This is a genomic window from Massilia sp. YIM B02763, assembly GCF_030412015.1.
Taxonomy (GTDB): domain Bacteria; phylum Pseudomonadota; class Gammaproteobacteria; order Burkholderiales; family Burkholderiaceae_D; genus Telluria.
Genome location: NZ_JASNRD010000002.1, coordinates 309,095 through 366,765, shown reverse-complemented (window position 1 = coordinate 366,765; position 57,671 = coordinate 309,095). Strand labels below are relative to the sequence as shown.

49 protein-coding genes (1 of these 49 cut by a window edge) are annotated in these 57,671 nt (G+C 67.6%); 40 read left to right on the top strand and 9 right to left on the bottom strand.

The features are described 5' to 3' along the window. The 5 genes from QPK32_RS05105 to QPK32_RS05085 form a co-directional block, all read left to right on the top strand. Positions 1-1,476, top strand: partial view of an oligosaccharide flippase family protein gene (locus QPK32_RS05105; protein ID WP_290411685.1) — the 3' portion only. It extends 42 nt beyond the left edge of the window; only the last 1,476 of its 1,518 coding nucleotides appear in the window; the start codon falls outside the window, past its left edge; it ends in the stop codon at positions 1,474-1,476. Then, on the top strand, positions 1,473-2,684 hold the full coding sequence (locus tag QPK32_RS05100; protein WP_290411684.1) for a glycosyltransferase family 4 protein: 1,212 nt from the start codon (positions 1,473-1,475) through the stop codon (positions 2,682-2,684). The genes QPK32_RS05105 and QPK32_RS05100 overlap by 4 nt, the downstream gene beginning before the upstream one ends. Before the next feature lie 4 nt (positions 2,685-2,688). After that, positions 2,689-3,444, top strand: coding sequence for a glycosyltransferase family 2 protein (locus QPK32_RS05095; RefSeq protein ID WP_290411683.1), 756 nt, complete (start codon positions 2,689-2,691; stop codon positions 3,442-3,444). Between the two features lie 396 nt (positions 3,445-3,840). After that, positions 3,841-6,072 carry a heparinase II/III family protein gene (locus QPK32_RS05090; protein WP_290411682.1) on the top strand — a complete coding sequence of 744 codons (2,232 nt, stop codon included), beginning with the start codon at positions 3,841-3,843 and terminating at the stop codon, positions 6,070-6,072. Positions 6,073-6,198: 126 nt separating this feature from the next. Further along, on the top strand, positions 6,199-7,071 hold the full coding sequence (locus QPK32_RS05085) for a beta-1,6-N-acetylglucosaminyltransferase (RefSeq protein WP_290411681.1): 873 nt from the start codon (positions 6,199-6,201) through the stop codon (positions 7,069-7,071). Between the two features lie 293 nt (positions 7,072-7,364). Here QPK32_RS05085 and QPK32_RS05080 read toward each other — a convergent pair whose 3' ends face one another. Further along, positions 7,365-7,946 carry a hypothetical protein gene (locus QPK32_RS05080; protein WP_290411680.1) on the bottom strand — a complete coding sequence of 194 codons (582 nt, stop codon included), beginning with the start codon at positions 7,944-7,946 and terminating at the stop codon, positions 7,365-7,367. Between the two features lie 199 nt (positions 7,947-8,145). On the opposite strand from QPK32_RS05080, the gene QPK32_RS05075 reads away from it, so the two are divergent. The 15 genes from QPK32_RS05075 (at position 8,146) to QPK32_RS05005 (ending at position 27,267) form a co-directional block, all read left to right on the top strand. Further along, on the top strand, positions 8,146-9,417 hold the full coding sequence (locus QPK32_RS05075; RefSeq protein ID WP_290411679.1) for a glycosyltransferase: 1,272 nt from the start codon (positions 8,146-8,148) through the stop codon (positions 9,415-9,417). A gap of 1 nt (position 9,418) precedes the next feature. Beyond that, positions 9,419-10,744, top strand: coding sequence for a phenylacetate--CoA ligase family protein (locus QPK32_RS05070; protein ID WP_290411678.1), 1,326 nt, complete (start codon positions 9,419-9,421; stop codon positions 10,742-10,744). 169 nt (positions 10,745-10,913) lie between these two features. Beyond that, positions 10,914-12,002, top strand: coding sequence for a glycosyltransferase family 4 protein (locus QPK32_RS05065; protein WP_290411677.1), 1,089 nt, complete (start codon positions 10,914-10,916; stop codon positions 12,000-12,002). Next, a complete protein-coding gene (locus QPK32_RS05060) occupies positions 11,999-13,957 on the top strand; it encodes an alginate lyase family protein (RefSeq protein WP_290411676.1) in 1,959 nt (652 codons plus the stop codon). The genes QPK32_RS05065 and QPK32_RS05060 overlap by 4 nt, the downstream gene beginning before the upstream one ends. Positions 13,958-13,984: 27 nt before the next feature. Further along, on the top strand, positions 13,985-15,091 hold the full coding sequence (gene wecB, locus QPK32_RS05055) for a non-hydrolyzing UDP-N-acetylglucosamine 2-epimerase (protein WP_290411675.1): 1,107 nt from the start codon (positions 13,985-13,987) through the stop codon (positions 15,089-15,091). A gap of 12 nt (positions 15,092-15,103) precedes the next feature. Further along, positions 15,104-15,862: a WecB/TagA/CpsF family glycosyltransferase gene (locus QPK32_RS05050; protein WP_290411674.1), complete on the top strand. Its 759-nt coding sequence runs from the start codon at positions 15,104-15,106 to the stop codon at positions 15,860-15,862. A gap of 117 nt (positions 15,863-15,979) precedes the next feature. Further along, positions 15,980-16,978, top strand: coding sequence for a UDP-glucose 4-epimerase GalE (gene galE, locus QPK32_RS05045; protein WP_290411673.1), 999 nt, complete (start codon positions 15,980-15,982; stop codon positions 16,976-16,978). A gap of 21 nt (positions 16,979-16,999) precedes the next feature. Further along, positions 17,000-18,166 (top strand): NDP-sugar synthase, encoded by a 1,167-nt coding sequence (locus QPK32_RS05040; RefSeq protein ID WP_290411672.1) that lies wholly within the window; start codon positions 17,000-17,002, stop codon positions 18,164-18,166. Beyond that, positions 18,163-19,581 carry a mannose-1-phosphate guanylyltransferase/mannose-6-phosphate isomerase gene (locus QPK32_RS05035; RefSeq protein ID WP_290411671.1) on the top strand — a complete coding sequence of 473 codons (1,419 nt, stop codon included), beginning with the start codon at positions 18,163-18,165 and terminating at the stop codon, positions 19,579-19,581. The genes QPK32_RS05040 and QPK32_RS05035 overlap by 4 nt, the downstream gene beginning before the upstream one ends. A gap of 190 nt (positions 19,582-19,771) precedes the next feature. Beyond that, positions 19,772-20,500, top strand: a complete 729-nt coding sequence (locus tag QPK32_RS05030) for a PEP_CTERM-anchored TLD domain-containing protein (RefSeq protein WP_290411670.1) — start codon at positions 19,772-19,774, stop codon at positions 20,498-20,500. A 93-nt stretch (positions 20,501-20,593) separates the two neighbouring features. Further along, positions 20,594-21,622 carry a TIGR03790 family protein gene (locus QPK32_RS05025; protein WP_290411669.1) on the top strand — a complete coding sequence of 343 codons (1,029 nt, stop codon included), beginning with the start codon at positions 20,594-20,596 and terminating at the stop codon, positions 21,620-21,622. Positions 21,623-21,790: 168 nt separating this feature from the next. Next, positions 21,791-24,778 (top strand): ExeM/NucH family extracellular endonuclease, encoded by a 2,988-nt coding sequence (locus QPK32_RS05020; RefSeq protein ID WP_290411668.1) that lies wholly within the window; start codon positions 21,791-21,793, stop codon positions 24,776-24,778. Between the two features lie 17 nt (positions 24,779-24,795). Then, entirely contained in the window at positions 24,796-25,359 is a 564-nt protein-coding gene (locus tag QPK32_RS05015; protein WP_290411667.1) for an NF038129 family PEP-CTERM protein, read from the top strand. Positions 25,360-25,658: 299 nt separating this feature from the next. Beyond that, positions 25,659-26,363 carry a winged helix-turn-helix domain-containing protein gene (locus QPK32_RS05010; RefSeq protein WP_290411666.1) on the top strand — a complete coding sequence of 235 codons (705 nt, stop codon included), beginning with the start codon at positions 25,659-25,661 and terminating at the stop codon, positions 26,361-26,363. Positions 26,364-26,370: 7 nt separating this feature from the next. After that, a complete protein-coding gene (locus tag QPK32_RS05005) occupies positions 26,371-27,267 on the top strand; it encodes a LuxR C-terminal-related transcriptional regulator (protein WP_290411665.1) in 897 nt (298 codons plus the stop codon). Here QPK32_RS05005 and QPK32_RS05000 read toward each other — a convergent pair. Beyond that, on the bottom strand, positions 27,225-27,482 hold the full coding sequence (locus QPK32_RS05000; protein WP_290411664.1) for a hypothetical protein: 258 nt from the start codon (positions 27,480-27,482) through the stop codon (positions 27,225-27,227). The two genes, QPK32_RS05005 and QPK32_RS05000, sit on opposite strands and share 43 nt — an antisense overlap. Before the next feature lie 503 nt (positions 27,483-27,985). On the opposite strand from QPK32_RS05000, the gene gspG reads away from it, so the two are divergent. The 11 genes from gspG (at position 27,986) to QPK32_RS04945 (ending at position 37,927) form a co-directional block, all read left to right on the top strand. Next, positions 27,986-28,429, top strand: coding sequence for a type II secretion system major pseudopilin GspG (gene gspG, locus QPK32_RS04995; RefSeq protein ID WP_290411663.1), 444 nt, complete (start codon positions 27,986-27,988; stop codon positions 28,427-28,429). Positions 28,430-28,497: 68 nt separating this feature from the next. Beyond that, the gene (locus tag QPK32_RS04990) at positions 28,498-29,688 is read left to right on the top strand and encodes a type II secretion system F family protein (RefSeq protein ID WP_290411662.1); all 1,191 of its coding nucleotides are present in this window, start codon (positions 28,498-28,500) and stop codon (positions 29,686-29,688) included. Positions 29,689-29,708: 20 nt separating this feature from the next. Further along, on the top strand, positions 29,709-31,436 hold the full coding sequence (locus tag QPK32_RS04985) for a GspE/PulE family protein (protein ID WP_290411807.1): 1,728 nt from the start codon (positions 29,709-29,711) through the stop codon (positions 31,434-31,436). Then, a complete protein-coding gene (locus tag QPK32_RS04980) occupies positions 31,429-32,274 on the top strand; it encodes a hypothetical protein (protein ID WP_290411661.1) in 846 nt (281 codons plus the stop codon). The genes QPK32_RS04985 and QPK32_RS04980 overlap by 8 nt, the downstream gene beginning before the upstream one ends. After that, positions 32,271-32,813, top strand: a complete 543-nt coding sequence (locus QPK32_RS04975) for a PilN domain-containing protein (protein WP_290411660.1) — start codon at positions 32,271-32,273, stop codon at positions 32,811-32,813. Before QPK32_RS04980 ends, QPK32_RS04975 begins: the two co-directional genes overlap by 4 nt. Beyond that, positions 32,810-33,499, top strand: a complete 690-nt coding sequence (locus QPK32_RS04970; RefSeq protein ID WP_290411659.1) for a hypothetical protein — start codon at positions 32,810-32,812, stop codon at positions 33,497-33,499. Before QPK32_RS04975 ends, QPK32_RS04970 begins: the two co-directional genes overlap by 4 nt. Next, the gene (locus QPK32_RS04965; RefSeq protein ID WP_290411658.1) at positions 33,496-34,092 is read left to right on the top strand and encodes a hypothetical protein; all 597 of its coding nucleotides are present in this window, start codon (positions 33,496-33,498) and stop codon (positions 34,090-34,092) included. The genes QPK32_RS04970 and QPK32_RS04965 overlap by 4 nt, the downstream gene beginning before the upstream one ends. Continuing rightward, positions 34,089-36,251 carry a secretin N-terminal domain-containing protein gene (locus QPK32_RS04960; RefSeq protein WP_308632441.1) on the top strand — a complete coding sequence of 721 codons (2,163 nt, stop codon included), beginning with the start codon at positions 34,089-34,091 and terminating at the stop codon, positions 36,249-36,251. Before QPK32_RS04965 ends, QPK32_RS04960 begins: the two co-directional genes overlap by 4 nt. Continuing rightward, positions 36,248-36,724 carry a type II secretion system protein gene (locus QPK32_RS04955; protein WP_290411657.1) on the top strand — a complete coding sequence of 159 codons (477 nt, stop codon included), beginning with the start codon at positions 36,248-36,250 and terminating at the stop codon, positions 36,722-36,724. The genes QPK32_RS04960 and QPK32_RS04955 overlap by 4 nt, the downstream gene beginning before the upstream one ends. Positions 36,725-36,729: 5 nt before the next feature. Then, entirely contained in the window at positions 36,730-37,128 is a 399-nt protein-coding gene (locus tag QPK32_RS04950) for a type II secretion system protein (protein WP_290411656.1), read from the top strand. After that, complete coding sequence (locus QPK32_RS04945) at positions 37,115-37,927, top strand: type II secretion system protein (RefSeq protein WP_290411655.1); 813 nt, start codon at positions 37,115-37,117, stop codon at positions 37,925-37,927. The genes QPK32_RS04950 and QPK32_RS04945 overlap by 14 nt, the downstream gene beginning before the upstream one ends. A 36-nt stretch (positions 37,928-37,963) precedes the next feature. Here QPK32_RS04945 and murJ read toward each other — a convergent pair whose 3' ends face one another. Continuing rightward, positions 37,964-39,508: a murein biosynthesis integral membrane protein MurJ gene (murJ, locus tag QPK32_RS04940; protein WP_290411654.1), complete on the bottom strand. Its 1,545-nt coding sequence runs from the start codon at positions 39,506-39,508 to the stop codon at positions 37,964-37,966. A gap of 282 nt (positions 39,509-39,790) precedes the next feature. On the opposite strand from murJ, the gene rpsT reads away from it, so the two are divergent. Continuing rightward, positions 39,791-40,057, top strand: coding sequence for a 30S ribosomal protein S20 (rpsT, locus tag QPK32_RS04935; protein ID WP_036216299.1), 267 nt, complete (start codon positions 39,791-39,793; stop codon positions 40,055-40,057). 188 nt (positions 40,058-40,245) lie between these two features. Here the strand turns inward: rpsT and QPK32_RS04930 are convergent, their stop codons facing one another. Next, entirely contained in the window at positions 40,246-40,815 is a 570-nt protein-coding gene (locus tag QPK32_RS04930; RefSeq protein ID WP_290411653.1) for a pseudouridine synthase, read from the bottom strand. A gap of 219 nt (positions 40,816-41,034) precedes the next feature. On the opposite strand from QPK32_RS04930, the gene icd reads away from it, so the two are divergent. Next, the gene (gene icd / locus QPK32_RS04925) at positions 41,035-42,288 is read left to right on the top strand and encodes an NADP-dependent isocitrate dehydrogenase (protein ID WP_290411652.1); all 1,254 of its coding nucleotides are present in this window, start codon (positions 41,035-41,037) and stop codon (positions 42,286-42,288) included. Between the two features lie 131 nt (positions 42,289-42,419). Here icd and QPK32_RS04920 read toward each other — a convergent pair whose 3' ends face one another. Continuing rightward, positions 42,420-42,623 carry a cold-shock protein gene (locus QPK32_RS04920; protein WP_290411651.1) on the bottom strand — a complete coding sequence of 68 codons (204 nt, stop codon included), beginning with the start codon at positions 42,621-42,623 and terminating at the stop codon, positions 42,420-42,422. Positions 42,624-42,959: 336 nt separating this feature from the next. Between QPK32_RS04920 and clpS the strand changes: the two genes are divergently transcribed. The 3 genes from clpS to QPK32_RS04905 all read left to right on the top strand — a co-directional run bounded on the left by clpS (position 42,960) and on the right by QPK32_RS04905 (position 47,363). Continuing rightward, positions 42,960-43,262: an ATP-dependent Clp protease adapter ClpS gene (gene clpS, locus QPK32_RS04915; protein WP_027864722.1), complete on the top strand. Its 303-nt coding sequence runs from the start codon at positions 42,960-42,962 to the stop codon at positions 43,260-43,262. Beyond that, complete coding sequence (gene clpA / locus QPK32_RS04910) at positions 43,259-45,559, top strand: ATP-dependent Clp protease ATP-binding subunit ClpA (RefSeq protein ID WP_290411650.1); 2,301 nt, start codon at positions 43,259-43,261, stop codon at positions 45,557-45,559. The genes clpS and clpA overlap by 4 nt, the downstream gene beginning before the upstream one ends. A gap of 190 nt (positions 45,560-45,749) precedes the next feature. After that, a complete protein-coding gene (locus QPK32_RS04905) occupies positions 45,750-47,363 on the top strand; it encodes a methyl-accepting chemotaxis protein (protein ID WP_290411649.1) in 1,614 nt (537 codons plus the stop codon). A 144-nt stretch (positions 47,364-47,507) separates the two neighbouring features. Here the strand turns inward: QPK32_RS04905 and QPK32_RS04900 are convergent, their stop codons facing one another. The 4 genes from QPK32_RS04900 to prpR all read right to left on the bottom strand — a co-directional run bounded on the left by QPK32_RS04900 (position 47,508) and on the right by prpR (position 53,060). Further along, a complete protein-coding gene (locus QPK32_RS04900; RefSeq protein ID WP_290411648.1) occupies positions 47,508-48,692 on the bottom strand; it encodes a PLP-dependent aspartate aminotransferase family protein in 1,185 nt (394 codons plus the stop codon). After that, a complete protein-coding gene (locus QPK32_RS04895) occupies positions 48,689-50,065 on the bottom strand; it encodes a cystathionine beta-synthase (RefSeq protein WP_290411647.1) in 1,377 nt (458 codons plus the stop codon). The genes QPK32_RS04900 and QPK32_RS04895 overlap by 4 nt, the downstream gene beginning before the upstream one ends. A gap of 164 nt (positions 50,066-50,229) precedes the next feature. Next, on the bottom strand, positions 50,230-51,258 hold the full coding sequence (locus QPK32_RS04890; RefSeq protein WP_290411646.1) for a porin: 1,029 nt from the start codon (positions 51,256-51,258) through the stop codon (positions 50,230-50,232). A gap of 164 nt (positions 51,259-51,422) precedes the next feature. Next, positions 51,423-53,060 carry a propionate catabolism operon regulatory protein PrpR gene (prpR, locus tag QPK32_RS04885; protein ID WP_290411645.1) on the bottom strand — a complete coding sequence of 546 codons (1,638 nt, stop codon included), beginning with the start codon at positions 53,058-53,060 and terminating at the stop codon, positions 51,423-51,425. 174 nt (positions 53,061-53,234) lie between these two features. On the opposite strand from prpR, the gene QPK32_RS04880 reads away from it, so the two are divergent. The 4 genes from QPK32_RS04880 (at position 53,235) to prpC (ending at position 57,587) form a co-directional block, all read left to right on the top strand. Further along, a complete protein-coding gene (locus QPK32_RS04880; protein ID WP_290411644.1) occupies positions 53,235-53,585 on the top strand; it encodes a DUF485 domain-containing protein in 351 nt (116 codons plus the stop codon). Further along, entirely contained in the window at positions 53,582-55,243 is a 1,662-nt protein-coding gene (locus QPK32_RS04875; RefSeq protein ID WP_374046698.1) for a cation acetate symporter, read from the top strand. Before QPK32_RS04880 ends, QPK32_RS04875 begins: the two co-directional genes overlap by 4 nt. Positions 55,244-55,537: 294 nt before the next feature. Next, complete coding sequence (prpB, locus tag QPK32_RS04870) at positions 55,538-56,428, top strand: methylisocitrate lyase (protein WP_290411643.1); 891 nt, start codon at positions 55,538-55,540, stop codon at positions 56,426-56,428. Positions 56,429-56,441: 13 nt separating this feature from the next. Next, positions 56,442-57,587, top strand: coding sequence for a 2-methylcitrate synthase (gene prpC, locus QPK32_RS04865; protein ID WP_290411642.1), 1,146 nt, complete (start codon positions 56,442-56,444; stop codon positions 57,585-57,587). Positions 57,588-57,671: the final 84 nt, after the last annotated feature.

Genomic DNA, 57,671 nt, shown 5'->3' with positions numbered 1-57,671 from the left:
GGCGCCGCGATTCCCGCGCTGGTCGCGCTGGGCACCGTGCCGCTGGTCGTCAAGGGCCTGGGCGACGCCAGCTATGGCGTCTACTCGCTGGTGACGGCCATCGTCGGCTATTTCGCCGTCATCGACATCAACGTCACCGCCGGTTCCGTCAAGTTCATCGCGGAATCGAACGCCCACCAGAACCGCGACCGCATCAACGAAACCATCTGCTTCGGCATCTCCGTGTACGCCATGCTGGGCCTGCTCGGGGCGCTCGGCCTGTTCTTCGGCGCCCACTTCCTCGTCACGAGCGTGTTTTCCGTGCCGGCGAAGCTGGAGCCGGAAGCGGTCGCCACGCTGAAGCTGGCGGCGCTGGGCTTCTTCATCGGGCAATTGCAGAGCTACCTGCAGAGCATTCCGCAGTCGCTGATGCGCTACGACATCGCCAGCCGCATCGAAATGTTCTTCGGCACCGTAGTGCCGCTGCTGACCGTGGGCGTGCTGATGCTGGGCTACGGCCTGTTCGAGGTGATCCTGCTGCGCGTGATTACCAGCACCATCCACTGCTGCGTGCTGTCCTTCTGGATCCGCCGCCTGCTGCCGGGCCTGGCCTGGAAGCGTCCCGGCGCCACGCTCAGGCGCGAACTGCTGGGCTTTTCCGCCTATTCCTTCTTGAGCCGCTTCGCCACGCTGTCGTATGCCTATGCCGACAAGCTGATCATCGGCGCACTGGTCGGCGTGACGGGCCTGGCCTATTTCACGGTGGCCTCCACGCTCGCGAACCGCATACTGAGCCTGACCTACCGCCTGTCGGGGGTGTTCTTCCCGGCGGCCAGCGCGCTGGCCGCGCGCGGCGAGATCGAGCGCCTGAACCGCCTGTACCTGAAGGCGAGCCGCTACGTCGTGTTCATCAACGCTTCGGTGCTGGTGCTGGTGGCGGTATTCTCGTACCAGATCCTGTACTACTGGATGGATCCGCAATTCGCGCGCGCCGGCCAGGTGGTGCTCGCCGTGATGGCGCTGTCGCAATTCATCGACTCGCTGACGAGCCTGCCGTCGCTGGTCAACGACGGCATGGGACACCCGCGCTTTTCCGGCCTGTTCGCGCTGGGCCGCGCCGCCTTCGGCTTGCTGGTCGTCTGGCTCGGGGTGGCGGGGTGGGGCATCGACGGCGCCGCCTGGGGCCACCTGATCGCATCGGTGCTGCTCACCGCCGCCTTCCTCGTCGCCGTGCACGGCCGCACGGTGCCCACGCGCCTCGCCGACCTGGTGCGCAAGGCCTACCTGCCGAGCGCGCTGGGCGTCGTCGTGGTGGCCGTGCTGGCGCATGCGGCCAACCGCCTGTTCGACGGCGGGCCGCTCGACCTCGCGCTGCTGGTGCTGCTGACGGGCGGCCTGCTGCTGGGCTACGGCAGCCTGTTCGTGATCGAAAAGAGCGACAAGGACATGGCCTGGACGCGGGTGAAAGGTTTGTTATCGGTAAGGAAGACGGTTTGAAGATCCTGATGGTTTCGGAGGACTTGCCGGGCACGCAGATCGGCGGCCTGGGCAAGCATGTGGTGACCCTGTCGAACGCATTGCTGGAACAGGGACATGAAGTCGACATCATGGGGCGCAGCGACCGCTTCCACGAGGGCAGTGCGGCCGAGATCGGCTTCAAGGGGCGGTTGCTGCCCGGCTTCGATTTCTCCCGCCCCGGCTGGAAGGAGTCGCAACTGGGCATCTTCAATCCCGTCAAGCGGCCCTGGTTCGCGCGCACCATCGCGCGCGCCCTGATGCGCGAGGCGGCCCGCTACGACGTCGTGCACTACCACGGCCACCTGCCGATGACGGGACGCTACGTGCCGGCGAACGTGAACTTCGTGCAGACCCGCCACGACCAGGGCAGCGAATGCGTGATCCACCTGCGCTTCAAGCAGGACCACGTATGCACCGCGCTCGACGCGCGCGATTGCGCGTCCTGCATCCATCCGGCCCCGAATGCGTTGCGCCGCTCCGTGTCCGGCATGGCGGTGCGGCGCTACCGCTCGGAGACGGCGGACGCGTTCTCGCGCCACAAGACGATTTTCGTGTCCGACTTCCTGCGCCGCGCGTTCATGCGCGCCGTGCCGGGCGCGGACCTGTCGCGCGCGCGGGTGATCCACAACTTCATCCGCTATCCCTTCCTGCGCGAGCGCGGCGCCAGCGCCGCCGAGGTGACGCCGGGCGAGATCCTGCTGGTGGGCCGCATCGACTCGGGCAAGGGCTTCGGCGAATTCCTGGCCCAGATCCAGGGCTGGCTGCCGCCCCATGCGCGCGTGTCGATCATCGGCGACGGTCCGCTGCGCAAGACGCTGGAAGGGCGCCACGCGGGGCCGCAGGTGCGGTTCCTGGGCTGGAAGCCCTACGACGAGGTGATCCGCATGTCGGCGCGCAGCCACCTGCTGGTGATCCCGTCGGTCTGGGAAGAGCCGTGCGGCACCACCATCCTGGAAGCGCTGGCCCTGGGCAAGCAATGCCTGGCGCTGGCGCGCGGAGGCACGCCGGAACTGGCGGCCTACCAGTATTACGACGGCCAGCTGCAGCTGGCCGAGACCATGCCGCGCCTGGTGGAGCGCATGGTCGAGCAACTGGGGCGTGCGCCCGTGACGGTGCCGCTGCCCGATTCCTTCCCCATGGACGTATTCAATGCGATCCCCCGGATATTGGACTTCTATGAAGAATGAGACCATGAGCAAACCTGCATTCTCGATCGTCACCTGCACCTGGAACAGCGCCGCGACGCTGGCCGACACGCTCGCCTCGGTGCAGCGCCAGACCTGCCAGGACGTCGAGCACATCTTCGTCGACGGCGGCTCGACCGACGGTACCCTCGACATGATCGCCGCCTACCCGGGCAGGAAGCGCGTGCTGCGCGACGTCGGCGGCGGCATCAGCCGCGCCATGAACCAGGGCATCGAGGCCGCCACCGGGGAGTACGTGGCGCACTTGCACTCGGACGACTACTACGCCAGCGACGACGTGCTGGCCACGGTGGCCGAGCGCTTCGCCAGCGAGCGCGTCGACTGGGTCTACGGCACCGTGCAGGTGCTCAAGGACGGCGAACTGATCCCGCCTTATCCGATGCTGCCGTTTTCCTACAGCTCCTTCGCCGCCGGCCGCGCCTCGGTGCCGCATCCGGCCGTGTTCATCCGCCGCAGCGCCTTCGGCCGGGTCGGCATGTTCGACGAAAAGCTGAAGTACGCGATGGACATCGACCTGTGGCTGCGCCTGGGCCGGGTGGCGCGCCCGGCCACCGTCGACCGCCCGCTGACGGTCTTCCGCGACCATGCCGGCAGCGTGTCCTCGGCCAACAAGATCAAGGCGCGCCAGGAAGAGTTCGAGGTGCGCAAGCGCTACATGGCGCAGGCGCCGCTGGCGTTCGGCGTGTACTGCCTGCGCTACATGAAGCGCATGCGCGCGCTGCGGGCCGAGGCGGCGCATTGAGCGTCATCCCCGAAACCGCCGTCCCCCTGTTTGCGCGGGGGACGTAGCTGTCCGACAAGCTTGCCGCGAACACCATCTTCATGGCCGATTCGCCATGTTTGCCGCTTCGTTCAGACAGTTTCAAGAATGTCTTGCAAGTTAAAAAAGGGCTTTTGTTTGCCTGTAAATCGGCCTCTTGACAAGCTGTCCTTACATATGTTGGTTTTGTGCGATCCGCGTTAAAAATCGTTGATTCCTAAGGGATTTTTTCCGCACGTCAATTTATTTGCGGTACTATGAATCCGAGATGAAGAGTGCTTTCCGGTTACCGGCCGGCGCTCTCGATAGTTACCGTGTTCGGACGCCACGCCGCCGGACCATCCCAGCAAGTTCTGTCCATTTTCTCGGAGCATCAACATGACATTTCCTCGGAAGGCGCTCGCCGTCACGGCTGCCTTGTCCGCGCTGCTTTGCTCGTTCAACGCGCACGCCGACTGGGCCCAGTCCACCGATCCGCTCGTCGTCCAGCCGAACCCCGCCAACGGTGCGGTGCAGGCGCAGAATCCCCCCGGCTTCTTCTGGGCGCGCTATCCGTCCGGTCCGGCCACCTATGAAATCGAAATCACCAAGGCCGGCGGCTCGCCGGTGAAGGCCACGGTCGACCGCAACTGGTACCTGCCGACCAAGGCCCTGGCGCTGGGCAACTACACCTGGCGCGTGCGCCCGTCCGGCTCGAGCGACTGGTCGAGCGCGCGCTCGTTCTCGATCACGAGCAAGTCGACCACCTTCGAGGTGCCCGACAACGCCACGCTGCGTTCGCGCATCACGTCCAAGGCGCGTCCGCGCTCGCTGCCGTCCTCGTTCACCGCCTACTCGACCTGGAACACGGCCAAGAAGGGCGACCTCGAGCCCTACCTGAGCCGCCTGGCGAACGAAGTCAAGCTGCAGATCACGGCGCTGCCGGACCTGAGCGACGGGCGCTGGCCGATCGCCATCGCCTCGCCGCTGACCGCCTCGATGGCGTCGCAGCAGACCGACGTGCGCAACCGCATCAACGAAGCCTCGCGCCAGCTCGAAGCGGCAGCCCTCATGTGGCGCCTGAAGGGCGAGCAGCTGTACCTGACCGAAGCGCTCAAGCGCGGCGACCAGCTCGCCTCGCTGAACCCGAAGGGCCCGACCAGCTACGCCAACCAGGACCAGGCGACGCGCCAGATCGCGCTGGCGCTCATCAAGGGCGTGGACCTGCTGGCCGGCGGCATCGACGCCACCCGCAAGGCCAAGTGGCTGAACGTCGTGGGCGTGCGCGGCAACGATATCTACGGCAACCTGGCCGGCGACAACGGCCGCCTGGACCAGTATCCGTTCGATTCGCACGGCAATACCAGCATGATCTTCATGGCGCTGATCTCGACGCTGGCGCTGGGCGACGTGCCCGATGCGCAGAAGTGGTTCGACTTCTCGTTCCGCGCCTACGTCAACACCCCGTCGCCGTGGTCGGGCGCCGAAGGCGGCTACGCCAACGGCACCGCCTACGCCGAATACGCGGCCGGCTACATGGTCGCGCTGTGGGACCCGATGGTCCAGGCGACCGGCCTGAACCTGTATGCCAAGCCGTGGACCCTGGGCTTCCTCGACTTCGCGACCCAGTTCATCCCGCCGGGCTCGAAGATCCACGCCTTCGGCGACGGTTCCGAGACCAAGCCGGACCAGCGCGTGTTCCGCGCCTTCGCCAACCGCATGGTGTCGCCGCGCGCGGCCTGGTACGTGGCCAACCTGGGCGGCCTGGAAGATTCGATGTCGGTGCTGCAGGCGCCGTACCCGATGCCGGTGGCCGCCACGTCGCTGAAGATTCCGCCGTCGAGCTCGGCCTACTACCCGAGCACCGGCTGGGTCGCGATGCACAGCAATATCGGCGACCAGAACCGTACCTCGTTCTACTTCAAGTCCAGCCCCTACGGCTCGTTCAACCACAGCCACGGCGACCAGAACGGCCTGCTGCTGTCGGTCGCCGGCCAGCCGCTGCTGGTCAAGGCCGGCTGGTACGACTGGTACGGTTCGCCCCTGTGGACCGACTGGTACCACCAGACCAAGTCGCAGAACGCGATCACGTTCGACGGCGGCAAGGGCCAGCTGGTCGACGGCTACCGCGAGCAGCTGCAGCGTACGGGCCGCATCACGGGCTTCTCGGCGCAGGCATCCTACGACTATGCGGAAGGCGATGCGACCCCGGCCTACGGCGGCCAGCTGACGATGGCCAAGCGCCAGATCTGGTACCTGCACAACCAGAACGCGATGGTGGTGCGCGACAAGCTGCAGGCGACCGTGCCGCATACCTACGAGTGGAACATGCATGCCCCGGCCGCCATCACGGTCGAGAGCAGCTCGGCGGTCAGGATCGCCGCCGGCGGCCAGTCGGTCTGCCTGCGCGACCTGAACGGCAATGCGCCGTTCGCCAAGTGGAGCGGTCCGTCGCCGAAGTCGGGCGTCACCGAAGACCACGGCGCGTTCTACCTGAAGAACGACGGCAAGTCGGTCGGCGAGTTCCTCGTGCTGGTCGACGTCGGCTGCAAGAAGCCGGCCGTCAAGGTGGCGACCTCGGGTTCGACCCGCACCGTCACCGTCGGCAGCCAGACCGTCACGCTGCCGTAAGTTCCGCCTACGGACGAGCTATCGTCTCCTGGCCATCCGGCGCGCCATGCTACACTCGGCGCGCTGGCGAAGTCCTCCCCGGGCCCCGCCCGCGGAGGACTTTTTTCATTGCCCATCCGGACGCGCATGACGAAACAGGTATTCCTGATCCAGGCCCACAAGGACATCGGCCAGCTCAACGCCCTCGTCGAGCACCTGCGCGACGACGACTTCCTCGTCTACGTCAACCTCGACCGCAAGTGCGACCTCGATCCGGCCGCCGTGCACCCGGCCGCCCGGCTCGTGCGCGAGCGCATCGACGTGCACTGGGGTACCTTCAGCCAGGTGCAGGCCGTGCTCAACTCGCTGCGCCAGATCCTGGCCGAGGTGCCGGACTTCGACAAGGTGCTGTTCCTGAGCGCCCAGGATTTCCCGCTGCTGTCGAACGCGGCGCTGAAGGAGGAACTGGCCGCGCTGGCCGGCCGCGAACTGCTCGACACGGTCGCCATCGGCCGCGCGCCGGGGCAGTGGGCCGCCGACTACCGCTACCAGTATTTTTACCCGCAAGGCAGCGGGCGCTTGCGCCGGCTGGCCTGTGCCCTGGCCAACCGCGCCATGCGCGCGACCGGCATCAAGCGCCGCCTGCCGCAAGGGCTGCAGCCCTGGGGCGGTTCGTCCTGGTGGGCGCTGTCGCGCGAATGCGCGCGCATGCTGCTCGAACGCGCCGGGCGCGAGCCGGGCCTGGTGCGCTTCTTCTGCCGGGTCGCCTGTCCGGACGAGATGTTCGTCCAGACCCTCGTCATGAATTCCCCGTTCCGCGAGCGCGTCCTGGGCAGCAACTTCCGCTACGTGCAGTGGCCGGAAAGCGGCTCGCGCAATCCGAAGGTGCTCGACGAAGGCGACTTCGAACGCATCGCCGCCTCGCGCGCCCATTTCTGCCGCAAGCTCGACAGCCGTACCAGCGCCGGCTTGATGCCGCGCTTGCTGGCGCTGCGCGCCGGCGCCGAGGGCACCGCGTAGGGTGGACAGCTCCGCTGTCCACGCGGTGATCGTTGGCGTTCCCGTGACCGTGCTCGAGAACGAAGCCGCCGGGCGCTGATCGTTGGCGGCTCCCTGGCCGTGCTCGAAAATGGCGCCGCCGCGGGCTGATCGATAGCGGCTCCCTGGCCGTGTTCGAAAACGGCGCCGCCGCGGGCCGATCGTTGGCGGCTCCGTGAGCGTGCTCCAGGACGAAGCCGTTGCGTATCGCCGCGTGGACGGCGAAGCCGTCCACCCTACGGGAACGGATGCCCGGCGGGGAGGCGGTCATGCCATCAATGCGGCCGCATGTGCGCCATCCCGGCGCGGATCCCTTCCAGGCTTTCTTTCAGCAACCGGTGCTGCACGGCGGCGGCCGCGTCCAGGCGTTCGCCCTGGCGCTGGGCTTCGAGCAGGTCTTCCTCGCTGGCGAACACGGGTCCCGGGGCGTGCGGCGCCTGTTCGCGTCCGCGCCGCGCCAGCACGAAGATGGTGCGCGCCGCGACGATCCACGCCGCGCGCGCCTGCAGGCCGCGCTGCAGGTGGTCGAGCTGGTGCTGCAGCGACGCCATCAGCTGGCGCGCCTGCGTCTCGCGCTCGTCCGGCGGCAGGTCTTCCAGCGCGCGCGCCAGTTGGCGCGTGGCGGCCAGCAGCCAGGCCTGGATCGCATCCTTGTGCTCCTCGACGAGGGATTCCAGCGCCGCGATGGTGGCGAGCGAGGCGGCGATCCCGTCCAGCGAGGACAGGCGCTCGGCCGTCATCACCTGTTCCAGCCCGAGCGCCGCCTGGCGCGCGTTGTAGGCCTGGGCCACGGGCAGGGCGCTTTGCTGCAACTGCAGCGACAGGTGCAGCAGCCGTTGTTGGGCGGTAGAAGTCATGGTGTGATGGCGAGGATGCCCGAAACGCGTGAGTGTAACGGCCGAATGTTCAAGAATTATTTCATCCAGGATACAAAATGGTGCGCGACTTGCAATTACAAAATACGTGTGCCTGCACGCGCGCGACGGCTGCGCAATTGTGCGCTGCGGCGAGTGCGCTAGAATCGACGGCAGTCGTTGTTTATCCTGCAAGGAATCCATGCGCCAACCGTCCGCCACCGCCGCGTCCCCGGATGCGGGTTCCATCCTTCCGCATTCCATCCTCTTCGTCGTCCGCGACCCGCTCCCGCCGATCCGCGCCGACGTCCTGACCCTGTTCGGCACCGAGATGCCGCGCTACGGCGTCGCGACCGAACTGGTGGGGCAGGGCGGCAGCGACGGCGCCGCTTCGCCCTGGCCGGCCGGCGGCATGCACGTGGTGGGGTCGCTGCGCAGCCGCTTCGCCAGCGTGTGTTCGCCCCTGTGGGACTTGCTGGGCCTGCTGCGCGCCTCGCGCGGCCGGCGCGCCGACTGCATCCAGGTGCGCGACAAGATCGCCAGCGGCGTGCTGGGGCGCTGCGTCGCCGCCGTGCGCGGCGTGCCCTTCCTGTACTGGATGTCCTTCCCCATCGTGGAAGGCTTCGAGGTGCGGCGCGACGAGTTCCGCCGCCGCCGGGGCCTGGCCAACCGCCTCAAGTGGGCGGCGCATGCGCTGCGCGCCTGGGCATCGCGGGTCGCCATCTACCGCCTCGTGCTGCCGGGCGCGCGCCACATCTTCGTGCAGAGCGACGCGATGGCCGACTGGCTCGCCGCCAAGGGCTTCGACCGCGCGCGCATGACGGCCGTGCCGATGGGCGTGGATGCCGAGCTGTTCGACCGCGCCCGCATCGCGCCGGTCGACGATGCGCGCCTGGATGGGCGCCGCGTGGTGCTGTACCTGGGCCGCATCGCCCAGTCGCGCCGCTCCGACTTCCTGCTCGACGTGGCCGACGTGCTGCGCCGCCAGGCGCCCGACGTGCTGCTCGTCATCGCCGGCGACGCCCCCTCGGACGACGAAATGGCCTGGATGCGGCGCGCCATCGCCGAGCGCGGCCTCGCCGACCACGTGCTCCTGACCGGCTGGCTGCCCCAGCGCACGGCGCTCGGCTATGCCGTGCGCGCCGAGGTGGGCCTGTCGCCGATCCCGCGCGGCACGCTGTTCGACGTGTCCTCGCCGACCAAGCTGGTCGAGTACCTGGCCCTGGGCATCCCCAGCGTTGCCAACGATATTCCCGACCAGAAACTCGTCGTCGACGAGAGCGGGGCCGGGCTATGCGTGCCCATGGAAGCGGGGCCGTTCGCCGCCGCCACGCTCGAATTGTTAAATAATCCCGCCCTTGCTCGGGAGTTCGCGTTACGTGGTCCAGCGTACGTAAGAAGCCACCGGACGTATGATATTCTCGGCCGAAATGTTGCAAAAACGTATAAGAAAATCCTGACGGAGTCACCGTAAGATGTCGACGTGGACCTACTCGCTGAAGTTCTCGCTGCGCTCGCTCGCCCGCGAACTGGTCCGTAATGTCTGGGGCCGTACCTTCGTCTATCCCGCGCTGGTCGCGAACGAACGCTCGCCCGAGGCCCTGGCCCGCTACGCGCAGCGGCGCGCGCGCAAGATCGGCGTCGCGCTCGATGCCGATCCGACGACGCTGGCGCGCCTGGCGCCAGGCAGCAAGCTTCTCGCCAAGGCCGACGTGCGCCAGCATCCGGAGCGTCTGGTGCGCCCGCGCGGCCCCGGCTCCTGGATCCGCACCACAATCAAGACCAGCGGCACCTCCGGCTCGCCGCTGACCATCGTCCAGTCGATCGGCAACCTGGTGCGCGAAGAGGGCTTCGTCTACCGCCAGCTGCGCTGGATCGGCTACCGCCACGGCCAGCGCCGCGCCTGGATCCGCGGCGACATCGTCTGCGCCGACCACCCGCGGGACGGCGTCTACTGGTGCCGCGACTGGGTCGGCAACATGCTCATGATGTCGTCCTACCACCTGTCGAACGACACCATCGGCCGCTACATCGATGCGCTGGAAGCGTTCGATCCCGTCGTCATCCACGCCTATCCCTCGTCGATCGCGGCGCTCGCCGCCTGGCTGAACGCGGCCGGGCGGACCTACCGGGGCCGCGCGCTGCTGGGCGTGATGACGTCGTCGGAAACGCTGGAGCCGGCCGTGCGCGCCGCCGTCGAGAAGGCGTTCGGCACCCGCGTCTACGACTGGTACGGCCAGGCCGAGCGGGTCGCCGCGATCGGTACCTGCGAGCGGGGCAGCTACCACGTGCTGACCGACTACAGCGGCGTGGCGCTGCTCGATGCCCAGGACGGCAGCGGCGCCTGCGAGCTGGTCGGCACGACGCTGAACAATGCGGCGATGCCGCTGCAGCACTACCGTACCGGCGACACGGTGCTCGTGCACGACGCGCATGGCGCGGCGCGCTGCGCCTGCGGCCGCGTGTTCCCGACCGTCAAGGCGATCGTCGGACGCCAGGAAAAAATCGTCACGCTGCCGGACGGCCGCATCATCGCGCGCCTGGACCGCATCTTCCAGGGACACGACCGCCACCTGGTCGAAGGCCAGGTGCTGTACCGCGGCAATGCCGAGTTCGTGCTGCGCGTCGTCGTGGCCGAGGGCTTCACGGACGCCGATGCCCAGGCCCTGGTCGACAAGTTCCTGCTGCGCGTGCCCGGCGTGCAGGTCCGGGTCGAGCGCGTGGCGGCGATCCCGCGCGGCCCGAACGGCAAGTTCGAATTCATTGCCATCGCCGACGGCGCCGGGGCGGGCGGACGGTGAAGCGTGCGCGGGTCCGTGAAAGTATGATGTACGATCGAAATATTGCATATTTATTAATCCAATTGTCCAGCGTGTTCACCTTGTGCAAAGCGACGATGCCAGCGACGGTATGGCGGACGACGGGCGTGCCCGCCGGGGTCCCGCCATGCGCCGCGGCGGGAGCCGGCACATGAAGTCGCCGGCGCTGCGGGTCCTGATGGTCGGCACCGCGCTCGAAGGGCGGGGCGGCGTGGCCGCCGTCGTGTCCGTGCTGCGCGGCCACGGCCTGTTCGAGCGGGAAGCGGTGCGCTACGTGGCGACCCACGCGGAAGGCCCGCGTCTGGCCAAGGCCAGGGGCGCCGTGGCCGGCTTCTGGAACACGCTGCGCGCCTGCTTCGGCCAGCATCCGGCCGTCGTGCACGTGCATTCCGCCTCGCACGCGAGCTTCCTGCGCAAGTCCATCGTGCTGCTGGTCGCGCGCCTGGCCGGCAGCAAGACCATCTTCCACCTGCACGGCGGGGGTTTCCGCACGTTCGCCACGCAGGAATCCGGCCCCTTGATGCGGCGCTGGATCCGCCACACGCTGGAACACAGCTCGGTCGTGATCGCGCTGTCGGAAGGGTGGGCGCAATTCGTGCACGAGTTCGCGCCGATGGCCAAGGTGGCCGTGGTGCCGAACTCGGTGCCGCTGCCGGCGCGCGTGGACCGCACGCTGGAAGAGCCGGGCCGCATCCTGTTCCTGGGCCGGCTGGAAGCGGCCAAGGGCGTGTTCGAGCTGCTCGGCGCCGGCGCCCGGCTGGCGCGCGACTTTCCGCAGCTGCGCCTGGTGTTCGGCGGCAGCGGCGACGTGGACGGCGTGCGCCGCCGCGCGCGCGAACTGGGCATCGAGGACCGCATCGAGCTGCCCGGCTGGATCGGCCCGCGGCAGCGCGATGCCGAGCTGGCCCGCGCCAGCGTGTTCTGCCTGCCGTCGCATGCCGAGGGCTTGCCCATGTCGATGCTGGAAGCGATGGCGGCCGGCAAGGCGGTCGTGGCGACGCGCGTCGGCGGCATTCCGGAAGCGCTGCGCGACGGCAGCGACGAGGTCAACGGCATGCTGGTGCCGCCGCGCGACGAAGCGGCGCTGGCCGCGGCGCTCGCCACGCTGATGGGCGACGCCGCCCTGCGCGAACGGCTGGCGGCGCGGGCGCGCGCCAGCATCGAGCAGCATTACTCAACTGAGGTGGTGTGCGGACAATTGTCCGCGATCTACCGCGAACTGGCAGGGACGGAACGATGAGCGAAGCGACAGGCATGGTGTGGCTGGTCAATCGTCTGCGCTGCATGTCGGTGGCCGAAGTCGGCTACCGCATCCAGCAGGCGGCCGTGAAGGGCATGGCGAAGCGGGTGCGCCTGCGCACGGCGCCGCCGCTGCCGCGCGCGCGCAGCTTTTCCGTCCAGGGCGCGCCCCTGCTGGGCACGGGCGAGCGCGATGCGCTGCTGGCCGATGCGGACAGCATCTGCGCCGGCCACGTCGTGCTGTTCGCCAACCGCCGTTTCGACGTCGGCATGCCGCCCGTGTGGAACCGCGACCCGGACAGCGGCGTCGTCGGCCCCGCGATCTATGCGGGCGACATCGCCATCACCAACCGCGAACTGGTCGGCGACATCAAGCACGTGTGGGAACTGAACCGCCACCTGCACCTCGTGCGCCTGGCCCAGGCCTGGGCCACGACGGGCGACGTGGCCTGGCTGCACGCGCTGCACCACCAGCTGCGCAGCTGGCTCGACCAGTGCCCGCCGCTGGTCGGCCCCAACTGGACCAGCTCGCTGGAACTGGGCATCCGCCTGATCAACTGGGGTCTCGTGTGGCAACTGGTCGGCGGAGAGGGGAGCGGCCTGTTCGCCGGCGAAGACGGCCAGCGCCTGCGCGCCGACTGGCTGGAATCGATCCACGCCCATTGCAGCGCGATCGCGCGCCACCTGTCGCGCCATTCCTCGGCCAACAACCACCTGATCGGCGAACTGGCCGGCCTGTACGTGGGCGCCTCGATCTGGCCGTGCTGGAAGGCGTCAGGCGCCTGGCTGGAGCAGGCACGCCGCGAACTCGAGCACGAGGCCCAGGCCCAGTTCTCGCGCGACGGCGTGAACCGCGAGCAAGCCTTCGCCTACCACGTCTTCTCGAGCGAATTCCTGTTCGTGGCCGGCCTCGTGGGCCAGGCCTGCGACCAGCCGTTCTCGCGCGCCTACTGGACCAGCCTGTCGCGCGCGCTGCGCTTCCTGCGCTCCGTGCGCGACGTCGGCGGCAACGTGCCGATGGTGGGCGACGCCGACGACGGCATCGTGTTCCGCCTGGACGAGGCGGGAAGCGACCGCGCCGCGCAACTGCTGGCGCTGGGCGACGCCGTGCTGCACCGCCAGCAGCCCTCGCACCCGGGCGTGCGCTGGCTGCTGCATGCGCTGCCGGGCAAGCGTCCCGAGGCCGACCCGCACGAATCCGAGACGGGCTGGTCGTTCCCGGACGGCGGCTACCTGCTGTTCGGTTCGCATTTCGGCGAAGCCGACGAGATCAAGGGCATGGTCGATTGCGGCCCGCTGGGCTACCTGGGCATCGCCGCCCACGGCCATGCCGACGCCCTGGCCCTGACCCTGTCGGTCGGCGGCGAGGAATGCCTGGTCGATCCGGGCACCTATTCCTACTGGCAGGACCACAAGTGGCGCGACTATTTCCGCGGCACTTCGGCCCACAATACGCTGCGCATCGACGGGCTCGACCAGTCGGTGTCGGGCGGCCGCTTCATGTGGCTGAAGAAGGCGCGCGCCAGCATCGAGCGCATGCCGCAGTCGCCGCACGAATTCGACTTCCGCGGCGCCCACGACGGCTACGAGCGCCTGGCCGATCCCGTGCGCCACATGCGCAGCGTGCGCTTCGACGCCGCCACCTCGACGCTGACGGTGCGCGACGAAGTTTCAGCTAAGAAACAGCACCAGGTCGAACTCTTCTGGCATTTCGCCCCCGGCCTGGATGCGCGCCTGAACAGTTCCGGCCTGCACGTGCGCGGCAAGCGCTTCGCGCTGCAGATGCATGCCCACGGCGCCGACCTCAAGCTGGAACTGGTGCGCGCCCACGAGAATCCACCGCTCGGCTGGTATTCGCGCTGCTACGAATCGCGCCAGCCATGCGACGTGCTCAAGATCAGCACCGTATCGTCCGCCGTCCCGATCGAGTGCAGGTTTACAATAACGTTTTTTTAATAATTATCGCTAGGGAAAGTTGTACTTATGCTTATCTATCTGGTTGCCGGTGCCCGTCCGAACTTCATGAAGATCGCGCCCATCGTGCGTGCGCTGCAGGCCCAGGATGCCTTGACCTACAAGATCATCCATACGGGCCAGCACTACGACCGCGAGATGAATGACGTGTTCTTCGAGGAACTGGGCATTCCGCAACCGGACGTGTTCATGGCGGCGGGCGGCGGCAGCCACGCCCAGCAGACGGCCAAGATCATGCTGGGCTTCGAGGAGCTGTGCCAGAACGAGCGCCCGGCCGCCGTGCTGGTGGTGGGCGACGTGAATTCGACGCTGGCCTGCTCGATCGTCGCCAAGAAGCTGAACATTCCCGTCGCCCACGTCGAGGCCGGCCTGCGCTCGGGCGACATGGCGATGCCGGAGGAAATCAACCGCCTCGTCACGGACAGCATCTCGGACTGGTTCTTCGTGACGGAACCGTCGGCCGTGGAGCACCTGCGCCGCGAAGGCAAGCCGGAAGCGGCGATCCACTACGTCGGCCACGTCATGGTCGACAACGTGCTGTACCAGGCCGACAAGCTGTCCCATGCGGACACCACGGCCTTCGAGACGAGCGCCTGGAAGGCGCAGCAGGAAGGCCGGCGCTACGGCGTGGTGACGCTGCACCGTCCCAGCAACGTCGACGACCCCGAGACCTTCACCCGCATCGCCGGCGCGCTCAAGGAGATCGCCGCCGACCTGCCGCTGATCTTCCCCGTGCACCCGCGCACCCGCGCCAATGTCGAGAAATTCGGCATCGACCTGGGCCCGAACATCACGCTGGCGGGCCCGCAAGCCTACATGGCCTTCCTCAACCTGTGGAAGGACGCCGCCGTGGTGCTGACCGACAGCGGCGGCCTGCAGGAAGAAACGACGGCACTGGGCGTGCCCTGCATTACCGTCCGCGAGAACACCGAACGCCCGGTGACCGTGGACGAAGGTTCGAACGTACTGGCCGGCACCGATCCTGCCGCCATCCTCCTCGAGACGCGCAAGGTCTTGCGCGGCGAGGGCAAACTGGGCCGCCGGCCGCACCTGTGGGACGGCCGCGCGGCGGAACGCATCGTCGGGATCCTCGCGAGGGGACTCGACGGTCAATGAACGAGAGGCGATATGAGCGAACGCATCACACTGATGGGATGTAGCATCGACAACTTGTCGATGGAAGAAACGTTGCAGACTGTCGAGGGCTTCATCCATAGCGGTAGGCCCCATCAGCACGTGGTGGTCAATGTCGACAAGCTGGTTAAAGCAAGCCGGGATCCGGAACTGCGACGTATCATCAACGAGTGCGCGCTCGTCAATGTCGACGGCATGCCGGTCGTGTGGGCCTCGCGCCTGCTGGGCAAGCCGCTCAAGGAGCGCGTGGCCGGCGTCGACCTGTTCGAGGCGCTGATGCAGCGTGCCGGCGAGAAGGGCTGGCGCGTGTTCCTGCTCGGCGCGAAAGAGGAAGTGGTGAGCAAGGTGGCGAGCACCTACCAGCGCAAGTATCCGCGGCTGGTGCTGGCCGGCTACCGCAACGGCTACTGGAAGGGTGAGGCGGAAGAGGCGGCCGTGGTCGAGCAGATCCGCGCGGCCAGGCCGGACCTGCTGTTCGTGGCGATCAGCTCGCCGAAGAAGGAGCAGTTCCTCGGCCGCTACCAGGCCGACATGCAGATCCCGTTCGCGATGGGCGTGGGCGGCACCTTCGACGTGGCGATCGGCCACGTCAAGCGCGCGCCCGTGTGGATGCAGCGCTCGGGCCTGGAGTGGTTCTATCGCTTCCTGCAGGAGCCGCGCCGCATGTTCCGCCGCTACTTCATCGAGGACATGGCCTTCGTCGGCCTGTTCATCAAGGAGGCACTGACGAAGCGGCAGCGCCGCTCCGCATAGGAAAACGACGGAAACGAGAAACCAGGGATGGCGGCCGCGGCCGCCGACGACAACACGAACGACCCGCCAGTCCCCGCGGCATGGCGAGCAACCATCATCAAACAAGAAAGACGCACTATGAAAATTCTGGTTACTGGCGGCATGGGTTATATCGGTTCCCACACGGTGGTGGAACTGCAGAACGCGGGTCACGAGGTGGTGGCGTTCGACAACCTGTCCAACGCCAACCGTTCGGTGCAGGAGCGCGTGCAGCGCATCACCGGCAAGCCGTTCGACTTCGTGGAAGGCGACATCCGCGACCGCGCGGCCATGGAAGCCGTGTTCGGCGCCCACAAGATCGATGCGGTGATCCACTTCGCCGGCCTGAAGGCGGTCGGCGAATCCGTGGCGCAGCCGCTGCGCTACTACGACAACAACGTCTACGGCAGCGTCGCGCTGTTCGAGACGATGGCCAAGTTCGGCTGCAAGACCCTGGTGTTCTCGTCCTCCGCCACCGTGTACGGCGATCCGGCCTCGGTGCCGATCAAGGAGGATTTCCCGCTGTCGGCCACCAATCCCTATGGCCGCAGCAAGCTGATGATCGAAGACATCCTGCGCGACCTGATCAAGGCCGAGCCGGACTGGCGCATCGCACTGCTGCGCTATTTCAACCCGGTCGGCGCGCATGAAAGCGGCCTGATCGGCGAGGAGCCGAACGGCATCCCCAACAACCTGGTGCCCTACATCGCCCAGGTCGCCAATGGCCAGCGCGAGAAGCTGTCCGTGTTCGGCGGCGACTATCCGACCCCGGACGGTACCGGCATGCGCGACTACATCCACGTCGTCGACCTGGCCATCGGCCACGTCAGGACGCTGGACAAGCTGGCACAGGGCGCCGGCCTGCTCACCTACAACCTCGGCACCGGCAACGGCAACAGTGTGCTGGAAATGGTGCATGCCTTCGAGAAGGCATGCGGCAAGAAGATTGCCTACCAGATCGTCGACCGCCGTCCGGGCGACATCGCCAAGTGCTATGCCGATCCTACCCGTGCCCGCGAGGAACTCGGTTGGACGGCCCAGCGTGACATCGCGCAAATGTGCGCAGATTCCTGGCGCTACCAAACTACGTCAAAATAAGCTCAAGTTAAGGACACACCAATGAAAGCGATGATTCTTGCAGCAGGCAAAGGTACCCGCGTACGTCCGCTGACCTACGACCTGCCGAAACCCATGATCCCCGTACTGGGCAAGCCCGTCATGGCCTACCTGATCGAACACCTGCGCAAGCACGGCATTACCGAGATCATGGTCAACGTGAGCCACCTGCACGAGAAGATCGAGGAATACTTCGGCGAAGGCGAGCAGTTCGGCGTGCAGATCGGCTATTCCTTCGAAGGCTATACGAAGGAAGACGGCGAGGTCGTGGCGGTGCCGATCGGCTCGGCCGGCGGCATGAAGAAGATCCAGGAATTCGGCGGCTTCTTCGACGACACCACCATCGTCCTGTGCGGCGACGCGCTGATCGACCTCGACCTGAAAGCCGCGCTGCTCGAGCACCGCCGCACGGGCGCGATGGCCACCGTCATCACCAAGGAAGTGCCGTGGGACAAGGTGTCCAGCTACGGCGTGGTGGTCACCGACAAGGACGGCCGCATCACCCAGTTCCAGGAAAAGCCGAAGCAGGAAGAAGCGCTGTCGAACTTCATCAGCACCGGCATCTACATCTTCGAGCCGGAAGTGATCGACCTGATCCCGTCGGGCGTGGAATTCGACATCGGCTCGCAGCTGTTCCCGCTGCTGGCCGAGAAGGGCATGCCGTTCTACGCCCAGGGCCGCCCGTTCAACTGGCTCGACATCGGCAGCGTGACCGACTACTGGGAAGTGCTGCAGAACGTGCTGACCGGCGAAGTGAACCACATGGACGTGCCGGGCATCCAGATCGAGCCGGGCCTGTGGACGGGCCTGAACACCAGCATCGACTGGAACGGCACCACGATCAAGGGGCCGGTGTACATCGGTTCGGGCGTCAAGATCGAGGCCGGCTCGACGATCATCGGCCCGACCTGGATCGGCCACGGCAGCCATATCTGCGAAGGCGCGGAAGTCGTCCGCAGCGTGCTTTTCGAATATACTCGCGTGCTGAATGATGTTACCTTGCATGAAATGATTGTCTTCAAGGATTACGGCATCAACCGCGCGGGCGAGATGAAGCACGCGTCCGAGTACACCTCCGACGAATGGGTCAACGCCCGCGACCGCCGACGCAGCCGCCGCAAGGACGGCGCCGAAGAGACAGAAACCACATTAGAGAAAGCCAGTGCATGAAGATCTATCCAGTCATCCTCTCCGGCGGCGCCGGTACCCGCCTGTGGCCGCTTTCGCGCGCGGTAATGCCGAAGCAATTGCTGCCCCTGGTCACCGACAAGACCATGCTGCAGGAGACCGCGCTGCGGGTGCGCGGCTGGCCGGGAGTGATGGCGCCGCTGGTGGTGTGCGGTAACGAGCACCGCTTCCTGGTGGCCGAGCAGCTGCGCGACGTGGGCATCACGCCGCACGGCATCATGCTCGAGCCGGCCGGCCGCAACACGGCCCCGGCCGTGGCAGCGGCCGCCGCGTTCCTGAAGGCGCAGGATCCGGACGCGATCATGCTGGTGCTGCCGGCCGACCACGTCATCGAGAAGAACGAGGCGTTCCGCCTGGCCGTCGAACGCGCCGCGCGCCTCGTCGAAGGCGGCTCGCTGGCCACCTTCGGCATCGTCCCGAGCGCACCGGAGACGGGCTACGGCTACATCCGCCGCGGCGAGCCGCTGCCGGGCTGCGACGACTGCTTCAAGATCGAGCGCTTCGTCGAGAAGCCGGACCGCGACACGGCGGCCGGCTTCGTCGCCGACGGCGGCTTCTACTGGAACAGCGGCATGTTCATGTTCCGCGCCGACCGCTTCCTGGCCGAGATCGAGGCGCATGCGCCTGACATCGCCAAGGCGGCCGCCTCGGCCGTGCAGGACGCCTACCGCGACCTCGACTTCTGCCGCCTCGACGAAGCGGCGTTCGCCGCCAGCCCGTCCGACTCGATCGACTATGCCGTCATGGAACACACCCGCGACGGCGTGGTCGTGGCGTCCGACATCGGCTGGAGCGATGTCGGTTCCTGGTCGGCGCTGGCCGACGTGCAGGAGCGCGACGCCAACGGCAACGCGCAGCGCGGCGACGTCTACCTGGACAACACCAGCAACACGCTGGTGCGCGCCGAGAGCCGCATCGTGGCCGTGGTCGGCGTGCAGGACCTGGTGGTCGTGGAAACCAACGACGCCGTGCTCGTGGCGCACAAGGACCAGGTCCAGCGCGTCAAGAACATCGTCGAGCACCTGAAGGGCCAGGAACGTACCGAGCACCTGCATCACACCAAGGTGTACCGTCCGTGGGGCTGCTACGAAGGCATCGACGCGGGCGACCGTTTCCAGGTCAAGCGCATCACCGTCAAGCCGGGCGAGAAGCTGTCGCTGCAGATGCACCACCACCGCGCCGAGCACTGGATCGTCGTGTCGGGCACCGCGCGCGTCACCTGCGGCGACAAGGTCGTGCTGCTGGCCGAGAACGAGTCGACCTACATCCCGCTGGGCACCACGCACCGCCTGGAAAACCCGGGCAAGCTGCCGCTGCACCTGATCGAGGTGCAATCGGGCAGCTACCTGGGCGAGGACGACATCGTGCGCTTCGAGGACGTCTACCAGCGCGCTTGATCACTGGAGCACGTTTCACCGTCGCCCCTGCGCAGGCAGGGCCCAAGTTCGCCCGCATGGGCGAGCAATTGGGCCCCTGCCTGCGCGGGGGCGATGTCTTTTTACTCGGCAGTTTCCCCCAGTCTACAGTGCGAAGCCGTCGTGACGCCCGTCATACAATGGCTCGACGATTACCCTGGGAGGAAAACCCATGAAGAAGATCATTGCGGCGGGCGGCCTGGCACTCGCGCTGGCCGGCATCGGCGGCACCGCCAGCGCTGGCGACATCGTCGGCGGCTCCGACCTGCTGGACGCAGGCAAGCACGCCCAGCTGGAACGCTGGCTGGGCGCCGGCGAGTTCAACCTGAACAATGTGTACACGCTCCATGCCGGCGACACGTCGGCCGACTTCCACGCGGCGGCGGACGGGCAGGGCGCCACCTTCACGCTGCTCGAAGTCACCAATTCCGGCGGCGACAGCTTCCTGGTCGGCGGCTACAACCCGCAGAGCTGGTCGTCGTCCGGCGGCTGGAACGAAACCGAGCGCGACTGGCAGCGCACCGCCTTCCTGTTCAACTTCACCGAGCCGGCCGTGTATCGCCAGATCCTGTCCACCTACGTGCTGCCCAGCCAGGGCCAGTACCAGACCTTCAACGCCACCGGCGTGGGCCCGATGTTCGGCGTCGGCCCCGACCTCGTCGTCACGGCCGACCTGGACACGGCGCTGTCCTGGCAGACCAGCTACGGCAATCCGCTGGACGAAGGCAAGAGCATCGTCGACCGCAGCACGAACGGCATGGCGCTGCACATCGACGGCATGGAAGTGTTCGCGATCTCGCCCGTTCCGGAACCCGGCGAAACGGCCATGCTGATCGCCGGCATGGGCGTGCTGGCGCTGATGGGCCGCAAGCGTGCGCGCCGCCGCACCGGCGCCGCATAAGCCTGGCATAAGTTGCACATCTTTCAACTGTGGCATGATGAACGGGAGCATGGCGCTCCCGTTTTCCGTTCCTGACCACGACCGACGACATCGATGCCGAGATTCCTCCTGCCCATTCTTGTCAGCCTCCTGCTGGCGTGCGCGCTGCCGGCCCGCGCCCAGTTCTCCAGTGCGCCGCGGCTGCAGCCCGAGCAGCTGGCCATCGTCATCAACGATGCCGAGCCGAACAGTGTCCAGATCGGCGAGTACTACCGCAAGCGGCGCGGCATTCCGGCGGCCAACGTCGTCCACGTGCACATTCCCGGCAAGCCGCGCGAGATCAGCGAATCGCGCTTCCAGGCCCTCAAGGAAGAGATCGACGGACAGCTGAAGCCGGAGGTGCAGGCCGTGCTGATGGTGTGGACGGCGCCCTACAAGGTTTCCTGCAACGCGATCACGGGCGCCTATACCCTCGGCTTCGACCCTGACCAGTGCACGCGCACCTGCGCCCCCGGCCGGCCCAGCCCCTACTTCAACGCGACCACGCCGCGCCCGTACACGGACCTGCACATGCGCCTGTCGATGCTGCTGCCGACCGAATCGGTGGAGCAGGCCAAGGCCCTGATCGACCGGGGGACGGGAGCCGGCTTCAAGATCGTGCCGGCCACCGCCTATTTCCTGCAGACCTCGGAAAAGGCGCGCAATTCGCGCGCCGGCTTCTTCCCGCCGCCGGGCCGCATCGCGGCGCGCCAGCTGGCGACGAAGACGATGCAGGCCGACGTGCTGGAAGACGCCAAGGACATCGTCATCTACGAGACCGGCATGGCCGAAGTGGACAAACTCGACACGCTCGGCTTCGTGCCGGGCGCGCTGGCCGACCACCTGACCTCGCTGGGCGGCGACCTGCTGGGCAACTCGCAGATGAGCAGCCTGCGCTGGCTGGAGGCGGGCGCCACGGCCAGCTACGGCACGGTGAGCGAACCCTGCAACCACTGGCAAAAATTCCCCAATCCCACCGTGCTGCTCAAGCACTATGTACAGGGCAATAGCGCAATCGAAGCATACTGGAAGAGCGTGGCCTGGCCGACCCAGGGATTGTTCATCGGCGAGCCGCTGGCCGCTCCCTACGGCCGGCGCCGCTGAGCCTCCACGACTTCCGCATTTTCTGCGTCCGCGCGTTATCGATCGTTCAAGGTCCGGATTGATCCATCCGGCCCAATGCGTCGTCATGATGTTGTCAATTTGTGCATTTACTATTCATTTCTGTTAAGTATTTCGCTGACAACGCTTGCCATTCCGACCAGGACCACCATGACCTACCGCGCTTCCGATCGTGCATCGCCCCATCTCCCCGTCCGCCTGACCGTGCTTGCCGCACTGCTGGCCGGTCTTTCCGGCGCAGCCTGTGCCGCCCCCGGCCCCGTCGTCATCAGCCAGGCGTACGGCGGCGGCGGCAACGGCGGCGCCACCTACAAGAACGATTTCATCGAGCTGTTCAACCGCAGCGCCGAGGCCGTCAATATCAGCGGCTGGAGCGTGCAATACGCGTCCGCGGCAGGCAACAGCTGGACCAACAAGACGGTGATCGGCGACGTGACGCTGCAGCCGGGCCAGTATTACCTGATCCAGGGCGCGGCCGGCAGCGGCGGCAGCGATGCGTTGCCCACCCCGGACCTGAGCGGCACCATCAATCTGAGCGGCACGGCCGGCAAGGTCGTGCTGGTGAACGGCGCGGCCACGATCACGGATCCGCGCGCCACGAGCGTCGTCGACCTGGTGGGCTTCGGCACCACGGCGACCCCGTTCGAAGGGTCCGGCCCGACGGCGGCGCCGACCAATGCCACGGCAGTCCTGCGCAACGGCGGCGGCTGCAACGACTCCGACGACAACGCCGCCGACTTCGCCGTCGGCGCGCCGAGCCCGCGCAACAGCGGCAGCGCCCGTAACGTGTGCGGCGGCGCACCGGGCCCGCAGCCGATCGTCCCGAGCTGCCCGGCCACGGTGGCAGGCAGCGCCGGCAGCGCCTTCGGCGCGCCGCTGTCGGCCAAGGACCAGGACAGCATCGTCGACGGCATCAGCATCACGGGCGGCGCCGTCGCCGGCATCGGCCTCGTCGACATCGTCCGCGCGAACGCCGCCGGCCAGAGCGCGACGGCGACGCTGGCCGTGGGCGCGGGCGTGGCCGCGGGCACCTATCCTGTGGTTGTGACCTTCACCAACGACGCCGGCCAGAGCGCCAGCTGCACCGTCAGCGTGGCCGTCTCGGGCCAGCTCTCCATCATGCAGATCCAGGGCAGCGGCAGCGCCAGCCCCTACGCCAACACCGTGCAGACTACGACCGGCGTGATCACCAAGAAATTCAGCGGCACTGGCTTCTTCATCCAGGACCCGAACGGCGACGGCGACCCGACCACCTCGGACGGCCTGTATGTCTACGACACGACCAGCGCCAACGTCGGCGACCTGGTGCGCGTGACCGGCACCATCAGCGAGTACAAGCCCAGCGGAGCTACCCGCACCTACACGGAACTGACCAAGGCCACGGTGCAGAACCTCGGCGCCGGCCCGGCGGTCGTCCCGGCCAATATCGAACTGGGCAGCGAAGACCTGGGCCGCTACGAAGGCATGCTCGTGCGCTTCGTCAATCCGCTGACCGTCAACGGCAACAACTACCTGGGCGACCGCGGCGAGTTGATCCTGTCGAACGGCCGCCGCGAGACCCCCACCAACCGCTACCGCCCGGGCACCCCGGAAGCGCTCGCGCTGGCGGCGGACAACGCGCGCAATATGGTCGTGCTGGACGACAATATCTTCGTCACGCCGGAGCACATCCCCTACCTGGGCGAGGGCGGCACCGTGCGCAGCGGCGACACGGTGACGGGCCTGACCGGCGTGATCGACTTCGGTTCCACCGGCGGCAGCGGCGCCTGGTACAAGCTGCAGCCGAGCGAGACCCCCGTCTTCAGCCGCACCAATGTGCGCCTGGACAAGCCGCAAGTCGCGGCCGGCAACGTGAAGGTCGCCAGCGCCAACGTGCTGAACTTCTTCACCACCTTCACCAACGGCGCCGACGCCTGGGGCAACACCAACCGCGGCTGCACCGTCGGCGGCAGCACCAGCAAGAGCAATTGCCGCGGCGCCGACAACCTCGCCGAGTTCCAGCGCCAGCGCGACAAGATCGTCAATGAGCTGAAGGCCATCGATGCCGACGCGGTGGGCCTGATGGAAATCGAGAACAATGGCGACACCACCGTTTCCTACCTCGTCGACGCCCTCAACAAGGCGATCGGCGGCACGGTCTACGCCTATGTGCCGAAGCCACCGGCGACGGGCACCGACGCGATCCGCGTGGCGATGATCTACAAGCCAGCCGTGCTGAGCCTGGTGGGCGGCGCGATGTCGGACGCCGATGCCGTCAACAACCGCCCGCCGATGGCCCAGACCTTCAAGCTCAATGCCAACGGCGCCAAGTTCTCGCTAGTGGTGAACCACCTGAAATCGAAGGGCAGCTGCGGCGGCGGCACGGGCAATACGGACAGCGGCGACGGCCAGGGCTGCTGGAACGCCACCCGCGTGCAGCAGGCGCTGCAACTGGCAAACGTGTTCATCCCGAAGGTCGTCGCGGCCGCGGGCGACCCGGACGTGCTGGCCGTGGGCGACTTCAATTCCTACGGCCACGAAGACCCGATCGCCGCCCTGACGAGCCTGGGCATGGTCAACGAGCTGGAGCGCTTCGTGCGGCCGTCGACGATCCCGTATTCCTATGTGTTCGACGGCATGAGCGGCTACCTCGACCATGCGCTGGCGAGCGCCTCGCTGGACGGCCAGGTCACGGGCGTGACCGAATGGCACAACAATGCGGACGAGCCGCCGGCGATCGACTACAACACGGGCGACACGAACGACGACCCGTACGTGAACAACGCCTTCCGCGCCTCCGACCACGATCCGGTCGTGGTGAGCCTGAACCTGGCGCCGGCCGCGGCCGACGTGACGGGCAGCGTGAAGATCGTCCGCTCCGGCTACACGATCAACCGCTTCACGGCCAAGTATGCGGGCACCGTCACGGTGACGAACACGGGCAGCGCCGCGCTGACCGGTCCGCTGCAGTACGTGCTGCAGGACCTGCCGGCCGGCGTGACGCTCGACAACAAGAGCGGCGAACAGGGCGGCGCCCCGTACGTGACCTTGCCGGGCACGCTCGCCCCGGGCGCATCCGTCACGCTCGGCCTGAGTTTCAGCAATCCGAACAAGGTTGCCGTGACCTACGCCGCCAAACTCTATAACGGTACTTTCTGATGTCGAAGGATGATGCAATGATGAACTTCAAGACCCTGTTTTCCCGTGCGCTGCTGGCCCTGGCGCTCGTCTCCGGCAGCGTGTTCGCCGGACCGATGTACCACGTCAGCATCAGCACCAAGAGCTTCAGCGGCGACGGTGGCCTGGAACTGACGTATGCCGGCGCCGGCGCCGACCTGTCGACCGCGACCCTGAGCAACTTCGGCGGCGCCTTCGGCGACGTGCTGGACGCCTCCGGCGTGACGGGCGGCGTGGACGGCACGCTGAGCATGTCGTCGGCGCAGTCCTGGCTGTGGCAGGCCGTGACGTTCGGCGGCCTGTTCAGCTTCGACATCGCCTTCGACGGTCCGTCGTCCGGCTTCGATGGCACGACCTTCGCGGTCAACCTGACCCAGGGCCAGGACTACCTGGTGGCCGGCGCGGCGCAGATCGACCTGCTGCCGGGCGCGGAACCCGTCGTCACGGCCGGCGACATCGCCCTGGTCACGCCGGCCGCCGACGTGCCGGAACCGTCGACGCTGCTGAGCGTCTTCACGGGCATCGGCCTGCTGGGCTTCACGCTGCGCCGCCGCGCACGCTGATTCCCGGATCGGGCCACGCGCCCTGTCCGCCTGTGCGGGCAGGGCGTTGCTACATGTAGCGTTTCCGCAACTCCCTCCGGCAGCGCGATCGCGCCGCCTCGCACCCCGCACACCCGCATCGCCCTAGGCATGCCGCATACGGCGAGCACACGGCGATTTATTCGTCAAAGCTCTGAATCCCCAAGCCAAATCATATTGTTCAGCTGGTTTTCGTTCGTGCATATTAAAATTTTCTTGTCGTGAAGACAGACCTCACGACGGCAACAGCGCCGTACCGATTCACCAGCCCGGATCCACCCATGGCAGCACATATCCTCGTGGTCGACCCCGACCCGGCAGTCCGCCAGCTGCTGGAACTGAACCTGCGCTGCGCCGGCCACGAGGTCGCCAGCTGCATGGATGCCGAATCGGCCCGGCTGGCCATCGACGACGGCCTGCCGGACATGCTGCTGCTGGAGTGGGATTTGCCCCGCGAGTCGGGCGAGGCGCTGATCCGCCGCCTGCGCGCCAGCGACGCCACGCGCGCGCTGCCCATCATCATGGTCGCGCGCCGCGGCGGCGAGCACGACAAGATCCTGGCGCTGGAATCGGGCGCCGACGACTACCTCACCAAGCCGTTCAATCCGCGCGAACTGCTGGCGCGCATGCAGGCCGTGCTGCGCCGGCGCGTCCCGCACGTGGCCCATGACACGGTGCAGATGGCGGGGCTGCGTCTCGAGCCGAGCACCCAGCGCGTGACGGCGGGAACGCGCCAGGTGGCGCTGGGCCCCGTCGAATTCCGCCTGCTGAACTTCCTGATGCACCATCCGGAGCGTGTGCACACCCGCTCGCAATTGCTGGACAAGGTATGGGGCCGCCACGCCGTGCTGGACGAACGCACGGTCGACACCCACGTCGGCCGCCTGCGCAGTGCGCTGCAGGCGAGCGGGCACGAGCAGCACATCGAGACCGTGCGCGGCACCGGCTACCGCTTCGTCGCGTGGCAGCACGGTGGCGCGGCATGAGCGCGGCATGAGCGACGGGATGCGGGGAACCCTGGCCGATGCGGACGCGCCGATGGACGGCGTCGTCATCCTGAGCCGCCTGGAGCAGGAATACCTGCTGCGCGCGATCGAGTCCGGCTTGCGGGTGGCGAGCGTGGGCCAGCTGTTCCTGTGGTCGCAGGGCCAGCTGCAGGCGCTGTTGCCGCACCAGGTGCTGGCCTGCCTGCGGTTCGGACCCGGCGGAGGCTTGCTGAGACTGGAATGCCTGCACGGCACGGTACTCGACGCGCGCGTGGCGCAGGCGCTGCGCGATCCGCGCGACGGCCTGCTGCTGCGCATTGCGCGCCACTGCACGCAGGGCGCGCGGCTGCCGGCGCTGGCGGATTTCGCCCGCCCGGATGGCGGCGGGGGCTTGCAGGCCTTCAGCGGCGAGCTGGGCCTGCTGGGATTCGACAACGTGCTGGTGCACGGCACCGGCCAGACGAGCGAGGGCGGCAGCGTGTTCCTGCTGCTCGGCCTGCCGATGCGGCCGAACGGGCGCCATGCCTATTTCCTCGAACTGCTGGTGCCGCACCTGCACCTGGCGCTCGCGCGCCTGCCGGCGCTGCGCACGGACGGCATCGCGGCGCCGGCGCGCAGCCTGAGCGCGCGCGAGACGGAAATCGTCGGCTGGCTCAGGGAGGGGAAGAGCAATGAAGAGATGGGACGGATCCTGGGGATCAGCGCGCTGACCGTCAAGAATCACCTGCAGCGTATCTACCGGACCCTGGGCGTCGCCAACCGGGCGCATGCGCTGGCCCGCTGCATGGAATTGCGGCTGCTGGAAAACGTGCAGCCATGGCGCCTCGACCCGGATGCGGCCGGGCGCCGTGAGGCTGGGAGTCAGCCCTGCGGCTCGGCGGCGGCGCGACGCATCGCTTCGTAGCGATAGACCTCGGCATTGGCGTCGATGATGCGCAGGCCCTTGCAGCCGTCGGCGGCGCAATCCGGGGCCGGGCTGTTCGCCGCGACGACGGCGACGTTGGCCTGCACGGCGGCGGCGGTCTGGAGCTGCTGCGCGTCCTCGACACCGGAACCGCAGGCGGCGAGGGAAGCGGCAAAGGTGAAACCGAAGGCGAGGCGGAGGGCAAGATTTTTCATGATTCGGAGAGGGACTGCGTTCACGGATGAGCTATTGTAGGCATCGATTTTTCCTATGGGAATTTTTTTTTTCGTTAATTTCGTGCAAATATTATATTTTTGAAAGACATTTGGAGACAGATGGATACAGATGTACGAAGATAGATGAAGTATCCTCAAAGAAATTTTTGATGTGGTAGAGAAACAATGTGGCGCGCCGACGACGTGCCAGCGTGAATTGGCAGATTTGATGAGAAATGGCTTGCGCGAAGCCAAAAAACAGTTTCCAGGCAAGAAAATACGCAAATTTACATATTTCCGAAGCGCAATGAAAAACAGGCGTTTCGCTTGTCGGAATGGCTAGCCCCGCATTCGGCGTCGACGTGATATTGCGTCAGCTCGCAGGCAAGCCGATGAAGGAAATGCGACAATGGTTTTCTGGTTGCATAAAAACATTGTGGCCGTCTTCCGGAGCATGGTAGCCTGTGCCAAAGCTTTACATTAGGGCAATAAGGAGCAGTTTGATGTATCGAATGCAGAATCAGCGCGTCGCCGCCCGTTCCCGCCACGCAGGCTTCACGCTGCTCGAACTGCTGGTGGTGATCGTGATCATCGGCTTGCTGGCCGCCTACGTCGGTCCGAAGTATTTCTCCCAGCTCGGCAAGTCCGAGGTCACCGTGGCGCGCGCCCAGATCGAGGCGTTCGAGAAGTCGCTGGACACCTTCCGCCTCGACGTCGGCCGCTATCCGACCACCGAGGAAGGCCTGAACGCCCTGATGACGGCACCGCCGACGGCTGCCGCCAAATGGAACGGACCCTACCTGAAGAAAGGTGTGCCCGTCGATCCCTGGGGCCATACTTACCAGTATCGCGCCCCGGGCACGAAGGCCGAGTACGAGGTGCTCTCGCTCGGCAAGGACGGCCAGCCGGGCGGCGAAGGCGACAACGCCGACATCAGTTCCCAGTAACCGCTCCCAGTCATCAGCTCCGGGTAACACCCTTTGCCTTCATCCACCTCCCTGCGGTTTTCCTTCCCATGCAGTTTGCGGTACGTACCCTCGCGCCCGACATGAGCATCGCCAGCGTGCTGGTCGACGCCCCCGACGAGGCGGACGCGCGGCGCCAGGTCGAGGCGCGCGGCCTGTACGTCAGCGCCATCGCCCCGGCGCGCGCGCCCTTGCTGCGCGGCGCCGGCGGCAAGGGCAAGCTGTCGCTGGTGCTGTTCAGCCAGGAATTGCTGGCGCTGCTGACGGCGGGCCTGGGCATCGTCGAGGGCCTGGAAGCGCTGCTGGAGAAGGAAGCCGTGCCGGCCACCCGCGGCGTGCTGGAACGCCTGCTGGCCGGCCTGCGCGAAGGCAAGCGCTTTTCCGGCGTGCTGGCCGAGCAGCCGGCGCTGTTCCCGCCGCTGTACGTCGGCATCGTGCGCGCCGCCGAAGGCACCAGCGACCTGCCGCGCGCGCTCGAACGCTATATCGAATACCAGCAGCGCATCGACACGGTGCGCGCCAAGATCGTCAGCGCCTCGATCTATCCCGTGATCCTGCTGTGCGTCGGGGGCGGCGTCAGCCTGTTCCTGATGTCCTATGTCGTGCCGCGCTTCGCCGAGGTGTACCAGGGCGCGGGCCGCAGCCTGCCCCTGATGTCGCGCATGATGCTGGAGTGGGGCCAGTTCGCCGGCAACCATACGGTGCCGCTGCTGCTGGGCTTCGCCGCCGTGGCCGCCGCCATCGCGTGGTCGGTGCGGCGCACGCTGCGGCAAGGCGGCGCGGCGCGCCTGCTGGCGCGCCTGCCCGGCATCGGCGAACGCGCGCGCATCTACGAATTGTCGCGCCTGTACCTGACCCTGGGCATGCTCAACGAAGGCGGCATCACGATCGTCTCCGCCATCGACACGGTGCAGGGCATGGTCTCGCCGGGCCTGGCCGCCGGCTTGCGCGCGGCGCGGGCGGCGGTCGAGTCGGGCCGTCCGCTGTCGGATGCCTTCGAGGCCAACGGCCTGACCACGCCGATCTCGCTGCGCATGCTGCGCGTGGGCGAGCGCACCGGCGACATGGGACCGATGCTGACCCGCTCGGCCGCCTTCTACGACGGCGAGATCGGGCGCTGGATCGACCGCTTCACGCGCACCTTCGAACCCCTGCTGATGGCGGCCATCGGGCTGGTGGTGGGCGCCATCGTGGTCCTGCTGTACATGCCGATCTTCGACCTTGCCGGAGACATGTCGTGACCGAGCCCGCGAACGATCCGATGAACGAGCCAACGAGCGCGCCGACGAGCGCGCCCATCGACGCCGCCGTGCTGGTGCAGGCGCGCGCGCGCAGCCGCCAGTCGCAGCGTTCGCTGGTGGACGAGCTGCAGGCGCTGACGGGCCAGGAGCCGCGCCAGGTCGTGCGCCTGCTGGCCGCGCCGTTCGGCCTGGAGGTGATGGAGACGCTCGAGATGTTCGGCCAGCAGCCCGCGTTCGACCTGCTGCCGCTGGCGCAGGCGCTGGCGCGCCACTGCGTGCTGCTGCGCGACGGGGCGGGGCGCCTCACCGGCGTGATCGCCGACCCGTTCGACCTCGACCTGCAGACCTGGCTGCAGGCGCGCGCGGGCGCCGGCACGGCCGCGCCGCTGAACCTGCATCTGCACCTGCGCCTGGCGCTGCAGTCGGACATCCAGGCCTACCTCGGCAAGCACGAGGAATCGGCGCGCGCCGTCGACAACCTGGGTGGGGACGGCGGCGCGGGCAGCCAGGAGCGGCGCGACGGCAAGAGCGCGACGGTGCTGTCGTTCGCCTCGGTGTCGGAAGCGGCCAGCCCCGCCGTCAAGCTGGTCAACTCGACGCTGTACGACGCCCTCAAGGCCGGCGCCTCGGACATCCACCTGGAGAGCACGGCCGGCGGCCTGGCCGTCAAGTACCGCGTCGACGGGGTGCTCGACCACGCCGCGACGGTGGGCGGCATCGAGCTCGCCGAACACATCATCTCGCGCCTGAAGGTGCTGGCCGAACTCGATATCGCCGAACGCCGCATCCCGCAGGACGGCAGCTTCCGCGTGCAGGCGGGCGGGCGCGACATCGACCTGCGCGTCTCGATCATGCCCAGCATCCACGGCGAGGATGCCGTGATCCGCGTGCTCGACAAGCGCGCCATGATCGAATCCTACGGGTCGCTGACGCTGGAGGCGCTGGGCTTCGACGCGGACTCGCTGGTGACCCTGCGCTCGCTCGCGCAGGAAGCCTACGGCATGCTGCTGGTGACGGGGCCGACGGGTTCCGGCAAGACCACCACGCTGTACGCGGCCCTCACCGAGATCCACAACGGGCGCGAGAAGATCATCACCATCGAGGATCCGGTCGAATACCAGCTGCCCGGCATCCTGCAGATCCCCGTCAACGAAAAGAAGGGCCTGACCTTCGCCAAGGGCCTGCGCTCGATCCTGCGCCACGACCCGGACAAGATCATGGTCGGCGAGATCCGCGACCGCGAGACCGCCGAGATCGCGGTGCAGTCGGCGCTGACGGGCCACCTGGTGCTGACCACGGTCCACGCCAACAACGTGTTCGACGTGTTCGGCCGCTTCACCCACATGGGCATCGACCCGTACGCCTTCGTGTCGGCGCTGAACGGCATCTGGGCCCAGCGACTGATCCGCATGAATTGCCCGCACTGCGCCGCGCCCTACGATCCCGAGCCGGCCGAGCTGTCGTCCGTGCACCTGACCCGCACCGAGGCCTCCGAATACCTGTTCATGCGCGGCGTGGGCTGCGGCGACTGCCGCGGCACCGGCTACAAGGGACGCCGCTCGATCGCCGAGATCCTGACGCTGAATGACGAGATCCGCGAACTGATCGTCGACAAGCAGCCGATCCGCCGCATCAAGGCGGCGGCCGCCGCCAACGGCACGCGCAGCCTGCGCCACGCGGCGCTCGACCTGGTCAGGCGCGGCGCCACCACGATCGAGGAAATCAAGCGGGTGACCCTGCATGCCTAGCCCCTTTTCCTCCCTGCTCAAGCCCCTGCGCGGACGCGCGCTGCGCCTGGGCATCGCGCCCGACGGCCTGGCGCTCGTGCGCACCAGCGCCTGGCGCCACGAGCGCGCGCTGCTGCTGGGCCAGGTGCGCGCCGGCGGCGCCGATCCGGCCGCGATCGGCGTGGCGCTGTCCGTGCTGCTGGGCGAGCACGAGGTCGGCGGCATGACCATGTCGGTGGTGCTGTCGGACGACCTGGTGCGCCTGTGGCAGGTGGCGCCGCCGCAGGGTGCGACCCGCTTGGCCGACCTGGAAGGAGCGGCCGCGCTGCGCTTCCAGGCGCTGTTCGGCACGAGTGCGGGGAGCGGCGCCGCAGGCTGGCGCATCTGCGCCGACTGGGATGCCGCGCACCCGTTCCTGGCCGCGGCCGTGCCGCAGGCGTTGCTCGACCAGCTGGCGCAGGCGGCCGCCACCCACGGCTTCGTCCTGGTCGAGGTCGTGCCGCAATTCGTCGCCGCGCTGAACCAGTACCGCAAGCTGCGCCGCCCGAACGCCTGGTTTGGCGTCGTCCACGGCGGCGTGCTGAGCGTGGCCGCGTACGACGGCCGCCAGCTCGCGGCCGTGCGCACCGCCCCGATCCCGGCGGGCGCCGACCGCGACTGGCTCGAAGGCCACGTGGCGCGCGAGGCGCTGCGCGTGGGCCTGGGCCGGCCCGAGCGCCTGCAGATCTGCGGCCCGGCGCCGCGGGGCTGGGCCAGCAGCGCCGGGCGCCTGAAGTTCGCCTGCACGCTGTTCGAGGACGAGACCGATCCGCTGTGGCCGGACAGCGCGCGCCTGGCGCTGACGGGGAGGGCGCCATGAAGAAGGTCCGCATCGATTTCGCGCCGCCCGGCCTGCGCCGCGCGCTGTTCCGCGCGCCGCATGCCTGGAGCGCCATCGCCGCTGCGCTGGTCCTGGTCGTGCCGCTGGCGACGTCCGCGCTGCACTATCGCGAGGAATTGCGCGAGCACGAGCGGCGCGTCGAACAGGTCGAGGCGCGCACCCGCGCCGAGGCGCCCAGGCCGAAGGCCCCGCCCGCGCCGGTGCCGGCTGCCCAGGCGGGCGCCGTGAACGCCGCCGTGCTGCAACTGAACCTGCCGTGGCGCGGCCTGCACGACGCCGTCCAGGCGGCCACGCCGCCGACGGTGGCGCTGCTGGCGCTGGAACCGGATGCGAAGAAGCGCAGCCTGCGCATCACCGCCGAAGCCAAGGGCAGCGACGACATGATCGCCTACGTCGAGGCGCTGCAGCGGCTCGACTGGTTCGACGCCGTCGCCCTGGCGCGCCACGAGATCAACGAGCAGGACCCGAACCGGCCCATCCGCTTCCAGGTCGATGCGCAGTGGAGGGCTGCGCCATGAGCATCCAGCAGCCTGCCGCCGCCTCGCCCGGCCTGCGCCTGCGCCTGGTCCTGATGCGCGCCAATCCGCTGGTCGTCGGCGCCTGGCTGCTGGTCGCCGCGCTGGCCGGCGCGCTGGCCTGGGTGGCCGTGGCGCGCACCGGCCTGGAACGCGAACGCGCAGCCTTCCAGGCGCGCAGCGAGGCGCAGGCGGCGGCCCGCGCCGCCGCCGCGGCCGCCGCCGTGCGCGCCGCCCGCGAGGAAGACGCGGCCGCCGCCGCGCAGCGTGCCAAGGCGATGCCGGAACAGGACAACCTGGCCGCCTTCTACGGCACGCTGGGCGAGCGCCGCCATGCCGAGCAGCAAGTCAAGACCCTGTTCGCGCTGGCGCAGCAAGCCGGCCTGACGCTGCGCCAGGGCGAGTACAAGGCGGCCCGCGACCGCAACGCGGGGGTGACGACCTACCAGGTCAACCTGCCCGTCAAGGGCAGCTACGCGGCGATCTGGCAGTTCGCCATGGCGGCGCTGCGCGCGATCCCGTTCGCGGCGCTGGACGACATCAGCTTCCGCCGCGAGGCGATCGGCGACACGGCCGTGGAAGCGCGCCTGCGCCTGACGCTGTACCTGCGCGACGGCGACGCCGCCGCCGCCAACATGGCCGGCGCGGCCGGCGCGGGCAGCGCGACGCCGGCGGGAGCCACGCCGTGAACCCGCGCGTGCGCCACGTCGCGCTGGGCGCGGCCCTGGTCGGCGCCGTTCTGCTGGTCGCGTTCGGCGACCGCAGCCCGGACAGCGAGGTGGCGGAAGCGGTCGAGCGTCCCGCGCGCCCGGCGGCGCCTGCCGTAGCGGTTCCCGCGGCAGCGCCGGCCGCTGCCGCAGCCCCGGCGCCGGCACGGCCCGCGGCGGATGGCGCGGATGGCGCAACCCCGGCGCAGCAGATCCTGGCGCTGGTCCCGCGCGATACGCTGATCGGCGACAGCGACGCGCGCTTCGGCGCGGGCGACAATGGCCCCGGCCCGTTCGGACGCCAGGACTGGACGCCGCCGCCACCCCCGCCGCCGCCGCCGGCAGCTCCGCCGCCACCGGTCGCGCCGGCGCTGCCGTTCTCCTTCATCGGCAAGTCGGTGGGCGACGGCATCTGGGAAGTCTACCTGGCGCGCGGCGAGCGTACCTACGTCGTGCACGACAAGGACGTCATCGACGGCACCTGGCGCGTGGAGGCGATCGCGCCGCCCGTCATGACCCTGACCTACCTGCCGCTGAACCAGGTTCAGCAGCTCAATATTGGAGTATTCGATTGATCGCTCGTGATCCGGCCGGCAAGCGCCGCCCGACCCCGTTCCGCCTGCTGGCCCCGGCGCTGCTGTCGCTTCTGCTGGCCGGCTGCGCGGCCCAGCAGGCCTACCGCGAAGGCAACGAACTGGTCGCCCAGGACCGCGTCGAGGCGGGCCTCGCCAAGTACCAGGAAGCGCTGGCGGCCGACCCCCAGAACGTCGTCTACAAGGCGGCCTGGCTGCGCGCGCGCGACGGCGCCGTCAACCGCCTGCTGACCCAGGCCGACCGCGCGCTGGCCGACGGCAAGCCGGACCTGGCGCAGCAGGACTACCGCCGCGTGCTGGCCGTCGATCCCGTCAACGACCGCGCCCGCGCCGGCCTGCGCCAGGTCGAGGCCGACCGCCGCCACGCGCTGCTGCTGGACGAGGCGCGCGCCGCGCTGGCGCGCAAGGACCTCGAGCCCGCGCGCCAGAAGGTGGGGGCGGTCCTGGCCGAGCGGCCGTCGTCCGAGCCGGCGCGCGCGCTGCTGGCCGAGATCGACGCCCTCGCGGCGGCCCAGCCGAGCGCCGACGCGGCGCTGGCGGCCGCCTTCCGCAAGCCGATCAGCCTGGAATTCCGCGACGCCCCGATCAAGCAGATCTTCGAGGTCATCGCGCGCCACTCGGGCTTGAACTTCCTGTTCGACAAGGACGTCAAGACGGACCAGCGCGCCTCCGTGTTCCTCAAGAACAGCACGGTGGAAGCGGCCGTGTTCTACCTCCTGATGAGCAACCAGCTGGAGCGCCAGGTCATGGACGGCAACACCATCCTGATCTACCCGAACGTGGCGGCCAAGCAGAAGGAATACCAGGAGATGACGGTCAAGACCTTCTACCTGGCCAATGCCGAAGCGAAGACCATCGCCAACACGCTCAAGACGATCCTGAAGTCGCGCGACGTCGTCGTCGACGAAAAGCTGAATCTCGTGATCCTGCGCGACACGCCGGAAGCGGTGAAGCTGGCGTCCCAGCTGATCGCGCTGCAGGACGTGCCCGAGGCCGAGGTGATGCTCGACGTCGAGGTGCTCGAGGTGCAGCGCAACCGCCTGCTCGACCTGGGCGTGGACTGGCCCACCAGCCTCGGTTTCGCGCCGCTCATGAATACGACCGGCGGCGCGCTCACCATCGACCAGCTGCGCCTGTTCAACAGCAGCAATATCGGCGTCACGGGCATTTCGGCCACGGCCACGGCCGCCAAGACGGACGGCGATTCGCAGACGCTCGCCAACCCGCGCATCCGCGTGCGCAACAAGGAAAAGGCGAAGGTCGTCATCGGCGACAAGCTGCCGACCATTACCACGACCATCTCGTCGGGCGTGGGCGGCTTCGCGTCGGAGTCGGTCAACTACGTGGACGTGGGCCTGACGCTGAACGTCGAGCCCACGATCTACCTGAACAACGAGGTCGGCATCCGCATCTCGCTCGAGGTCAGCAACCTGATCGACCAGATCGAGACCAAGAGCGGCACCACCGCCTACCGCATCGGCACGCGCTCGGCGACCACCATGCTGCAGCTGAAGGACGGCGAGAACCAGGTGCTGGCGGGCCTGATCAAGAACGAGGACCGCAGCAGCGGCACCAAGCTGCCGGGCGTGGGCGACGTGCCCGTGCTGGGGCGCCTGTTCGGCAGCAGCCGGGACGAGCGCAACAAGACCGAGGTGGTGCTGTCGATCACGCCGCACCTGATCCGCACGCTGCAGCGCCCGCCCGCGTCGAGCGCCGAATTCAGCGCCGGTACCGAGGCCAACTTCCGCCGCCGCCCGGACCCGGCGCCGCGCGCCGCCGCCCAGCTGCCCGGCGCCCGCGGCCCGGCCACCCCGGCCACCCCGGGCCAGGCCGTGCAGTCGCATGCCGCGCCGGCCGGCGCGCCCGCGCAGGACCTGGCCGGCGGCCGCGGCGGGCCGCCGGGATGGAATGCGCCGGCCGCCCAGGGCAACCAGGGCGGCATGGTGCCGGCCACCAGCGTCAGCGCGGGCGGCACGCTGCCCGAGGCGCCGCCGTCCATGCCGGCGACCTCGCTGCCGGCCACGCCGTCGGTCGAGACGATCCCGCTGCCCGAGCGCGACGTGTCGGCGCCGCGCGAGCCGGCGCCCAGCGCGCCGGTCCGCTCAACGATCCCGAACGCGGGCACGCCGGCGCAGCAATGAGCATGCGGCGCGGCGGCTTCACCCTGATCGAGCTGCTGGTCACGCTGGCGATCCTGGCGCTGCTGGGCACGCTGGTCGTGCCGGTGACGCAGGTCGTCGTGCAGCGCCGCCACGAACAGGAGCTGCGCACGGCGCTGCGCGAGATCCGCGCCGGCATCGACGCCTACAAGAAGGCCGGCGACGAGGGCCGCATCGCCAAGGTGGCGGGCGCCAGCGGCTATCCGCCGCGCCTGGAGCTGCTGGTGGAAGGGGCGGTGGACCTGCGCAGCCCGAAGAAGACCAAGATGTACTTCATGCGCCGCCTGCCGCGCGACCCGTTCAACGACGATCCCGCGCTGAGCGAGGCCCAGACCTGGGGCAAGCGCAGCTACGCCAGCGAGGCGGCCGAGCCGCGCGAAGGCGACGACGTCTACGACGTGTACTCGACGTCGGGCAAGGTCGGCCTGAACGGCATCCCCTACGCCAGATGGTGAGCGTCATGAGAACGACAAGCAAACGAAGGACAAGCAAGCCGCGTGGCTTCACGCTGATCGAACTGCTGGTGGTGCTGGGCATCGTGGCGCTGCTGCTGACGCTCGCCGTGCCGCGCTTCTTCCCCAGCGTGGACGGGGCCAAGGAAACCATCCTGGCCGACAACCTGCGCAATACCCGCGCCGTCATCGACCAGTTCTACGCCGACACGGGACGCTACCCGGATTCGCTGGAACAGCTGGTCGAAAAAAAATACCTGCCGACGCTGCCGTTCGACCCGGTGGCCGACAGCGACAGCGCCTGGATCCTCGTGCCGCCCGAGGACGCGACGCGCGGCGCCGTGCAGGACCTGCACAGCGGCGCCACCGGCAAGGGGCGCAACGGCAAGCCGTATGCGGAGTGGTGAGCGCGGCGCGCGGCGCGAGGCCGGCTTCACCTACCTGGGCCTGATCGTCACGCTGGCGATCATCGGCCTGGTGGGCGCCGCCGCGCTGAAGGTCGACGCGCTGCTGCGCCGCGCCGGCGCCGAGCGGGAATTGCTGGAGACAGGGGCGGCCTTCAGCGAAGCGCTCAAGAGCTATGCCGACGCGACGCCGCGCGGCCAGCCCACGCAGCCGCCGTCGCTGAAGGAATTGCTGAAGGACCCGCGCTTTCCCGGCGTGCGCCGCCACCTGCGCAAGATCTTCGTCGATCCCGTCACGGGCAAGGCGGAGTGGGGCATCGTCTGGGCCAATCCGGGCAACGAGACGGGCGTGCTGGCCGTCTACAGCCTGTCGCAGGCGCAGCCGCTGAAGCAGGCGAACTTCGATGCGCGCTTCGCCAACCTGGAGGGCAAGGAACACCTGTCGGAGTGGAAGTTCGCCGCGCTGGGGCAGACCATCGCGCAGCCGGGGCAGCAGGGGCAGCAGCAAGGCCAGCAGCAGGGCCAGCAGCAGGGCCAGCCCTCGCTGTTCCCGGCGGCGCAGGGCCAGGCCGCGCCGGGGCAGGGTTCGCTGTTCCCGGCGCCGCAGCCCGCGCCGCCGGCCCAGCCGGCAGCGCCGGTGCCGGACGCACCGGCTCCACCGGTCGAAGAAGCGACGCCAGCCGAGGGCAAGGACAATGCCGAAGCGCCCGCGCCCGCCGACACGAAGGAAGACGGCAAGGAGGGCGCGAACGAAGGGGAGCAGAAGGACGGCCAGGACACCCGCGAGACCGGCCGGCGCTAGGCCGACCGGCCGACGTTCGGCCGCCGGAGGGGCGCCTTATTTGGCGCGGCGCATGAAGTCGCGCGGGCGGAAGCCGAGCGCGAACAGCACGGCGAAATACACGGCCGCGCTGGCGGCGACGATCGCCAGCAGCACGCCCAGGCGCAGCAGCGGCTGGCTGCGCAGGCCGGCCCAGTCGAACTGGGCCTGCAGGAACCAGGCCGCGGCGCCCATCAGCGCGACGCCGACGACGACCTTCAGGAAGAAGCCCGGCCAGCCCGCGTGCGGCACGTAGATGCGGCGCCGGCGCAGGCCCGCGAACAGGAAGCTCGCATTGATGCAGGCGCCCATGCCGATTGACAGCGCCAGGCCCGCCACACCCAGCAGCGGCACGAACGCGATGTTCATCAGCTGCGTGGCGACGAGCACGCCGACGGCGATGCGCACCGGCGTGCGAATGTCCTGGCGCGCATAGAAGGCGGGCGCGAGGATCTTGACGAGGATGATGCCCAGCAGGCCCACCGCATATGCCATCAGCGGGGCCGAGGCGGCAGCGACGGCGCCGGCCTTGAATTCGCCGTAGTTGAACAGGGCCGCGATCAGCGGCTCGGCCAGCGCCGCCAGGCCGACGGCGGCCGGCAACGCCAGCAGGAAGGTCAGGCGCAGGCCCCAGTCGAGCAGGGCGGAGTATTCGGCCGTGTCGCCCTCGGCGTTCGCCTTGGACAGGCTGGGCAGCAGGATCGTGCCCAGCGCCACGCCCAGCATCCCGGTCGGGAATTCCATCAGCCGGTCCGCGTACTGCAGCACCGAGACGCTGCCGGCGCCCAGGCGCGAGGCGATGCCGGTATTGATCAAGAGGCTCACCTGGGCCGCGGAGACGGCGAACACGGCCGGCCCCATCTTCTTCAGGATGCGGCGCACGCCCGGGTCGCTCAGGCCGGCCAGGGGATTGAGCGAGAGGCGCGGCAGCATGCCGATGCGCTTCAGCGCGGGGATCTGGATGCCGACCTGCAGCAGCCCGCCCACCATCACCGCCACCGCCATCGAATAGATCGGCACGTCGAAGTACTGGACGAGGAACAGCGAGAAGAAGATCGACGACAGATTCCACAGCACGGGCGTGAAGGCCGGGATCTTGAATTCGCGCCAGGTGTTCAGCACGCCGCCGGCCAGCGCCACGAAGGACATGCAGACGATGTAGGGGAACATCATGCGCGTCATGAACACGGACGCGTCGAAGGCCTTGCCGTCCAGGCCGCCCGCGATCGCCAGCAGGATCAGCGGCGCGGCGACGATGCCGACCAGGCTCGTGATCAGGGTGGCCCAGACCAGCGTGTTGGTGACGTGGTCGACCAGCGTGCGGCTCGCCTCGTGACCATGCTGGGTCTTGTATTCGGACAGGATCGGCACGAAGGCCTGCGAGAACGCGCCTTCGGCAAACAGGCGGCGCAGCAGGTTGGGCAGGCGGAACGCGATGTTGAAGGCGTCGGAAAAGGCGTCGGCACCGAAGGCGCGCGCGAACAGGCTGTCGCGCAGCAGGCCGGTGAGGCGGGACAGCATCGTCATGCTCGAGATGGCTGCCAGGGTTCGGAGTAGGTTCATAGCCCGCGATTATAGCGGGGCAATTGATGACAGAACCTTACGATAGGCGCCATGCGGCGTGGAGGCGCGCCGGACGACCCACTGCGCATCGACGAGCGGGCTTTTTGCACGAATGGGCGGGAAAACAAGACATTCGAATTGCCCTGCGATGAAACCTTCGCTATAATCGAGGGCTGTATTGAAATCTGTTAGCAGACACACCGTTTGACAGGCACTGGAATGGGCCGGTTTGACTGACAATTGTTGTTTGCAAACGCAACTTGACCCAGATTAGGAAATTCCATGGCAAATACCGCACAAGCACGCAAGCGCGCTCGTCAAGCAGTTAAGCAAAACGCACACAACTCGGCTCAGCGCTCGACCCTGCGCACCGCCATCAAGGCAGTCCGCAAGGCTATCCAGGCTGGCGACAAGGCCGCCGCGACCACCATCTTCCAGCAGTCCGTGTCGACCATCGACAGCATCGCTGACAAGAAAATCATCCACAAGAACAAGGCCGCTCGCCACAAGAGTCGCCTGGCTGCCGCCCTGAAGGCCCTGTCGGCCTGATACCGGCCCGGCAGGCGCGGCACGTCCGCGCTGGCAGATTGATGAAACCCGCCCGACGCAAGTCCGGCGGGTTTTTCGTTTGCGTTTCCTCAAACCGGGGTCAGAGCCGGGGTCAGAGCCCGGTTTTAAGAAATTTCCAAAAATCGGGCTCTGACCCTGGCTCTGACCCCGGTTTGGCTTTTCTCAAATCAGCGGGGGCGCTTGGCGAGAGCGGTGGCAGTGACTTCCATCCATTCGCCCGGCATCAGCGGGTGGGTCGCCAGCGCGAACGGGCCGATGCTCGCGCGGACCAGGCGCAGCGTCGGCAGGCCGACCGCGGCCGTCATGCGCCGGACCTGGCGGTTCTTGCCTTCTTCGAGCGTGATGGCGAGCCAGTCGGTCGGCTTGTCCTGGCGTACGCGGATCGGCGGGTTGCGCGGCCATAGCCAGTCCGGTTCGGCGATCCGCACCGCGCGGCAGGGCTTGGTAACGAAGTCGCCCAGGTCGAGCGGCGCCTGCAGGCGCGCCAGCGCGGCCGCATCGGCATGGCCGTCGACCTGCACCAGGTAGGTCTTGGCTTCCTTGTGGTCCGGGTGCGCGATCTGGTGCTGCAGGCGGCCGTCGTCGGTCAGCAGCATCAGCCCCTCGCTGTCGGCGTCCAGGCGCCCGGCCGGGTAGATGTTGGGGATGGCGAGATAGTCGGCCAGCGATTCGCGGCCGTCCTCGCGCGAGAACTGGCACAGGACCTGGAACGGTTTGTTGAACAGGATGAGGGACATCGGTGGTGACTTCCGGGACAGGATGGCGCACCGGCGGCCCGGGCGTGCCATGCCTGGCGCGCTCCGGTATACTGGTGCATAATGACAAATATTGCGTCTTGTATCTTATATAAGACTTGCTGACAACGGCGCGCTCGGCACAGGCGCTATTGTAATGGAGATCGCAGGCTCCGCCGGTCGGCGCCATGGCGGTCCAATCGCGTCCAACCGGAGACCACGATGGCTCAACATATCCAAGTTCCTGGCGACGGCCAGAAAATCACCGTCAATGCCGACGGCACCCTGAACGTGCCGGACCAGCCGATCATTCCGTTCATCGAAGGCGACGGTACCGGCATCGACATTACGCCCGTGATGCGCAAGGTGGTGGATGCGGCCGTGGCCAGGGCCTACGAAGGCAAGCGCAAGATCGCGTGGATGGAAGTGTATGCGGGCGAGAAGTCGACCCGCCTGTACGGCGAGGGCGTGTCCCTGCCGGAAGAAACGCTGGCCGCCGTGCGCGAGCACGTGGTCTCGATCAAGGGGCCGCTGACGACGCCGGTCGGCGGCGGTATCCGCTCGCTGAACGTCACGCTGCGCCAGGAACTCGACCTGTACGTCTGCCTGCGCCCCGTGCGCTACTTCCAGGGCGTGCCGTCGCCGCTGCGCGAGCCGCACAAGACCGACATGGTGATCTTCCGCGAGAACTCGGAAGACATCTACGCCGGCATCGAATGGGCCGGCGGCACGCCCGAAGCGAAGAAGGTCATCGCCTTCCTGACGCAGGAAATGGGCAGCCGCAAGATCCGCTTCCCGGACAGTTCCGCGATCGGCATCAAGCCCGTCTCGCGCGAGGGCAGCGAGCGCCTGGTGCGCAAGGCGATCCAGTATGCGATCGACCACGACAAGCCGTCCGTGACCCTGGTCCACAAGGGCAATATCATGAAGTACACGGAAGGGGGCTTTCGCGATTGGGGCTATGCGCTGGCGCAACAGGAATTCGGCGCCGAACTGGTCGACGGCGGTCCATGGTGCAAGTTCAAGAATCCGAAGACGAGCCGCGACATCGTCATCAAGGATTCGATCGCCGATGCCTTCATGCAGCAGATCCTGCTGCGCCCGGCCGAGTACAGCGTGATCGCCACGCTGAACCTGAACGGCGACTATATCTCGGATGCATTGGCGGCCCAGGTCGGCGGCATCGGCATCGCGCCGGGCGCGAACATGTCCGACTCGGTGGCGATGTTCGAAGCCACGCACGGCACCTCGCCCAAGTATGCGGGCAAGGACTACGTCAATCCGGGTTCCCTGATCCTGTCGGCCGAGATGATGCTGCGCCACATGGGCTGGACCGAGGCCGCGGGCCTCATCATCCGCTCGATGGAGCAGGCGATCCAGTCCAAGCGCGTCACCTACGACTTCGCGCGCCTGATGGAAGGCGCGACCCAGGTCTCGTGCTCGGGCTTCGGCGATGCGATGGTCGACTATATGTGAGGCGGATGGCCGCTGCAGCGAATACGGGCCCCGCGCGCAGGCGACGGGGCTTTTTTCTTTGGTGGGGGCGGGGGAGGGGCGGTAAACGAAAAACCCCGCCGTAGCGGGGTTGGAGCTTCCGGAGGCGGGATTTAGGCGCCGACGATGTTGGAAGCTTGCTTGCCTTTAGGGCCTTGCGTGACTTCGAACTGGACTTTTTGACCTTCTTTGAGGGTCTTGAAGCCGGGCATATTGATTGCGGAGAAGTGTGCGAACAAATCTTCGCCGCCGTCATCCGGCGTGATGAAACCAAAACCTTTGGAATCATTGAACCATTTCACAGTACCTGTTGCCATAAAAGAACTTTCAAATGAAAACAAATCACACGAGCCATAAAAGCAAGAAGCTTTTGCCCCCTCCTCAGCCTGCTCACTTCTTATCAACAAATACATAAGTACATGTCAATAACTGCATTGTTGGTGCAATAATCCTGTAAGTCAAGCGCTTTTGAGTGGGCCTCGTAAAAATTCTCGGGCATGCGTGTTCAATGTCTCGAAAACAAGTCTTGATTTTCGCAATCGCACCGCCATCTGCGCACAGAACGGAAAACGCGTAAGATGGAAAACAAATGGGATTGGCTTGAGCGTTAGTTTCCGCACACACGAAGATTGAAAGCATTCTAGAATACCCCTATGGCAACCAAGCACGATACTGAACAGCTGCTGGAGCGGCAGACCGTCAAGCCACCCCCTCTGTACCAGGTGGCGCTGCTGAATGACGACTACACGCCGATGGAGTTTGTGGTCGCCATCATCCAGGAGTACTTCAACAAGGATCGCGAGACGGCCACGCAGATCATGCTTTCCGTACACCGCCATGGCAAAGGTGTGTGCGGTGTGTTTTCCAAAGATATCGCGTGTACCAAGGTGGAGTTTGTATTAACGCATGCGCGCAAGGCAGGCCACCCCCTGCAGTGCGTGATGGAGGAAGTATGATTGCGCAGGAATTAGAAGTATCTCTACACATGGCCTTTGTCGAAGCGCGGCAGGCTCGGCACGAGTTCATCACGGTCGAACACCTGTTGCTGGCGCTGCTCGACAATCCGTCGGCCGCTGAAGTCCTGCGTGCGTGCGCGGTCAATATCGAAGACTTGCGCAAGACCCTGACGAATTTCATCGGCGACAACACACCGACCGTGCCGGGCACCGGCGAGGTCGACACCCAACCGACGCTCGGCTTCCAGCGCGTGATCCAGCGCGCGATCATGCACGTGCAGTCGGCCTCGAACGGCAAGAAGGAAGTCACCGGCGCCAACGTGCTGGTGGCGATCTTCGGCGAGAAGGATTCGCACGCCGTCTACTACCTGCACCAGCAGGGCGTGACCCGCCTGGACGTGGTCAACTTCATCTCGCACGGCGTGCGCAAGGACCAGCAGATCGACAGCCAGAAGGCGTCGGAAGGCGTGGAAGAAGCGCAGGTCGAGGGCCAGACGAAGGAAAGCCCGCTGGACCAGTTCACGCAGAACCTGAACAAGGCTGCCGCCGACGGCCGCATCGATCCGCTGATCGGGCGCGAGGAAGAAGTCGAGCGCGTCATCCAGATCCTGTGCCGCCGCCGCAAGAACAATCCGCTGCTGGTGGGCGAGGCCGGTGTCGGCAAGACCGCCATCGCCGAAGGCCTGGCATGGCGCATCGTCCAGGAAGACGTGCCCGAGATCCTGCAGAATGCCGTCGTGTATTCGCTGGACATGGGCGCGCTGCTGGCCGGTACCAAGTACCGCGGCGATTTCGAGCAGCGCCTGAAGGCCGTCCTCAAGCAATTGAAGGACACCCCGAACGGCATCCTGTTCATCGACGAGATCCACACGATCATCGGCGCCGGTTCCGCCTCGGGCGGCACCCTGGACGCATCGAACCTGCTGAAGCCGGCCCTGGCCAACGGCCAGCTGAAGTGCATCGGCGCGACCACGTTCACGGAATTCCGCGGCGTGTTCGAGAAGGACCATGCGCTGTCCCGCCGCTTCCAGAAGGTCGACGTCAACGAGCCGTCGGTCGAGCAGACCGTGCAGATCCTGCGCGGCCTGAAGTCGCGCTTCGAAGAGCACCACGGCGTGAAGTACTCGGCGTCGGCGCTGTCGACGGCGGCCGAGCTGGCGGCCCGCTTCATCAACGACCGCCACCTGCCGGACAAGGCGATCGACGTGATCGACGAAGCCGGCGCGGCCCAGCGCGTGCTGCCGAAGTCGAAGCAGAAGAAAACCATCGGCAAGACCGAGATCGAGGACATCATCGCGAAGATCGCGCGGATTCCACCGCAGACCGTCAACCAGGACGACCGCAGCAAGCTGCAGACCATCGACCGCGACCTGCGCAACGTCGTGTTCGGGCAAGACCCGGCCATCGATGCGCTGGCGTCCGCGATCAAGATGGCCCGCGCCGGTTTGGGCAAGCAGGACAAGCCGATCGGCTCCTTCCTGTTCTCCGGTCCGACGGGTGTCGGCAAGACCGAGGTGGCCAAGCAGCTGGCCTTCATCCTCGGCATCGAGCTGGTGCGCTTCGACATGTCGGAGTACATGGAACGCCATGCGGTGTCGCGCCTGATCGGTGCGCCTCCGGGCTACGTGGGCTTCGACCAGGGCGGCCTGCTGACGGAAGCCATCACCAAGAAGCCGCATGCGGTGCTGCTGCTGGACGAGATCGAGAAGGCCCATCCGGACATCTTCAACATCCTGCTGCAGGTGATGGACCACGGCACGCTGACCGACAACAACGGCCGCAAGGCGGACTTCCGCAACGTGATCATCATCATGACCACGAACGCGGGCGCCGAAAGCCTGACCAAGCGCTCGGTGGGCTTCGTGGATTCGAAGGCGGCAGGCGACGAGATGGCCGACATCAAGCGCATGTTCACGCCGGAGTTCCGCAACCGCCTGGATGCGATCATCAGCTTCCGCGCGCTGGACGAGGAAATCATCCTGCGCGTCGTGGACAAGTTCCTGATGCAGCTGGAAGAGCAGCTGCACGAGAAGAAGGTGGAAGCCATCTTCACCGAGAAGCTGCGCAAGTTCCTCGGCGCGAAGGGCTTCGATCCGCAGATGGGTGCACGTCCGATGTCGCGCCTGATCCAGGACATGATCCGCAAGGCGCTGGCCGACGAGCTGCTGTTCGGCCGCCTGGTCAACGGCGGACGCGTGACGGTGGACCTGAACGAGAAGGACGATGTGGTCCTCGAGTTCCCGGAAGGCGACGTGCCGCCGCCGCCGGAGCCTGTCGAGACGGTCGAGATCGAGTAAGCCAGCAAGCGATCCAGGATCGCGCGGCCGCCAGGCCGCAATGAAAGCCCGCCCCGTGCGGGTTTTTTTTCGTCCCTCCGCTGGATGTTGTCTTATCGTAAATCATTGTTTCTAAATAACATTTTCTTCATGAGGGCGTCACAAAGACTTCCTATACTGCGCACATCCTTGAACCTCGCCCCCGTTCGACATGCGTTTCGACAACCTTCGTACCGGCACCAGGATCCTCGGCGCCTTCGCCGTGGTCTCCCTGGCCATCATCCTGATTTCCATCGTTTCCCTATGGCGCATGGAAGCCGCCGACAGGACGACCCGCGACCTGGTCGACAACAAGCTGGCACGCCAGCAGGCGACCTCCGAGCTGCTGGGGATCACGCGCCTGAACGGCGTGCGCACCGTCAGCATCGCGCGCAGCGACAGCCTCGAACTGTCCGACTATTTCCAGGCCCAGCTCGCGCAGGGCGAAAAGGACGCGGCGGCCATCGAGGCGCGCCTGGCGAAACTGCCGGCCGGCCCCGGCGAAGCGCAGCTGGCCGCGCGCGCGGCGGCCGCCCACGCCGCCTACCTGGACGTGCGCAAGCGCGTATTCCAGGCCAAGGAATTCGGCAAGACCCAGGAAGTGGAGCAATTGGCCGGCAACGAACTGGCCAAGACCTTCGATGCCTACACGGCTGCCCTGGAAGCGCTGCTCGCCTCCCAGGCCAGCCAGGCGCATGCGCTGGCGGACGCCTCGGCGCAGGACTTCGCCACCAGCCGCATCGTGCTGCTGGCCTTCGGCGCGGCCGCGCTGCTGGTCGGCTGCGGCGCCGCCTGGCTGCTCACGCGCAGCATCGTCACACCGCTGCGCGACGCCGTGCGCCTGGCCGAACGGGTGGCCGAGGGCGATCTGTGCGCCACGATCGCGCACCGCCGCGGCGACGAGATCGGCCGCATGTTCGATGCGCTGAACCACATGACGCACGGGATGTCCGCCACCGTCGTGCGCGTGCTGGACAGCGCGCGGATGATCGACCAGGCCTCGGCCGAGATGGCCGAAGGCAACCGCGACCTGTCCGACCGCACCGAGGAACAGGCCAGCAGCCTGCACGAGACGGTGCGCTCGATGGTCGAGCTGACGGACGCCGTCGAACAGAACCACGCGAACGCCAGCGACGCCAACGCGCTGGCGCTGGCCGCATCCAGCGTGGCGCGCGAAGGGGCCGATGCCGTGGCCCAGATGGTCGAGCGGATGGAGACGATCCGCCAGTCGGCCGCGAAGATCGGCGACATCACGTCGATGATCGACGGGATCGCCTTCCAGACCAATATCCTGGCGCTGAACGCGGCGGTGGAAGCGGCGCGCGCCGGCGCCGAAGGGCGCGGCTTCGCCGTGGTGGCGAACGAGGTGCGCAACCTCGCCCAGCATTCCGCCTCGGCGGCCAAGGAAATCAAGGCGCTGATCGGCGCCTCGACGGGCGCCATCGAGTCGGGCGCCGGCATCGCCGGCGCGGCCGGCGGCACGATGCGCCAGATCCTGGAGCGCGTGCAGCAGGTGGCCGATTTGCTGCAGAAGATCCATGCCGCCAGCGCCGAGCAGGCCACCGGCATCGCCCAGGTGCGCCGCGTGATCGACGAGATGGACCACGCGACCCAGCGCAACGCGGCCATGGTGGAGGAGGCATCGGCATCGGCGGATGCGATGCGGATGCAGGCGGAGCAGCTGACGGACGTGGTGGCCACGTTCAAGGTGAAGGAGGGCGTGGCGGGGGAGGTGGTCGGCGACGAGGCGACGGTGAATACGGTGCCGGCGCTGGTGTATAGCTGAAATACCCCGTCGTCCCTGCGAAGGCAGGGACCCATACTGAATAGGCGAATTCATTATCGTGCGATCCTTCGCGGTCTATCCGGCGTACGGACTTCTGCAGTTCAGCATGGGCCCCTGCCTTCGCAGGGGCGACGGTAAGAGCGTTCAGATCGCCGCCAGCGCCTTCGCCAGATCCGCCCTCTGGTCCTCCACATGCTCGATCCCCACCGACAGCCGGATCAAGCCATCCCCGATCCCCAGCTGCGCCCGCTGCTCCGCCGGAATCGTCGCATGCGTCATGATGGCCGGATGCTCGATCAGGCTTTCCACGCCGCCCAGGCTCTCGGCCAGCGTGAACACCTCGCACTGCTCCAGGAAGCGGCGCGCGCCGGCCAGGTCGGTGTCCAGGTCGATGGAGATGATGCCGCCGTAGCCGTGCATCTGGCGCCGCGCCAGTTCGTGCTGCGGGTGCGAGGCCAGGCCAGGGTAGTGCACCCGCTTCACTTTCGGCTGCGCCTCGAGCCAGGCCGCCAGGTCGAGGGCATTGGCGTTGCTGCGCTCGACGCGCAGCGCCAGGGTCTTGATCCCGCGTAGCACGAGGAAGCTGTCGAACGGTCCCTGGATGGCGCCCACCGCGTTCTGGATGAAGCCCAGGCGCTCGCGCAGGGGCTGGTGGCGGTCTTCCTTGCCGACGACGGCCACGCCGCCGATCACGTCCGAGTGGCCGTTCATGTACTTGGTGGTCGAGTGCACGACGATATCGACGCCCAGCTCCAGAGGGCGCTGGTTGATCGGGCTGGCGAAGGTGTTGTCGCAGACGGTGAGCACGCCGTGCAGGCGGCACTGGGCGGCGATGGCGCGCAGGTCGGCCAGTTTCAGCATCGGGTTGGTCGGCGTCTCGATCCACACGAGCTTCGTTTCCGGCCGCAGCGCGCCGGCCAGCGCCAGCGGGTCGGTCAGGTCGACGTAGGTGAACTCGTGGCCGCTGCTCGCGCGCCGCACCCGCTCGAACAGGCGGTAGGTGCCGCCGTACATGTCGTCGCCGGCCACGATGTGCGAGCCGGCCGGCAGCAGTTCCAGCACGGCGGCGATGGCCGCCAGGCCCGAGGCGAAGGCGAAGGCCGCGCCGCCGCCCTCGATGTCGGCCACGCAGCGCTCCAGGGCCCAGCGCGTCGGGTTGTGCGAACGGCCGTAGTCGAGGCCCTTGTGCACGCCCGGGCTGTCCTGGGCGAAGGTCGAGGTGGCGTAGATCGGCGGCATGACGGCGCCGGTGCTGGGGTCGGGCGCCTGGCCGCCGTGGATGACGCGGGTGGCGATATGGCGTTGTTGCTTGTCGTCGGATTGGCTCACGTGAGGGTCCTGCGCAGATGGTTGAGAAGGTCGAAGCGGGTGATCAGGCCATAGAAGCGGTCGCCCTCGGCGATGACGGCCGTCAGGCCGCGGTCGAGGATGTCGCGCAGCTGCTGCATGCCGGCGGACGGCGCCAGCGTCTGCAGGTCCGACGTCATCGTGTGCGCGACTGGCGTCTGGAAGCGTTCGCGTTCGCTCGTCACATGGAGAAGGATGTCGGACTCGTCGATCAGGCCGACGAGGCGGCCCTTGTCGATCACGGGCAGCTGCGCCAGGTCGGCCGCGCGCATGCGGTTGAAGGCGGTCAGCAGCGTGTCCGTCGGCGCCACGGTGACGACTTCGCCGTCGTCGAAGCGGCGCCCGATCAGGTCGCGCAAGTCGCCCGTCTTCGGCCGTTGCAGCAGGCCCTGGTCGACCATCCAGCCGTCGCTGTATACCTTGGTGAGATAGCGCGTGCCCGTATCGCACACGAAGGTGACGACGCGCTTCGGTTCGGTCTGGGCGCGGCACCACTCGAGGGCCGCCGCCAGCAGCGTGCCGGTGGAGGAGCCGGCCAGGATGCCTTCCTGGCGCAGCAGTTCGCGCGCCGTGTTGAAGCTTTCCTCGTCGCTGATCGAATAAGCGCTCTTCACGCGCGACAGGTCGGCGATGGCGGGAATGAAGTCCTCGCCAATGCCTTCCACGGCCCAGGAGCCGGAGACCTCGGCCACCTTGCCCGTCTCGATGTAGTCGGCCAGGATCGAGCCCTGCGGGTCGGCCAGCACGAATTCCAGGTCCGGCTGCACGCGCGCGAAGAAGCGCGACAGGCCGGTGAGCGTGCCGGACGAGCCCACGCCCACGACGATGGCATCGATCTCGTGGCGCATCTGGTCCCAGATCTCGGGACCCGTGGTCGTCTCGTGGGCCTGCGGGTTGGCCGGGTTGTTGAACTGGTCGGCGAACCAGGCGCCGGGGATTTCCTTGACGAGGCGCGCGGCCAGGTCCTGGTAGTACTCGGGATGGCCCTTGCCGACGTCCGAGCGGGTCAGGTGGATCTCGGCGCCCAGCGCCTTCAGGTGCAGGATCTTTTCGGATGCCATCTTGTCCGGTACGACGAGCACGACGCGGTAGCCCTTGATGCGGGCGATCAGGGCCAGGCCCAGGCCCGTGTTGCCCGCGGTGGCTTCGACGACGGTGCCGCCGGGCCGCAGGCGGCCGTCGCGCTCGGCCGCCTCGATCATGGCGCGGCCGACGCGGTCCTTGATGGAGCCGCCGGGGTTCTGGGATTCGAGCTTGAGGAACAGGCGGCAGGGGCCGGTGTCCATGCGCGTGACCTCGACCAGCGGGGTATTTCCGATCAGCGAGAACAATGCGGCTTGCGACAAGTCTTGCATGGTGCCTCCGAAAATGCGCGGCGCTTCATCGGCGCTTCATGGGCGCTTCGGGGCGCCGCATGCGCCGCCCGCGCGCCGGATGGGCGCCGGGTCATGATGGAAAAACATGATACGGCTTTTCGGAGGCGCGTGTTTGCACGGCGTCCAGCACCGTTCGCCCAGGCTCAGAACATGTGGCGGATGCCGAGCGAGACCACCGAGACGTCGGCGCCGCGGTTGGTGGCCGCCGGGGCCACGGTGTTCGAGGACGACGCGATGCCGAACACGCCCAGGCTGTTGTTGTCCACGCCGCCGTAGGTCGCGTACAGGTTGGTGCGCTTGGACATCGTGTAGGTATAGGCCAGGCCCCAGGCATTGCCGGCGGCGTCGCCCTGTTCGAAGCGCTGCAGGTTGACGTACACCTTGTGCACGCCGAACGGCATGGCCCCGCCGACGCTGAGCTGGCGGAACTTGTCGAAGCCGACGCGGTCCGCCTGCATCCAGCTGCCCTTCAGTTCCAGCTTGTGCAGGCTGTCGAAGGTATAGCCGGCGCCGGCCGCGCTTTCCTTGTCGTCGTCGGAGGCCACGCGCCGGATCGCATGGAATGCCGCGCCCAGGTACAGGTTGTCGTGGCGGAACTCCAGGCCCGCGGCGCGGGTATCGCCCGAGGGCGCGTTCGGGGTCGCGGGCGTGACCCCTTCGCCGGCGCCGTAGGCCAGCAGCAGGTTCAGGCCGTGCCAGCTGGCGCTCTTGTAGTTGACCGAGTTCGCGAGGCGGCGGGTCAGGCGGTTGGCGGAGAACGCCGTCAGGTTGGTGCCGTAGAAGCCCTGGCCGGAGACGTCGCTGGCCAGCGACACGATGCCGATCGGCGAGTAGTCGCGGCCCAGCGTCAGGCTGCCGAAATCGCCCTCCAGGCCCACCACCGAGCGGCGGCTGAACAGGGCCGAATCGGTCGTGCCGGTGTCGATCCCCATATTGCCTTCCAGGTTGAAGATGACTTTCAGGCCATTGCCGAGGTCCTCGGAACCGCGCAGGCCGAAGCGGCTGGCCGTCTGCTCGCCCGAGTTCAGGGCGGTCTGGCGGCCTTCCGGCCCGCCGGTGTCGTGCGAGGAAATGCCGGCGTCCAGGACGCCGTAGATCGTCACGGCGGTCTGGGCCGAGCTGAACAGGGGGAGGGCGGCGACCAGGGCGGCCGCGAGATGTTTGACTTGCATGAAGGATTCTCCGGTAAAGGCGACGGGATCCGGAGCCTTGGGCCGACGAGGGCGACGCGCTCCGAACAACCGGCCATGTTACCTATCCCACAAGGAAAGTCGATTAAATATGGGCAACACTGGCCCCTTGGCAGGGGCCATCGACACCACATGCGGCCTTCGGATCAGGCCTGCGCCTTGAGCCGCCGCCACAGCGTCGTGCGGCTGATGCCCAGGTGGCGCGCGGCGGCGTCGCGCTGGCCGCCGAAGCGGGCCAGCACCTCGGCCAGGCTTTCCGGCGCCGCCGCCGCGGGCGCGGGAGGGACGGCGATGGCGGCCGGCGCAACGGCGGCGCGGCCCAGTTCCGGCGCCAGCGCGGACAGGAAGGCCGGCGTGAGCGCCTGCAGCGGCTCGGCGGCCAGGAACAGGGCCAGGCGCTCGGCCAGGTTGCGCAGCTCGCGCACGTTGCCGGGCCAGGCATAGCCCTGCAGCAGCGGAGCGCAGGCCGCGATCTCGGCCGCCAGGTTCGGATGGGGGCGCGCGCTCAGCGCCGCCAGCGCATTCTTCAGCGCCCATTCCGCCAGGGACGGGATATCCTCGACGCGTTCGCGCAGCGGCGGCAGAGACAGGCGCAGCACGGCCAGGCGGTAGAACAGGTCGGCGCGGAAGCGCCCCTCGCGCACGCGCGCCTCCAGGTCGCAGTGGGTGGCGCTGACCACGCGCACGTCGACCGGCACGGGCCGGGTGCCGCCCACGCGCATCACTTCGCGCTCCTCGAGCACGCGCAACAGGCGCGTCTGCAGGGCCAGCGGCATCTCGCCGATCTCGTCGAGGAACAGCGTGCCGCCGTCGGCCGCCTCGAACAGGCCCGCATGGCCGCCGCGGCGGGCGCCCGTGAACGCGCCTTCCTCGTGGCCGAACAGTTCCGATTCCAGCAGCGATTCCGCGATCGCCCCGCAATTGACGGCGACGAAGGGGCGGTTCGCCGCGCGGCGCGGGCTTTCGCGGTGGATCGCCTGCGCCACCAGTTCCTTGCCGGTGCCCGTCTCGCCCTGGATCAGCACCGTCGCCGGCGAGCGCGCGTACAGCACGACGGCCTGGCGCAGCGTTTCCATCGCCTGCGAAGCGCCGCGCAGGTCGTTCAGGCCGCGCCGGGCGCGGCGCGCGTCGCCCTTGGCCGGGTCGGCGCGGCGGCCCCGTCCCGCTTCCAGACGCGTCTGGCGCGCCATCTCGAGCGCATCGTCGAAGGCGCGCCGGATCGATTCGGCCGAGTACACGAACACGGCCTGCAGGCCCGCTTCCTCGGCCAGGTCGGTGATCAGGCCGGCGCCCACCACGACCTCGATGCCCAGCGCCTTCAGTTCGGCCACGGCGGCGCGCGCATCTTCTTCCGTCACGTAGGTGCGCTGCTCGATCACGAGGCCGAAGGTAGCCGCGAACTCGGCCAGTTCCGCCATCGGCTTCTGGTAATTGACGACGCCGATCCGGGCCGACAGCCGGCGCGCCCGTGCCAGCGCCTGCATCACGTCGAAGCCGCTGGCCTGGGCGATGACGAGCGGCACCGACACGCGGCCCTTCAGGTAGGCGGCGTTCGAGCCGGCCGCGATCACCACGTCGCACCCTTCGCTGGCCATGCGTTCGCGGATATGACGCGCGGCCTCGTCGAAGCCCAGGTGCAGGGCCTCGATGCGGGCCAGGTGGTCGTACTCGGGCGTGATGTGGCGGAACAGCTCGGACAGGCGCGAGACGGAGACGGTCCAGATCACCGGCTTGCCGGCATCGTCCTGGCCGGTGGCGGCGGGAAGGCGGGGGAGGGGGCTCATGCCCTCCAGTGTAATCCATTGCCGCACGGCGGTGTTTCAGCACGTTTCAGCGTGAAACGCGCGAATTCGGCATTTTCCGGGCCGCCGTAAGAATCGGGTAAGGGGGCGCCACTAGGATCGACCTTAGCCATCGGCATCAGCTGGGCGTACATAGATAGAATGATTGGAGACAAAGTGGACCAAGACATCGTTCAGCGGGTCAAGAACGACCCCAACTACCAACAACTGAAGGAGACGCGTTCCCGCTACGGCTGGATGCTCACCTGGGCCGTGATGATCGTGTATTACGGCTTCACCTGCCTGAACGCCTTCGACAAGCAATTCATGGGCTCGAAGATCGGCTCCGGCGTCATGTCCTGGGGCGTGCCCCTGGGCCTGTTCGTGATCCTGTTCACCGTCGCCGTCACCGCGATCTACGTGCGCCGCGCCAACGGCGAGTTCGACGCGCTGACCGAGGCGATCCAGAAGAACGCCGCCGCCGCCGTCCCGGCGCAGGCTGCCGAACCGGTCAAGGTGCGCGCATGATGGCCCGCCTCCGACACGCCGCCCCGCTGGCGCTGCTGGCGGCCAGCAACCTCGCCCTGGCCGCTCCGGACCTGGGCCAGTCCACGAAGCAGGCCACCAACTGGACCGCGATCGTCATGTTCGCCGTGTTCGTGGTGCTGACCCTGTTCATCACCAAGTGGGCCGCGGCCAAGACCCGTTCCGCGTCCGACTTCTACACGGCCGGCGGCGGCATCTCCGGCTTCCAGAACGGCCTGGCGATCGCCGGCGACTTCATGTCGGCCGCCTCGTTCCTGGGTATTTCCGCCGCCGTGTTCGCCAACGGCTTCGACGGCCTGATCTACGCGATCGGCTTCCTGGTCGGCTGGCCCGTGCTCACGTTCCTGATGGCCGAGCGCCTGCGCAACCTGGGCCGCTTCACCTTCGCCGACGTGGCCGCCTACCGCTTCGCCCAGAAGCCGGTGCGCATGTTCGCCGCCGCCGGCACCCTGGTCACCGTGCTGTTCTACCTGATCGCGCAGATGGTCGGCGCCGGCCAGCTGATCAAGCTGCTGTTCGGCCTGGACTACTGGATCGCCGTCGTGCTGGTGGGCGTGCTGATGATGGTCTACGTGCTGTTCGGCGGCATGACCGCCACCACCTGGGTGCAGATCATCAAGGCCGTCATGCTGCTGGCCGGTACCACCTTCATGGCCTTCTCCGTGCTGGCCCTGTACAACTTCAGCCCGGAAGCGCTGTTCGCCAAGGCCGTCGAAGTGCACGCTAAGGGCGATGCGATCATGGGCCCGGGGGGCTTCATCAAGGACCCGATCTCCGGCATCTCGTTCGGCATGGCGCTGATGTTCGGCACGGCCGGCCTGCCGCACATCCTGATGCGCTTCTTCACCGTCCCGAGCGCCAAGGAAGCGCGCAAGTCGGTGCTGTGGGCTACCACCTGGATCGGCTACTTCTACGTGCTCGTGTTCATCATCGGCTTCGGCGCCATCGTGCTGGTCGGCACCAATGCCGGCTTCAAGGACGCGGCCGGCAAGCTGCTGGGCGGCGACAATATGGCGGCCGTGCACCTGGCCAAAGCCGTCGGCGGCGACATCTTCCTCGGCTTCATCTCGGCCGTGGCCTTCGCCACGATCCTGGCCGTCGTGGCCGGCCTGACGCTGTCGGGCGCCTCGGCCGTGTCGCACGACCTGTACGCCACCGTCATCAAGAAGGGCCAGCCGGCCCCGGGCAGCGAGCTGCGCGTGTCGAAGATGACCACCATGGTGCTGGGCGTGATCGCCGTGCTGCTCGGTATCGTGTTCGAGAAGCAGAACGTCGCCTTCATGGTGTCGCTGGCCTTCGCCATCGCGGCCTCGGCCAACTTCCCGGTGCTGTTCATGTCGGTCCTGTGGAGCAAGTGCACGACCCGCGGCGCCACCGTCGGCGGCTTCCTGGGCCTGGCCACCGCCGTCGGCCTGACCGTGCTGTCCAAGTCGGTCTGGGTCGACGTGTTCCACAACGACGCCGCGATCTTCCCGTACACCTCGCCGGCGCTGTTCTCGATGATCGTCGGCTTCGTGGGCGTGTGGCTGTTCTCGGTCACCGACAAGAGCCCGCGCGCGGCCATCGACAAGGCCGGCTTCGAGGCGCAGGAAGTGCGTTCGGAAACCGGTATCGGCGCATCGGCGGCATCGGCCCACTGATCCGCACGACCACCACGTCGTTCCCGCGCAGGCGGGGACCCAAGTCCTGCAGGCGTTATCGAAACGCTCGCAACTTGGGTCCCCGCCTGCGCGGGAACGACGCTTTTTGCGGGTTGCAATCATCCTTGGTGTTTCACGTTGAAACGCATTTGAAACGCCGTCGCTGTTGCAGCGCTTGCCATTCCGCACGCAAGTGCTTGAAAATCCACCAAATCCCCCGTTCCCGTTCGTTGGCACGCTCCTTGCGATGTCATGGTCAAGCACCGCGCATAAACGTTCCCACGAAAGGACACCATGACCATCCGCTCCGCAGGCGCCGCCTTCCGCCGCGCCGTCCAGGAAGAACATCCGCTGCAAGTTCCGGGCGCCATCAACGCCAACCACGCGCTGCTCGCCCAGCGCGCCGGCTACCGCGCCATCTACCTGTCCGGCGGCGGCGTCGCCGCCGGTTCGCTGGGCCTGCCCGACCTGGGCATCTCGGGCCTCGAAGACGTGCTGATCGACGTGCGCCGCATCACCGACGTGTGCGAGCTGCCGCTGCTGGTCGACGTCGACACGGGCTTCGGCGCCTCCGCCTTCAACGTCGCGCGCACCGTGCGTTCGCTGATCAAGGCCGGCGCGGGCGCCTGCCACATCGAGGACCAAGTCGGCGCCAAGCGCTGCGGCCACCGCCCGGGCAAGGAGATCGTCAGCCAGGACGAGATGGTCGACCGCATCAAGGCCGCGGCCGATGCCCGCACGGACGAGGACTTCGTGATCATGGCGCGCACCGACGCGCTCGCGGTCGAGGGCCTGGACAAGGCCGTGGAACGCGCCGTCGCCTGCGTGGAGGCGGGCGCCGACATGATCTTCCCGGAGGCGATCACGAGCCTGGAGATGTACAAGCGCTTCAAGGAAGCCGTCAAGGTGCCGATCCTGGCCAATATCACGGAATTCGGCGCGACGCCGCTGTTCACGGTCGAGGAGTTGAAAGGGGCCGACGTCGACATCGTGCTGTATCCGCTGTCCGCCTTCCGCGCCATGAACAAGGCGGCCGAGAACGTCTACCAGGCGATCCGCCGCGACGGCACCCAGCAGGGCGTCGTCGACACCATGCAGACGCGCGCCGAACTGTACGAACGCATCGACTACCACCGCTACGAACAGAAGCTGGACGCCCTGTTCGCCCAGAACAAAGCCAAATAAGAGGAGACCCACGATGACCGACGCAACCTTCAAGCCGAAGAAATCGGTGGCCCTGTCCGGCGTCGCCGCCGGCAATACCGCCCTGTGCTCGGTGGGCCGTTCCGGCAACGATCTGCACTACCGCGGCTACGACATCCTGGACATCGCCGACGCGTGCGAATTCGAGGAGATCGCCTACCTGCTGGTGCACGGCAAGCTGCCCAACGCGGCCGAACTGAAAGGCTATAAAGCCAAGCTGAAGTCGCTGCGCGGCCTGCCGCAGGCCGTAAAGGCCGCGCTGGAGGCGCTGCCGGCCGGCGCCCACCCGATGGACGTGATGCGCACGGGCGTCTCCGCCCTCGGCTGCGCGCTGCCGGAAAAGGACGACCACAACGTCGCCGGCGCGCGCGACATCGCCGACCGCCTGATGGCCTCGTTCGGCTCGATGCTGCTGTACTGGTACCACTTCAGCCACAACGGCCGCCGCATCGAGGTCGAGACGGACGACGATTCGATCGGCGGCCACTTCCTGCACCTGCTGCACGGCCACGCGCCGCAGCAGGAGTGGGTGAAGGCGATGCACACCTCGCTGATCCTGTACGCCGAGCACGAGTTCAACGCCTCCACCTTCACGGCGCGCGTGATCGCCGGCACCGGTTCGGACATCCATTCGGCCATCACGGGCGCGATCGGCGCGCTGCGCGGGCCGAAGCACGGCGGCGCCAACGAGGTGGCGCTGGACATCCAGAAGCGCTACGAGAACGCCGACGAGGCGGAGGCCGACATCCGCAACCGCGTCGCCAACAAGGAAGTCGTGATCGGCTTCGGCCACCCCGTGTACACGATCTCCGACCCGCGCAACAAGGTGATCAAGGAAGTGGCGCGCACGCTGTCGCAGCAGGCCGGCTCGATGAAGATGTTCGACATCGCCGAGCGCCTGGAGACCGTGATGTGGGAAGTGAAGAAGATGTTCCCGAACCTGGACTGGTTCTCGGCCGTCTCCTACCACATGATGGGCGTGCCGACGGCCATGTTCACGCCGCTGTTCGTGATCTCGCGCACCTCGGGCTGGGCCGCCCACGTGATCGAGCAGCGCATCGACAACAAGATCATCCGGCCGAGCGCGAACTACGTGGGGCCGGAAGACCTGGCGTTCGTGCCGCTGGCGGAACGGAAGTAACAGCATTACCCGCGGCGATCCTGCCGTCGTTCCCGCGCAGGCGGGAACCCAAGCTGAGCCACCGAAGTCGGTATGTCGGAAATA

Coding starts and splice junctions, on each gene's coding strand:
- QPK32_RS05095 (WP_290411683.1), top strand. CDS start 2,689: ATGAGCAAACCTGCATTCTCGATCGTCACCTGCACCTGGAACAGCGCC.
- QPK32_RS05090 (WP_290411682.1), top strand. CDS start 3,841: ATGACATTTCCTCGGAAGGCGCTCGCCGTCACGGCTGCCTTGTCCGCG.
- QPK32_RS05085 (WP_290411681.1), top strand. CDS start 6,199: ATGACGAAACAGGTATTCCTGATCCAGGCCCACAAGGACATCGGCCAG.
- QPK32_RS05080 (WP_290411680.1), bottom strand. CDS start 7,946: ATGACTTCTACCGCCCAACAACGGCTGCTGCACCTGTCGCTGCAGTTG.
- QPK32_RS05075 (WP_290411679.1), top strand. CDS start 8,146: ATGCGCCAACCGTCCGCCACCGCCGCGTCCCCGGATGCGGGTTCCATC.
- QPK32_RS05070 (WP_290411678.1), top strand. CDS start 9,419: ATGTCGACGTGGACCTACTCGCTGAAGTTCTCGCTGCGCTCGCTCGCC.
- QPK32_RS05065 (WP_290411677.1), top strand. CDS start 10,914: ATGAAGTCGCCGGCGCTGCGGGTCCTGATGGTCGGCACCGCGCTCGAA.
- QPK32_RS05060 (WP_290411676.1), top strand. CDS start 11,999: ATGAGCGAAGCGACAGGCATGGTGTGGCTGGTCAATCGTCTGCGCTGC.
- wecB (WP_290411675.1), top strand. CDS start 13,985: ATGCTTATCTATCTGGTTGCCGGTGCCCGTCCGAACTTCATGAAGATC.
- QPK32_RS05050 (WP_290411674.1), top strand. CDS start 15,104: ATGAGCGAACGCATCACACTGATGGGATGTAGCATCGACAACTTGTCG.
- galE (WP_290411673.1), top strand. CDS start 15,980: ATGAAAATTCTGGTTACTGGCGGCATGGGTTATATCGGTTCCCACACG.
- QPK32_RS05040 (WP_290411672.1), top strand. CDS start 17,000: ATGAAAGCGATGATTCTTGCAGCAGGCAAAGGTACCCGCGTACGTCCG.
- QPK32_RS05035 (WP_290411671.1), top strand. CDS start 18,163: ATGAAGATCTATCCAGTCATCCTCTCCGGCGGCGCCGGTACCCGCCTG.
- QPK32_RS05030 (WP_290411670.1), top strand. CDS start 19,772: ATGAAGAAGATCATTGCGGCGGGCGGCCTGGCACTCGCGCTGGCCGGC.
- QPK32_RS05025 (WP_290411669.1), top strand. CDS start 20,594: ATGCCGAGATTCCTCCTGCCCATTCTTGTCAGCCTCCTGCTGGCGTGC.
- QPK32_RS05020 (WP_290411668.1), top strand. CDS start 21,791: ATGACCTACCGCGCTTCCGATCGTGCATCGCCCCATCTCCCCGTCCGC.
- QPK32_RS05015 (WP_290411667.1), top strand. CDS start 24,796: ATGATGAACTTCAAGACCCTGTTTTCCCGTGCGCTGCTGGCCCTGGCG.
- QPK32_RS05010 (WP_290411666.1), top strand. CDS start 25,659: ATGGCAGCACATATCCTCGTGGTCGACCCCGACCCGGCAGTCCGCCAG.
- QPK32_RS05005 (WP_290411665.1), top strand. CDS start 26,371: ATGAGCGACGGGATGCGGGGAACCCTGGCCGATGCGGACGCGCCGATG.
- QPK32_RS05000 (WP_290411664.1), bottom strand. CDS start 27,482: ATGAAAAATCTTGCCCTCCGCCTCGCCTTCGGTTTCACCTTTGCCGCT.
- gspG (WP_290411663.1), top strand. CDS start 27,986: ATGTATCGAATGCAGAATCAGCGCGTCGCCGCCCGTTCCCGCCACGCA.
- QPK32_RS04990 (WP_290411662.1), top strand. CDS start 28,498: ATGCAGTTTGCGGTACGTACCCTCGCGCCCGACATGAGCATCGCCAGC.
- QPK32_RS04985 (WP_290411807.1), top strand. CDS start 29,709: ATGAACGAGCCAACGAGCGCGCCGACGAGCGCGCCCATCGACGCCGCC.
- QPK32_RS04980 (WP_290411661.1), top strand. CDS start 31,429: ATGCCTAGCCCCTTTTCCTCCCTGCTCAAGCCCCTGCGCGGACGCGCG.
- QPK32_RS04975 (WP_290411660.1), top strand. CDS start 32,271: ATGAAGAAGGTCCGCATCGATTTCGCGCCGCCCGGCCTGCGCCGCGCG.
- QPK32_RS04970 (WP_290411659.1), top strand. CDS start 32,810: ATGAGCATCCAGCAGCCTGCCGCCGCCTCGCCCGGCCTGCGCCTGCGC.
- QPK32_RS04955 (WP_290411657.1), top strand. CDS start 36,248: ATGAGCATGCGGCGCGGCGGCTTCACCCTGATCGAGCTGCTGGTCACG.
- QPK32_RS04950 (WP_290411656.1), top strand. CDS start 36,730: ATGAGAACGACAAGCAAACGAAGGACAAGCAAGCCGCGTGGCTTCACG.
- QPK32_RS04945 (WP_290411655.1), top strand. CDS start 37,115: ATGCGGAGTGGTGAGCGCGGCGCGCGGCGCGAGGCCGGCTTCACCTAC.
- murJ (WP_290411654.1), bottom strand. CDS start 39,508: ATGAACCTACTCCGAACCCTGGCAGCCATCTCGAGCATGACGATGCTG.
- rpsT (WP_036216299.1), top strand. CDS start 39,791: ATGGCAAATACCGCACAAGCACGCAAGCGCGCTCGTCAAGCAGTTAAG.
- QPK32_RS04930 (WP_290411653.1), bottom strand. CDS start 40,815: ATGTCCCTCATCCTGTTCAACAAACCGTTCCAGGTCCTGTGCCAGTTC.
- icd (WP_290411652.1), top strand. CDS start 41,035: ATGGCTCAACATATCCAAGTTCCTGGCGACGGCCAGAAAATCACCGTC.
- QPK32_RS04920 (WP_290411651.1), bottom strand. CDS start 42,623: ATGGCAACAGGTACTGTGAAATGGTTCAATGATTCCAAAGGTTTTGGT.
- clpS (WP_027864722.1), top strand. CDS start 42,960: ATGGCAACCAAGCACGATACTGAACAGCTGCTGGAGCGGCAGACCGTC.
- clpA (WP_290411650.1), top strand. CDS start 43,259: ATGATTGCGCAGGAATTAGAAGTATCTCTACACATGGCCTTTGTCGAA.
- QPK32_RS04905 (WP_290411649.1), top strand. CDS start 45,750: ATGCGTTTCGACAACCTTCGTACCGGCACCAGGATCCTCGGCGCCTTC.
- QPK32_RS04895 (WP_290411647.1), bottom strand. CDS start 50,065: ATGCAAGACTTGTCGCAAGCCGCATTGTTCTCGCTGATCGGAAATACC.
- QPK32_RS04890 (WP_290411646.1), bottom strand. CDS start 51,258: ATGCAAGTCAAACATCTCGCGGCCGCCCTGGTCGCCGCCCTCCCCCTG.
- prpR (WP_290411645.1), bottom strand. CDS start 53,060: ATGAGCCCCCTCCCCCGCCTTCCCGCCGCCACCGGCCAGGACGATGCC.
- QPK32_RS04875 (WP_374046698.1), top strand. CDS start 53,582: ATGATGGCCCGCCTCCGACACGCCGCCCCGCTGGCGCTGCTGGCGGCC.
- prpB (WP_290411643.1), top strand. CDS start 55,538: ATGACCATCCGCTCCGCAGGCGCCGCCTTCCGCCGCGCCGTCCAGGAA.
- prpC (WP_290411642.1), top strand. CDS start 56,442: ATGACCGACGCAACCTTCAAGCCGAAGAAATCGGTGGCCCTGTCCGGC.